Origin of the sequence: Stenotrophomonas oahuensis (genome assembly GCF_031834595.1) — a bacterium.
Taxonomy (GTDB): Bacteria; Pseudomonadota; Gammaproteobacteria; order Xanthomonadales; family Xanthomonadaceae; genus Stenotrophomonas; species Stenotrophomonas oahuensis.
Genome location: NZ_CP115541.1, coordinates 1930085 through 1986655 on the forward strand (window position 1 = coordinate 1930085; position 56571 = coordinate 1986655).

52 protein-coding genes (2 of these 52 only partly in view) are annotated in these 56571 nt (G+C 66.2%); 34 read left to right on the plus strand and 18 right to left on the minus strand.

All coding sequences use genetic code 11. The annotated features are described in order from the left end of the window. From PDM29_RS08345 to PDM29_RS08360, 4 genes are all read left to right on the plus strand, one after another. A protein-coding gene (locus tag PDM29_RS08345; protein WP_311193384.1) for a M16 family metallopeptidase crosses the window boundary here: on the plus strand, positions 1-2553 show its 3' portion. 291 nt of this gene lie to the left of the window's left edge; the window shows 2553 of its 2844 coding nt (coding positions 292-2844); its start codon lies beyond the left edge, outside the window; it ends in the stop codon at positions 2551-2553. A gap of 127 nt (positions 2554-2680) precedes the next feature. After that, entirely contained in the window at positions 2681-2998 is a 318-nt protein-coding gene (locus tag PDM29_RS08350; protein ID WP_282298501.1) for a DUF4156 domain-containing protein, read from the plus strand. Positions 2999-3111: 113 nt separating this feature from the next. Further along, positions 3112-4128 (plus strand): 3-oxoacyl-ACP synthase III, encoded by a 1017-nt coding sequence (locus PDM29_RS08355; protein WP_125360856.1) that lies wholly within the window; start codon positions 3112-3114, stop codon positions 4126-4128. Between the two features lie 61 nt (positions 4129-4189). Beyond that, positions 4190-5080 carry an alpha/beta fold hydrolase gene (locus PDM29_RS08360; protein ID WP_311193385.1) on the plus strand — a complete coding sequence of 297 codons (891 nt, stop codon included), beginning with the start codon at positions 4190-4192 and terminating at the stop codon, positions 5078-5080. Positions 5081-5176: 96 nt separating this feature from the next. On the opposite strand, the gene PDM29_RS08365 is transcribed toward PDM29_RS08360, so the two are convergent. Beyond that, entirely contained in the window at positions 5177-6046 is an 870-nt protein-coding gene (locus PDM29_RS08365) for a LysR family transcriptional regulator (RefSeq protein ID WP_311193386.1), read from the minus strand. Between the two features lie 91 nt (positions 6047-6137). Here PDM29_RS08365 and PDM29_RS08370 point away from each other — a divergent pair, with 91 nt between their 5' ends. Continuing rightward, positions 6138-7085 (plus strand): AEC family transporter, encoded by a 948-nt coding sequence (locus PDM29_RS08370; protein ID WP_311193387.1) that lies wholly within the window; start codon positions 6138-6140, stop codon positions 7083-7085. 6 nt (positions 7086-7091) lie between these two features. On the opposite strand, the gene PDM29_RS08375 is transcribed toward PDM29_RS08370, so the two are convergent. Continuing rightward, positions 7092-7445 (minus strand): YkgJ family cysteine cluster protein, encoded by a 354-nt coding sequence (locus PDM29_RS08375; RefSeq protein WP_125360860.1) that lies wholly within the window; start codon positions 7443-7445, stop codon positions 7092-7094. 103 nt (positions 7446-7548) lie between these two features. On the opposite strand from PDM29_RS08375, the gene oleC reads away from it, so the two are divergent. From oleC to PDM29_RS08405, 6 genes are all read left to right on the plus strand, one after another. Beyond that, positions 7549-9204 (plus strand): olefin beta-lactone synthetase, encoded by a 1656-nt coding sequence (gene oleC, locus PDM29_RS08380; protein WP_311193388.1) that lies wholly within the window; start codon positions 7549-7551, stop codon positions 9202-9204. Continuing rightward, positions 9201-10211 carry a 2-alkyl-3-oxoalkanoate reductase gene (gene oleD / locus PDM29_RS08385; protein WP_311193389.1) on the plus strand — a complete coding sequence of 337 codons (1011 nt, stop codon included), beginning with the start codon at positions 9201-9203 and terminating at the stop codon, positions 10209-10211. Before oleC ends, oleD begins: the two co-directional genes overlap by 4 nt. Before the next feature lie 61 nt (positions 10212-10272). After that, entirely contained in the window at positions 10273-10428 is a 156-nt protein-coding gene (locus tag PDM29_RS08390; protein WP_311193390.1) for a DUF1328 domain-containing protein, read from the plus strand. Between the two features lie 156 nt (positions 10429-10584). Continuing rightward, positions 10585-11226 (plus strand): ubiquinone biosynthesis accessory factor UbiJ, encoded by a 642-nt coding sequence (locus PDM29_RS08395; protein ID WP_311193391.1) that lies wholly within the window; start codon positions 10585-10587, stop codon positions 11224-11226. Beyond that, a complete protein-coding gene (ubiB, locus tag PDM29_RS08400; protein ID WP_311193392.1) occupies positions 11223-12881 on the plus strand; it encodes a ubiquinone biosynthesis regulatory protein kinase UbiB in 1659 nt (552 codons plus the stop codon). The genes PDM29_RS08395 and ubiB overlap by 4 nt, the downstream gene beginning before the upstream one ends. A 5-nt stretch (positions 12882-12886) precedes the next feature. After that, positions 12887-13615 (plus strand): pseudouridine synthase, encoded by a 729-nt coding sequence (locus PDM29_RS08405; RefSeq protein WP_425508730.1) that lies wholly within the window; start codon positions 12887-12889, stop codon positions 13613-13615. A gap of 138 nt (positions 13616-13753) precedes the next feature. Here PDM29_RS08405 and PDM29_RS08410 read toward each other — a convergent pair whose 3' ends face one another. After that, positions 13754-14305 carry a DUF2059 domain-containing protein gene (locus PDM29_RS08410; protein ID WP_311193393.1) on the minus strand — a complete coding sequence of 184 codons (552 nt, stop codon included), beginning with the start codon at positions 14303-14305 and terminating at the stop codon, positions 13754-13756. Between the two features lie 182 nt (positions 14306-14487). Here PDM29_RS08410 and arfB point away from each other — a divergent pair, with 182 nt between their 5' ends. The 3 genes from arfB (at position 14488) to dcp (ending at position 17812) form a co-directional block, all read left to right on the plus strand. Next, positions 14488-14919 carry an alternative ribosome rescue aminoacyl-tRNA hydrolase ArfB gene (gene arfB, locus PDM29_RS08415; RefSeq protein WP_311193394.1) on the plus strand — a complete coding sequence of 144 codons (432 nt, stop codon included), beginning with the start codon at positions 14488-14490 and terminating at the stop codon, positions 14917-14919. A gap of 4 nt (positions 14920-14923) precedes the next feature. Further along, positions 14924-15526: a lysophospholipid acyltransferase family protein gene (locus PDM29_RS08420; protein WP_425508731.1), complete on the plus strand. Its 603-nt coding sequence runs from the start codon at positions 14924-14926 to the stop codon at positions 15524-15526. A 129-nt stretch (positions 15527-15655) separates the two neighbouring features. Further along, on the plus strand, positions 15656-17812 hold the full coding sequence (gene dcp, locus PDM29_RS08425) for a peptidyl-dipeptidase Dcp (protein ID WP_311193395.1): 2157 nt from the start codon (positions 15656-15658) through the stop codon (positions 17810-17812). A 319-nt stretch (positions 17813-18131) separates the two neighbouring features. On the opposite strand, the gene PDM29_RS08430 is transcribed toward dcp, so the two are convergent. From PDM29_RS08430 to PDM29_RS08460, 7 genes are all read right to left on the minus strand, one after another. After that, positions 18132-18866 carry an XVIPCD domain-containing protein gene (locus PDM29_RS08430; protein WP_311193396.1) on the minus strand — a complete coding sequence of 245 codons (735 nt, stop codon included), beginning with the start codon at positions 18864-18866 and terminating at the stop codon, positions 18132-18134. Next, positions 18827-21037: a phospholipase effector Tle1 domain-containing protein gene (locus PDM29_RS08435; protein ID WP_311193397.1), complete on the minus strand. Its 2211-nt coding sequence runs from the start codon at positions 21035-21037 to the stop codon at positions 18827-18829. The genes PDM29_RS08430 and PDM29_RS08435 overlap by 40 nt, the downstream gene beginning before the upstream one ends. Before the next feature lie 148 nt (positions 21038-21185). Continuing rightward, the gene (locus PDM29_RS08440; protein WP_311193398.1) at positions 21186-21713 is read right to left on the minus strand and encodes a hypothetical protein; all 528 of its coding nucleotides are present in this window, start codon (positions 21711-21713) and stop codon (positions 21186-21188) included. Positions 21714-21885: 172 nt separating this feature from the next. Beyond that, entirely contained in the window at positions 21886-22194 is a 309-nt protein-coding gene (locus tag PDM29_RS08445) for a hypothetical protein (RefSeq protein ID WP_311193399.1), read from the minus strand. Beyond that, positions 22194-22535, minus strand: a complete 342-nt coding sequence (locus tag PDM29_RS08450) for a hypothetical protein (RefSeq protein WP_311193400.1) — start codon at positions 22533-22535, stop codon at positions 22194-22196. Before PDM29_RS08450 ends, PDM29_RS08445 begins: the two co-directional genes overlap by 1 nt. Positions 22536-23256: 721 nt before the next feature. Further along, positions 23257-23700, minus strand: a complete 444-nt coding sequence (locus PDM29_RS08455) for a 3-dehydroquinate dehydratase (RefSeq protein WP_311193401.1) — start codon at positions 23698-23700, stop codon at positions 23257-23259. 3 nt (positions 23701-23703) lie between these two features. Then, a complete protein-coding gene (locus PDM29_RS08460; protein ID WP_311193402.1) occupies positions 23704-24114 on the minus strand; it encodes a hypothetical protein in 411 nt (136 codons plus the stop codon). Positions 24115-24316: 202 nt separating this feature from the next. On the opposite strand from PDM29_RS08460, the gene lepB reads away from it, so the two are divergent. After that, positions 24317-24943, plus strand: a complete 627-nt coding sequence (lepB, locus tag PDM29_RS08465) for a signal peptidase I (protein WP_311193403.1) — start codon at positions 24317-24319, stop codon at positions 24941-24943. 213 nt (positions 24944-25156) lie between these two features. Next, entirely contained in the window at positions 25157-26425 is a 1269-nt protein-coding gene (locus tag PDM29_RS08470; protein ID WP_311193404.1) for an MFS transporter, read from the plus strand. On the opposite strand, the gene PDM29_RS08475 is transcribed toward PDM29_RS08470, so the two are convergent. Next, a complete protein-coding gene (locus tag PDM29_RS08475) occupies positions 26415-27320 on the minus strand; it encodes a LysR substrate-binding domain-containing protein (protein WP_311193405.1) in 906 nt (301 codons plus the stop codon). The two genes, PDM29_RS08470 and PDM29_RS08475, sit on opposite strands and share 11 nt — an antisense overlap. 8 nt (positions 27321-27328) lie before the next feature. Then, complete coding sequence (locus PDM29_RS08480) at positions 27329-28297, minus strand: LysR family transcriptional regulator (protein ID WP_311193406.1); 969 nt, start codon at positions 28295-28297, stop codon at positions 27329-27331. Between the two features lie 108 nt (positions 28298-28405). On the opposite strand from PDM29_RS08480, the gene aceB reads away from it, so the two are divergent. From aceB to PDM29_RS08500, 4 genes are all read left to right on the plus strand, one after another. After that, positions 28406-30055, plus strand: a complete 1650-nt coding sequence (aceB, locus tag PDM29_RS08485; RefSeq protein WP_311193407.1) for a malate synthase A — start codon at positions 28406-28408, stop codon at positions 30053-30055. Positions 30056-30094: 39 nt separating this feature from the next. Next, a complete protein-coding gene (aceA, locus tag PDM29_RS08490) occupies positions 30095-31387 on the plus strand; it encodes an isocitrate lyase (protein ID WP_311193408.1) in 1293 nt (430 codons plus the stop codon). Positions 31388-31610: 223 nt separating this feature from the next. Further along, positions 31611-32654 (plus strand): GGDEF domain-containing protein, encoded by a 1044-nt coding sequence (locus tag PDM29_RS08495; RefSeq protein WP_311193409.1) that lies wholly within the window; start codon positions 31611-31613, stop codon positions 32652-32654. Positions 32655-32667: 13 nt separating this feature from the next. Continuing rightward, positions 32668-35148, plus strand: coding sequence for a putative peptide modification system cyclase (locus tag PDM29_RS08500; RefSeq protein WP_311193410.1), 2481 nt, complete (start codon positions 32668-32670; stop codon positions 35146-35148). Between the two features lie 21 nt (positions 35149-35169). Here PDM29_RS08500 and PDM29_RS08505 read toward each other — a convergent pair whose 3' ends face one another. Next, positions 35170-35472 (minus strand): NHLP-related RiPP peptide, encoded by a 303-nt coding sequence (locus tag PDM29_RS08505; protein WP_311193411.1) that lies wholly within the window; start codon positions 35470-35472, stop codon positions 35170-35172. 194 nt (positions 35473-35666) lie between these two features. Between PDM29_RS08505 and PDM29_RS08510 the strand changes: the two genes are divergently transcribed. Beyond that, positions 35667-36824, plus strand: coding sequence for a putative peptide maturation dehydrogenase (locus tag PDM29_RS08510; protein ID WP_311193412.1), 1158 nt, complete (start codon positions 35667-35669; stop codon positions 36822-36824). Positions 36825-36879: 55 nt separating this feature from the next. On the opposite strand, the gene PDM29_RS08515 is transcribed toward PDM29_RS08510, so the two are convergent. From PDM29_RS08515 to PDM29_RS08525, 3 genes are read right to left on the minus strand one after another with little or no spacing between them, the layout of a single operon-like run. After that, positions 36880-38862, minus strand: a complete 1983-nt coding sequence (locus PDM29_RS08515; protein ID WP_425508732.1) for an acetyl/propionyl/methylcrotonyl-CoA carboxylase subunit alpha — start codon at positions 38860-38862, stop codon at positions 36880-36882. 14 nt (positions 38863-38876) lie between these two features. Next, positions 38877-40487 (minus strand): carboxyl transferase domain-containing protein, encoded by a 1611-nt coding sequence (locus PDM29_RS08520; protein WP_311193414.1) that lies wholly within the window; start codon positions 40485-40487, stop codon positions 38877-38879. A gap of 10 nt (positions 40488-40497) precedes the next feature. Then, positions 40498-41661 carry an isovaleryl-CoA dehydrogenase gene (locus PDM29_RS08525; protein WP_311193415.1) on the minus strand — a complete coding sequence of 388 codons (1164 nt, stop codon included), beginning with the start codon at positions 41659-41661 and terminating at the stop codon, positions 40498-40500. An 84-nt stretch (positions 41662-41745) separates the two neighbouring features. Here PDM29_RS08525 and PDM29_RS08530 point away from each other — a divergent pair, with 84 nt between their 5' ends. The 3 genes from PDM29_RS08530 to PDM29_RS08540 all read left to right on the plus strand — a co-directional run bounded on the left by PDM29_RS08530 (position 41746) and on the right by PDM29_RS08540 (position 44590). Then, positions 41746-42351: a TetR/AcrR family transcriptional regulator gene (locus PDM29_RS08530; RefSeq protein ID WP_125359596.1), complete on the plus strand. Its 606-nt coding sequence runs from the start codon at positions 41746-41748 to the stop codon at positions 42349-42351. A 115-nt stretch (positions 42352-42466) separates the two neighbouring features. Then, entirely contained in the window at positions 42467-42985 is a 519-nt protein-coding gene (locus PDM29_RS08535; protein ID WP_311193416.1) for a c-type cytochrome, read from the plus strand. A gap of 165 nt (positions 42986-43150) precedes the next feature. After that, the gene (locus PDM29_RS08540; RefSeq protein WP_311193417.1) at positions 43151-44590 is read left to right on the plus strand and encodes an ExeM/NucH family extracellular endonuclease; all 1440 of its coding nucleotides are present in this window, start codon (positions 43151-43153) and stop codon (positions 44588-44590) included. 92 nt (positions 44591-44682) lie between these two features. Here the strand turns inward: PDM29_RS08540 and PDM29_RS08545 are convergent, their stop codons facing one another. After that, on the minus strand, positions 44683-45540 hold the full coding sequence (locus PDM29_RS08545; RefSeq protein WP_311193418.1) for an EamA family transporter: 858 nt from the start codon (positions 45538-45540) through the stop codon (positions 44683-44685). A 46-nt stretch (positions 45541-45586) separates the two neighbouring features. On the opposite strand from PDM29_RS08545, the gene PDM29_RS08550 reads away from it, so the two are divergent. The 8 genes from PDM29_RS08550 to PDM29_RS08585 all read left to right on the plus strand — a co-directional run bounded on the left by PDM29_RS08550 (position 45587) and on the right by PDM29_RS08585 (position 54629). Beyond that, positions 45587-46261, plus strand: coding sequence for an alpha/beta hydrolase (locus tag PDM29_RS08550; protein ID WP_311193419.1), 675 nt, complete (start codon positions 45587-45589; stop codon positions 46259-46261). Continuing rightward, positions 46258-47358: a cell division protein ZapE gene (gene zapE / locus PDM29_RS08555; protein WP_311193420.1), complete on the plus strand. Its 1101-nt coding sequence runs from the start codon at positions 46258-46260 to the stop codon at positions 47356-47358. The genes PDM29_RS08550 and zapE overlap by 4 nt, the downstream gene beginning before the upstream one ends. A 483-nt stretch (positions 47359-47841) precedes the next feature. Continuing rightward, entirely contained in the window at positions 47842-50256 is a 2415-nt protein-coding gene (locus PDM29_RS08560) for a ribonucleoside-diphosphate reductase subunit alpha (RefSeq protein ID WP_311193421.1), read from the plus strand. A 147-nt stretch (positions 50257-50403) separates the two neighbouring features. After that, entirely contained in the window at positions 50404-51423 is a 1020-nt protein-coding gene (locus PDM29_RS08565) for a ribonucleotide-diphosphate reductase subunit beta (protein ID WP_282298594.1), read from the plus strand. Positions 51424-51436: 13 nt separating this feature from the next. Next, positions 51437-51850 carry an acyl-CoA thioesterase gene (locus tag PDM29_RS08570; RefSeq protein ID WP_311193422.1) on the plus strand — a complete coding sequence of 138 codons (414 nt, stop codon included), beginning with the start codon at positions 51437-51439 and terminating at the stop codon, positions 51848-51850. Between the two features lie 43 nt (positions 51851-51893). Further along, positions 51894-52697: an NAD-dependent protein deacetylase gene (locus tag PDM29_RS08575; RefSeq protein WP_311193423.1), complete on the plus strand. Its 804-nt coding sequence runs from the start codon at positions 51894-51896 to the stop codon at positions 52695-52697. 199 nt (positions 52698-52896) lie between these two features. After that, on the plus strand, positions 52897-54003 hold the full coding sequence (locus PDM29_RS08580) for an NADH:flavin oxidoreductase/NADH oxidase (protein ID WP_311193424.1): 1107 nt from the start codon (positions 52897-52899) through the stop codon (positions 54001-54003). Between the two features lie 197 nt (positions 54004-54200). Beyond that, positions 54201-54629, plus strand: coding sequence for a hypothetical protein (locus PDM29_RS08585; RefSeq protein WP_311193425.1), 429 nt, complete (start codon positions 54201-54203; stop codon positions 54627-54629). Here PDM29_RS08585 and PDM29_RS08590 read toward each other — a convergent pair. Next, positions 54608-55555: a LysR family transcriptional regulator gene (locus PDM29_RS08590; RefSeq protein ID WP_311193426.1), complete on the minus strand. Its 948-nt coding sequence runs from the start codon at positions 55553-55555 to the stop codon at positions 54608-54610. The genes PDM29_RS08585 and PDM29_RS08590 overlap by 22 nt on opposite strands. Before the next feature lie 139 nt (positions 55556-55694). Here PDM29_RS08590 and PDM29_RS08595 point away from each other — a divergent pair, with 139 nt between their 5' ends. Together PDM29_RS08595 and purU are read left to right on the plus strand one after the other, a co-directional pair. Next, the gene (locus tag PDM29_RS08595; protein ID WP_311193427.1) at positions 55695-55958 is read left to right on the plus strand and encodes a DUF2798 domain-containing protein; all 264 of its coding nucleotides are present in this window, start codon (positions 55695-55697) and stop codon (positions 55956-55958) included. 201 nt (positions 55959-56159) lie between these two features. Then, positions 56160-56571, plus strand: the 5' end (the start) of a protein-coding gene (gene purU, locus PDM29_RS08600) for a formyltetrahydrofolate deformylase (protein ID WP_311193428.1). It continues 440 nt past the right edge of the window; only the first 412 of its 852 coding nucleotides appear in the window; the start codon lies at positions 56160-56162; the stop codon falls past the right edge of the window.

Here is a 56571-nt window from a genome sequence, read left to right on the forward strand (position 1 = left end):
AACCATGACGGCGAGTACTTCGAACCGTTCAAGCAGGTCGGCGTGACCGGTCAGAACGGCACCACCAATACCGACCGCACCAATTACTTCGAGAACGTGCCCACCACCGCGCTGGACATGGCGCTGTGGATGGAGTCCGACCGTATGGGCCACCTGCTGGGTGCCATCGACCAGGCGGCGCTGGATGAGCAGCGCGGCGTGGTCCAGAACGAAAAGCGCCAGGGCGAGAACCAGCCCTATGGCCAGGTCTGGGAAAAGCTCAACCGCGCGCTGTACCCGGCCGGGCACCCGTATCACCACAGCGTGATCGGCTCGATGAACGACCTCAATGCCGCCTCGCTGGATGACGTGAAAACCTGGTTCCGCACCTGGTACGGCCCCAACAACGCGGTGCTGGTGCTGGCTGGCGACATTGACGTGGCCACCGCCAAGGAAAAGGTCGCACGCTACTTCGGCGACATTCCGGCCGGCCCGAGCATGGCCCAGCCGAAGGTGGACGTGGCCAAGCGCGAAAAATCCACCCGCGAGACCATGACCGACAAGGTGCCGCAGGCGCGCATCTACCGCGCCTGGAATGTTGCCGAAGTGGGCACCACCGACATCGATCAGCTGCAGCTGTTCGCGCAGGTGCTGGGTGGGGCCAAGGCCTCGCGCCTGGACCAGCGCCTGCTGCACCAGGACAAGCTGGTCGACAACGTCAGCGCCGGGGCCTACAGCTCACAGCTGGGCTCCAACTTCATGATCATGGCCACGGTGAAGCAGGGCGTGGACCCGGCCAAGGTCGAAGCCATCATCGATGAGGAAGTGCGCAAGCTGATCAAGGACGGCCCCACCGCCGCCGAACTCTCGCGCGGCAAGACCGCCTTCCGCGCCGGCTTCATCCGCGGCATCGAACGCATTGGTGGCTTCGGCGGCAAGGCCGACGCGCTGGCCGAGTGCACTGTGTATGAAGGCGACCCGGGCTGCTTCCGCCGTTCGCTGAAGGTGATCAATGACGCCACCGCGGCCGACGTGCGCGGCATCGGTGCCAAGTGGCTGGGCCCGGGCGACCACACCCTGGTGGTGGAGCCGGGTGCGCGCGTGGCTCTGGCCGAGGAACCCTCGGCCACGCCCAAGCCGTTCAACGTGCCGGCGGTGGACCCGAAGTTCAGCACCCTGCCGAGCCAGGTCGACCGCAGCAGCGGCGTGCCGCAGACCAAGCAGTTCCCGGAACTGAAGTTCCCGCAGTTGCACCGCGCCACCCTGAAGAACGGCACCCAGGTGATCCTGGCCGAACGCCACGACATTCCGGTGGTGCAGTTCAGCTATGAGTTCCCGGGCGGCTTCACCGCCGACCAGGGACGCAAGTCCGGCACCGCCAACTTCACCATGGACCTGATGGGCGAAGGTGCGGGCAAGCTGGGCGCGCTGGCCTTCGCCGACGCCGCCGACATGCTGGGAGCCAGCATGGGCGCAAGTGCCTCGCTGGACAGCGCCAGCGTGTACCTGTCCGCACTGAAGGAAAACCTGGCCCCGTCGCTGGCCCTGTATGCCGACATGCTGCGCAGCCCGCGCTTCGAGCAGGGCGAGATCGACCGGGTCAAGGCGACCTGGATTGCTGGCATCCAGCAGGAGAAGGTGAATCCCAACGCCGTCGCCATGCGCGTGCTGCCGCCGCTGCTGTACGGCAAGGGCCATCCGTACGCGATTCCGTTCACCGGCAGCGGCCGCGAGGCTGACATCCAGTCGCTGACCCGCCAGGACCTGGTCGACTTCCACCGCGACTGGCTGCGCCCGGAGCAGGGCACCCTGATCGTGGTGGGCGACACCACCTTGAAAGAAATCGTGCCGCTGCTGGAACGCCAGCTGGGTGACTGGAAGAGCACCGGCCCGGCCCCGCAGGTGAAGGCCACCGTGGACGTGGCGCGCCCCGCCAAGGGCCGCGTGTTCCTGATCGACCAGCCCGGTGCGGTCCAGGCCAACCTGTTCGCCGGCCAGGTGGTGCCTTCCACCCTGGATGCCGGGGCAACCCGCTTCGACATCGCCAACGGCGTGCTCGGCGGCGACTTCACCTCGCGCCTGAACATGAACCTGCGTGAAGAGAAGCACTGGTCGTATGGGGCCCGCAGCAGCGCCAGCAGCACCCTGGGCCAGCGCCCGTGGATGGCGATGGCCCCGGTACAGATCGACAAGACCGGCGAGGCCATGGCCGAAATGCGTCGTGAGATCGCCGATTTCGCCAGCGGTACCGAGGCGATCACCGCACCGGAAGTGACCCGCATCCGCAACATCCAGACCCTCAGCCTGCCCGGGGCCTATGAAACCGCCAGCGCGGTGATGGGCACCATCAGCGGCATCGTCCGCTACCAGCGCCCGGACGACTATGTGTTCAAGCGCAAGGCCGAGATCGAGGCGATGACCCCGGCCCAGGTGCAGCAGGCCGCCGCCACGCTGGATCCCAATGCCCTGACCTGGGTGGTGGTGGGTGACCTGAAGCAGACCGAAAAAGAGGTGCGCGCGCTGAACCTGGGCGAGGTCACCGTCATCGACGCAGACGGCAATCCGGTGAAATAAACCGCAGGGAGAGGTAGTGCCGGCCGCTGGCCGGCAACCTCATCCCCCCTCACCGTCCCGCCCCATCCACCCCCGATTCAGCCCATTCAGGCAAAATCCCCCCATGACCCACCCGAGCATCCCCGCCATGCGCCTCCTGCTCCTCTCCGCCCTCACCCTGACCGCCACCGCCTGCACCTGGGTGCCGATCGAACCCAGCGGCAAGACCGTGCGCGTGCTGCCCGCCGGCCAGGTCCCGTCGGGCTGCCAGCAGCGCGGCGAAGTCGTGGTCACGGTCAAGAGCAAGGTCGGCTTCTACAACCGCAACCCCCTGCGCGTGCAGGAAGAACTGGAAACCCTGGCCCGCAACGAGGCCCCCAGCGCCCAGGCCAATGCCATCCAGGCCGCCGCCGCGCCGGCCGACGGCAGCCAGCGCTTCCTGGCCTTCCAGTGCCCGCCGCGCTGACGCATTCAGCCCCACGCCCGGACCATACGCCCGGGCGTGAATTCGTAAAGATGCGGTGAAAGCCGCTGGGGCTTACAATAGCGCCCCCTTCGCCTGAGCCTTGGCGCTAACTGATGCTCTTCAAGAATGTCTCGATCGCCGGTCTGGCGCACATCGACGCGCCGCATACGCTGACGTCGAAGGAAATCAACGAACGCCTGCAGCCGACGCTGGATCGTCTGGGCATCCGCACCGACGTGCTCGGCGATATCGCCGGCATCCATGCCCGCCGCCTGTGGGACGCCGACATGCTGGCCTCCGACGCCGCCACCCTGGCCGGCCGCAAGGCGCTGGAAGACGCCGGCATCGGTGCCGACAAGATCGGCCTGCTGGTCAACACCTCGGTCAGCCGCGACTACCTGGAGCCGTCCACGGCCAGCATCGTCTCGGGCAACCTGGGCGTCAGCGACCAGTGCATGACCTTCGACGTCGCCAATGCCTGCCTGGCCTTCATCAACGGCATGGACATCGCCGCCCGCATGCTGGAACGCGGCGAGATCGACTACGCGCTGATCGTCGACGGCGAAACCGCCAACCTGGTGTACGAGAAGACGCTCGAGCGCATGGCCCTGCCGGGCGTGACCGCCGACGACTTCCGTAACGAGATGGCCGCGCTGACCCTGGGCTGCGGTGCCGCTGCCATGGTCATGGCGCGCAGCGAGCTGGTGCCGGATGCCCCGCGTTACCGCGGCGGTGTCACCCGCTCGGCCACCGAGTGGAACCAGCTGTGCCGCGGCAACCTGGACCGCATGGTCACCGACACCCGCATGCTGCTGATCGAAGGCATCAAGCTGGCCCAGAAGACCTTCATGGCCGCCCGCGAAGCGCTGGGTTGGGCCGTGGAAGAGCTGGACCAGTTCGTGATCCACCAGGTCAGCCAGCCGCACACCGCGGCCTTCATCAAGAACTTCGGCATCGACCCGAAGAAGGTGATGACCATCTTCGGCGAGCACGGCAACATTGGTCCGGCCTCGGTGCCGATCGTGCTGAGCAAGCTCAAGCAGCTGGGCAAGCTGAAGAAGGGCGACCGCATCGCCCTGCTCGGCATCGGCTCGGGCCTGAACTGCTCGATGGCCGAAGTGGTCTGGTAAAACGACACTTCAGTTGATTCCAAGGGCCGGTACTTCCGGCCCTTTTTACAGGTGCGATCTGATGTCCCAGCTTCCCGGTTACCCCGCCCATCCGCAGCGTTTCGAAGTCCGCCCCGGCCTGTCGATGAGCTATCTCGACGAAGGTCCGCGTGACGGCGAAGTCGTGGTGATGGTGCACGGCAACCCGTCGTGGAGCTATTACTGGCGCACGCTGGTTGCGGGTCTGTCGGACAAGTACCGCTGCATCGTGCCCGACCATATCGGCATGGGGCTGTCGGACAAGCCCGATGACAGCCGCTACGAATACACCCTGCAGTCGCGCGTGGAGGACCTGGATGCCCTGCTCAAGCACCTGGGGATCACGGGCCCGATCACCCTGGCTGTGCACGACTGGGGCGGCATGATCGGCTTCGGGTGGGCGCTGTCGCACCATGCGCAGGTCAAGCGCCTGGTGGTGCTCAACACCGCCGCCTTCCCGATGCCGGCGGCCAAGAAGATGCCGTGGCAGATCGCGCTGGGCCGGCACTGGAAGATCGGCGAGTGGATCATCCGCACCTTCAACGCGTTCTCCAGCGGTGCGTCGTGGCTGGGCGTGGAGCGCAAGATGCCGGCGGATGTACGCCGCGCGTATGTGTCGCCGTACAACAGCTACGCCAACCGGATCAGCACGATCCGCTTCATGCAGGACATTCCGCTGAGCCCGGCCGACAAGGCTTGGTCGCTGCTGGAGCGTGCCGGCCAGGCACTGCCCTCGTTCGCCGACCGTCCGGCGTTCATCGGTTGGGGTCTGCGCGACTTCGTGTTCGATCATCACTTCCTGAAGGGTTTCCAGGCCGCGCTGCCGCAGGCGCAGGTGCATGCGTTTGAAGATGCCGGGCACTATGTGCTGGAAGACAAGCACGAAGTGCTGGTGCCGGAGATCCGCGCGTTCCTGGATGGCAATCCGCTGTAACCGGTGTGACGACCAACGGTCGTCACCTACCGATAAGGTTCAACGATTGCATTGGCGGATGGTGATCCTCCGCTGGTAGGTGACGACCGTTGGTCGTCACCCGACGCACGCGATCAAATGCGGCAACGCAGGGTTCAAATTCCCTACCCGCCAGAACACCACCTGCTGCACCCGTGGCGCGTCCTTCAACGCTACGAACACCACCCCCGGCACGCCCAGCCGGCGCAATGACGCCGGTACCAGCGCCACCCCCAGCCCTTCGCCTACCAGGCTGACGATGCTCTGCTGCAGCTGGACCTCCAGCCGGATCTGCGGGCGCAGGCCTTCGCGCGCAAAACAGGCGTCAATCGCTTCCCGCAAGGTCGGCACTACATCGGCCGGTGCGGTGATCAGCGCCTCATCCGCCAGCTGCGCCACCTGCAGCTGACGCCGCCGCGCCAGCGGGTGCGCGGCCGGCAGTGCCACACACAGCGGCTCCTCGAACAGCGGCTGCAGCGCCAGGCCATGCAGTTCGGCAGGTGCAAAGCCAATCCCCGCATCCAGCTCGCCCTCGCGCACGCCCTGCAGCAAGGCCAGTGGCAATGCCTCGCGCAGGCGCAGCTGCACCTGCGGGTGCGCGGCAATGAAGCGCCGGGCCAGCGGCGGCACTGAGCTGTGCGCCGCATGCATCATGAAGCCCACGCGCAGCTCGCCCAGTTCACCGGCGGCCACCTGCTGCGCGCTGCGGCAGGCCTGTTGCAGCCCGACCAGCACGTCGCGCGCATCCTGGGCGAAGCGCGTGCCGGCGGTAGTGAGCCGCACGTGGCGAGAGTCGCGCTCCAGCAGGGTTACCCCGAGCGCCTTCTCCAGCCCGGCGATCTGCCGGCTCAGCGGCGGCTGGGTCATGTGCAGACGTTCAGCGGCCTTCCCGAAATGCAGGGTGTCAGCCACGGCCAGGAAACACTGCAGGGCGCGAATGTCGATCATGCACAAAGAGTATCGCTGAAGTCCGCCAAAAGCATTGGAAGGTATTGATGCCGGCGCGTAGCCTGCACCGCACGCTTTCAGGGAATCCCCCATGTTGTCTGTGCTGGCCATTGTGCTGCCCATCTTTGGCCTGATCTTTGCCGGCTGGCTGGCCCGCCGCAGTGGCGCGCTGGGCCCGCATTCCACGTCCGAGCTGAACCGCTTCGTGGTCTACCTGGCGCTGCCCGCGCTGTTGTTCGACGTTGTCGCCAACGCGCATTGGCAGGCGTTGTGGAATCCCGGTTTCCTGCTCAGCTTCGGCGGCGGCACCGCGCTGGTGTTCGCCGGCACCGTGCTCCTGCAGCGCCGACGCGGCCAGCCGCTGGCCGACGCCAGCATCGACGGCCTCAACGCCGCCTATGCCAACACCGGCTTCATCGGCTTTCCGCTCGCAGTGGCGGTGCTGGGTACGGCGGCGCTCACCCCTACCCTGGTCGCGACCCTGCTGACCGTGTGCGTGCTGTTCGCGCTGGCCATCGTGCTCGTTGAAACCGGCCTGCAGCGCGAAATGCGCCTGCACCACCTGCTGTGGAAGGTCACCCGCGTCCTGCTGCGCAATCCGCTGGTACTGGCTCCGCTGCTGGCGCTGCCGCTGATGGCCACCGGCACGCACCCGCCGGCTCCCGTGCAGACGTTCCTGAAACTGCTGGGGGGCGCGGCATCCCCGTGTGCGTTGATCGCACTGGGGCTGTTCCTGGGCGAACGCCGCAACGTGCCCGCAGGCACCGGACGCACCGCGCTGGGGTTGGGGACGGCCAAGCTGCTGCTGCAGCCGCTGCTGGTCTGGCTGCTGGCCGCCCAGGTGTTCCGCCTGGACCCGGTGCTGACCCATGCGGCCGTGCTGCTGGCCGCGCTGCCCACCGGCACCGGGCCGTTCATGCTGGCCGAGTTCCATGGCCGCGAGGCCGGCACTACCGCGGCCACGGTGCTGGGCACCACCCTGGTGTCCGTACTGACCCTGACCCTGTATCTGACCTGGGTCGGACCGCAGGCCGGATAGGGCGGTTCAGTCCTTGAGCGGCCAGTCGGCCGGGGTCAGCGCCGGCATGCCGAAGGCAATGCGCGCCTTGTCGCACTGCGGGCTGGCCTTGCCGTACTCCCACGAGGCATCGACCTCACGGCACACACTGGGCCGGTTGGGGTGAATGCTGCAGCGCGAATAGACCCCGATCTCGGCATCCAGCGCGACGCAACGTACCGGCTTGGAGTGGGTGCCGCGCATGCACAACCGGTGCGGGTCCAGCACTTCGGTCAGTTCGTGCGGCACACCGCCGGGGGTGACCTCGTCAGACTCCATCCAGTGGAAGGCCACGCGGTACTGGGTACAACACGCGCCGCAGGTCATGCAGGGATGGGCCATGGATGCCGGCCTTCGGGCGGCAGAGAGTGCAGGGGGAAGGGCGCGAATTTTCCACGCTGACGGCCGCCGCGCAAGATTTTTCTGCAGCGGCGACAATGAACGGATGAACAGCCCCACCAACATCGCCGCGCGCCTGCCCGAACTGGCCCGCGAACGCCCCGACCAGATTGCCATCCGCTGCCCCGGAAAGCCCGGCCCCACCGGCATGGCGCGCTATGACGTGACCCTGGACTACCGCACCCTCAACGCCCGCAGCGACGCCATGGCGGCCGGGCTGGCCGCCTACGGCATCGGCCGTGGCGTGCGCGCGGTGGTGATGGTGCGGCCCTCGCCGGAGTTCTTCCTGCTGATGTTCGCGCTGTTCAAGAACGGCGCGGTGCCGGTGCTGGTCGACCCCGGCATCGACAAGCGCGCGCTCAAGCAGTGCCTGGACGAAGCCCAGCCGCAGGCCTTCATCGGCATCGGCCTGGCCCATGTGGCGCGGCTGGTGCTGCGCTGGTGCCCGGGCGCGAAGTCCCTGGTGACCGTGGGCCGGCGCTGGGGCTGGGGCGGCACCACCCTGGCCCAGCTGGAGGCGCAGGGAGCCAGCGCGCCGCAGCCGATCGCCGCGACCGACGGCGACGACGTGGCCGCGATCCTGTTCACCAGCGGCTCCACCGGCGTACCCAAGGGCGTGGTCTACCGCCACCGTCACTTCGTGGGGCAGGTGGACCTGCTGCGCTCGGCGTTCGGCATGGAAGCGGGGGGCGTGGACCTGCCCACCTTCCCGCCGTTCGCCCTGTTCGACCCGGCGCTGGGCCTGACCTCGGTGATTCCGGACATGGACCCCACGCGCCCGGCCAAGGCCGATCCGCGCAAGCTGCACGACGCCATCGCCCGCTTCGGGGTGACCCAGCTGTTCGGTTCGCCGGCGCTGATCCGGGTGCTGGCCGACCACGGCCAGCCGCTGCCCGGCGTGCGCCGGGTGACCTCGGCCGGCGCGCCGGTGCCGCCGGACGTGGTGGCGCGGTTCCGCCGCCTGCTGCCTGACGACGCGCAGTTCTGGACCCCATACGGCGCCACCGAATGCCTGCCCGTCGCCGTGGTCGAAGGCCGTGAGCTGGAAAGCACCCGCGAGGCTACCGAGCACGGGGCTGGCACCTGCGTCGGCCGCGTGGTCGCGCCCAACCAGGTCCGTATCATCGCCATCGATGACGCACCCCTGCCGCAGTGGACGCAGGTGCGCGAAGTGGCCACCGGCGTGGTCGGCGAGATCACCGTCGCCGGCCCGACTGCCACCGACAGCTATTTCAACCGTCCGCAGGCCACCGCCGCTGCCAAGATCAGCGAAACCCTGGCCGATGGCAGCACCCGCGTGGTCCACCGCATGGGCGACGTCGGTTACTTCGACGACCAGGGCCGGCTGTGGTTCTGCGGCCGCAAGACCCAACGCCTGGAAACCGCGCAGGGCCCGCTGTACACCGAGCAGGTCGAGCCCGTGTTCAACACCCTGGAGGGCATTGCCCGCACCGCGCTGGTCGGCGTGGGTGCGCCCGGGCAACAGGTGCCGGTGCTGTGCTATGAACTCAAGCCGGGCACCAGCGATTCACCGGCGCTGCAGCAGCGCCTGCGTGATCACGCGCTGGCGCATCCCGGCACTGCGCGCATCGAGCGCTTCCTGGTGCACCCGGGCTTCCCCGTCGACATCCGTCACAACGCCAAGATCGGCCGCGAAAAGCTGACGGTCTGGGCCGCAACCCGCATGGAACAACACGCATGAAGATTCTGGTCACCGGTGGTGGTGGTTTCCTTGGTCAGGCGCTGTGCCGTGGCCTGGTCGAGCGCGGGCACGAAGTGCTCAGCTTCAATCGCAGCCATTACCCGGCATTGGCCGCGCTGGGCGTGGGCCAGATCCGCGGCGACCTCGCCGATGCCGAGGCGGTGCGCCATGCGGTGGCCGGCGTCGACGCGGTGTTCCACAACGCCGCCAAGGCCGGTGCCTGGGGCAGCTATGACAGCTACCACAAGGCCAACGTGGTGGGCACTGACAACGTGCTTGCCGCCTGCCTTGCCAACGGCGTGGGTCGGCTGGTGTACACGTCCACGCCCAGCGTGACCCACCGCGCCACCCATCCGGTGGAAGGCCTGGGCGCGGACGAGGTGCCGTACGGCGAGGACTTCCAGGCCCCGTACGCGGCGACCAAGGCCATTGCCGAACAGCGCGTGCTCGCCGCCAATGACGCGCAACTGGTCACCGTGGCACTGCGCCCGCGACTGATCTGGGGTCCGGGCGACCAGCAGCTGGTGCCGCGCCTGGCCGAGCGTGCACGCGCCGGTCGTCTCCGTTTTGTCGGCGACGGTACCAATCTGGTCGACACCACCTACATCGACAACGCCGCGCTGGCCCACTTCCAGGCGTTTGAACATCTGGCTCCGGGTGCCGCCTGCGCCGGCAAGGCGTACTTCATTTCCAACGGCGAGCCGCTGCCGATGCGCGAGCTGCTCAACAAGCTGCTGGCCGCGTCGGGCGCACCGCCGGTGGAGAAGTCGATCAGCTTCAAGACGGCCTACCGCATCGGCGCGGTCGCCGAGCGGTTGTGGCCGCTGCTGCGGTTGAAAGGCGAACCGCCGATGACCCGCTTCCTCGCCGAGCAGCTGTGCACGCCGCACTGGTACAGCATGGAGCCGGCGCGTCGCGACTTTGGCTATGTGCCGCAGGTCAGCATTGACGAAGGCCTCACGAGGCTGAAGGCTTCATTGCGCGATGAGGTTGCCGTCACTCGCTGAACACCGGCAAATCGAGACTATGGCAGCACGCCAATCCGGCACGCACCACGCGAGGATCGACATGCTGCACTACGCCGTAGTTTTCTTTGTAATCGCCATCATTGCGGCGGTGCTCGGTTTCTCCGGCATCGCCGGTGCCGCCAGCAACATCGCCTGGATCCTGTTTGTCGTGTTCCTGATCCTGGCTGTGATCTCGATGTTCCGTAAGCGTACGTAGTACTCGCAGTACCTGCCTTGACGGCAGTGCGGCGGGCACCTCTCTCCTGCCCGCCGCACTGCCGCGGCAAGCAACGACGGCCTGGCGTCCCCACGACGACCAGGCCGTTGTGCTGTATGGCACCCGCCATTCAAGGGGCACAGGTAGAATGGCCACATGCCCCGCTCCCTGCTTTCCTCCCTCAAGCCCCTGGCCGGCAATGCCCTGCAACTGGCATTGAACCGCACCCTGGCGCTGGACCCGGACACCCGCCATGCGCTTTCCGCGCTGGACGGCCGCCATATCGCCCTGACCCTGGAATCGCCGTCGCTGGCAATGCGCATCGGGGTTGACGGTGATCGCCTCACCGTCGGACCGGTCGACCAGGGACAGGAACCCGATCTGGCCGTGCGCAGCACCTTGGGTGGGGTGCTGGCGCAGCTGCCGCTGATCGCCAATGCCCGCCGTGGCGGCGACGCCCCGGCCGGGCGGGTCAAGGTGTCAGGCGATGCCGAACTGGCGCGCCGCCTGCAGCAGCTGGCCAGCCGCTTCGACCCCGACTGGCAGCTGCCGTTCGTGCGCGTGTTCGGCGAGATTCTGGGCGTGCAGGTGGCCAACACCCTGCGCTCGGCCCTGCAGCATGCGCGCCGTGGCGCGTCCGATCTGGCACATACCGCCGCTGAATTTGTCACCGAGGAGTCGCGCGACGTGGTACCCCGAGCAGAACTGGATGCCTTCCACGACGATGTGGACGTGATGCGTGACGACGTCGAACGCCTGGCCGCGCGCGTGCAGCGCCTGCAGCAGGTGCGCGCATGAAGGCGATGTTCCGCGCCACCCGCATCGGCCGCGTGATCCTGCGTTATCGCCTGGATGATCTGTTACAGGGCACACCCGTGGAGCGTTGGCTGCGTCTGGCCAAGCCCTTCGTGCCGCGCGCCTCGGCCGATATCGCCGCACAGTCGCGCGGTGCCCGTCTGCGCCTGGCGCTGCAGGACCTGGGTCCGATCTTCGTCAAGTTCGGGCAGATACTGTCCACCCGCCGCGACCTTATTCCGGCCGACGTGGCCAACGAACTCACTCTGCTGCAGGATCGCGTGAAGCCGTTCGACGGCGACACCGCCCAGCGCATCGTCGAAGCCGCGCTCGGTCGCCCGGTCAGCGAGGCCTTTGCCAGCTTCGACCTGCAGCCGCTGGCCTCGGCCTCGATCGCCCAGGTCCACGCCGCCACGCTGGCCGATGGCCGGCAGGTGGTGGTCAAGGTGCTGCGCCCGGACATCGAAAAGCAGATCGACGCCGATATCGCCCTGCTCAAGTCCGCCGCTGCCCTGGTCGAACGCACTCATCCGCGCGCTGACAAGATCCGCCCGCGCGAAGTGGTGGCCGAGGTGGAGAACACCCTCGCCGCCGAGCTGGACCTGCAGCGCGAAGGGGCCAACGCCAGCGTGCTGCGCCGGTTCTGGATGGACTCGGACGACCTGTACGTGCCCGAAGTGATCTGGAGCCACACCGCCGAGCGCGCGCTCACCCTGGAACGCGTGTGGGGCATTCCGTCGGACGACATCGCTGCACTCGACAAGGCCGGCATCGACCGCAAGGCACTCGCCGCCAAGGGCGTGCGCGTGTTCTACACGCAGGTGTTCCGCGACAACTTCTTCCACGCCGACGCGCACGCCGGCAACATCTGGGTCGACACCGATCCGGCCCGCCGCGACAACCCGCGCTTCATCGCGCTGGACTTCGGCATCATGGGCCAGCTGTCCGAGGAAGATCAGTACTACCTGGCCGAGAACTTCATGGCCATCTTCAACAAGGACTACCGGCGCATGGCCGAGTTGCACGTTGAGGCCGGCTGGATGCCCAACAACGTGCGCATCGACGAACTGGAAGCAGCGGCGCGTTCGGTGTGCGAACCGTACTTCACCCGCCCGCTGTCGCAGATTTCGCTGGCCGAAGTATTGATGAAGCTGTTCCGCGTGGCCCAGCGCTACCAGCTGACCCTGCAGCCGCAGCTGATCCTGTTGCAGAAGACCCTGCTTAACATCGAAGGCGTGGGCCGCCAGCTTGACCCGCAGCTGGACATCTGGGCGGTGGCGCGGCCGGTGCTGGAACGCATCCTGCGCGAGCGTTACAGCCCGCGCCGGGTGCTGAAGGAACTGCGCAAGCGGCTGCCGGAAATCATGACCCACACCCCGGACATGCCGCGCCTGGTGCACGCCTGGCTGAAGCAGCAGGTCGAGGGCGACCATGAACTGTCGATGCGTTCGGTCGATCTGGTCGCATTGAACAACAATCTGCAGAAGCTGCAGAAGCGCGCGGTGGCCGCGATTGCCGGCGTCGGCCTGCTGATCGTTGCCGCGGTGCTGTACGGCATGCAGCCGGGCGGCTGGTACTTCGGTGATGCGCCCCTGCTGAGCATTGCCAGCGGCGCGGCAGGGTTGTTCTCACTCGGTGCGGCGTGGTGGCGGCGGTGATCGCAGTGGAAGACGCATCACCCGCCATTGAAGTGTCCGCGGCGCTCCCGCCCCTGCAACTGCTGCATCTGGACGAGCGTCTGGCCGTGGTCAACAAGCCCGCCGGGCTGATGGTCCATGACAGCAAGCTGGCCCGTGGCGAAGACGATTTCCTTGCCGACCGCCTGCGCGAGCAGCTGGGCAAGCCGATCTTCCTGGTCCACCGGCTTGACCGCGCCACCAGCGGCTGCCTGCTGCTGGCGTTCGACCGCGAGAGCGCTGGCATTCTCGGCAAGGCGTTGATGGGCGGCGATGTCACCAAGGATTACCTGGCGATCTGCCGCGGCTGGCCGGCCGAGGAGGCATTCACGGTCGACCACGACCTGGACGGTGGCCCCGGTAAGCCGGTGAAGAAGCAGGCCATCACCCATTTCCAGCGGGTGGCGGTGGGTGAGATCGCGGTGCCGGTCGGCGAGTTCCCGACCTCACGCTATGCGCTGCTGCGCTGCCAGCCGCAGACCGGGCGCTTCCGTCAGATCCGCCGGCACCTGAAGCATCTGTCGCATCACCTGATTGGCGATACCAGCCACGGCGATGGCCGGCACAACCGCAGCTTCCGCATGCAGGGCATCCACCGCATGCTGCTGCACGCCGAGCGCCTGCGTTTCCCGCATCCAGACGGCGGCCTGATGGATGTCAGCGCGCCGGTGGATGGGGAGTTTGGCAAGGCGATGGATCTGTTCGGCTGGCGTTAGATCCGCGCGTGGACACGCATTGCGGCGTACGTGCGCAGGATCATGGCTTTGACACCCATGGGGTGTCACTACGACCCTTGGTCGGGCGACCTGTAGGGACACGCCATGCGTGTCCACGCGGTGCCGTCGCGGCCGATATCATTTCTTGGCTGGTGCCGCCGCCGGTGCCGGCTGTTCATTCACGATCGCCTCCAGATCCTTCTGCAGGTCCACGAACAGCGGCTGCATCCGCTCCTGGATCGCCACCATCACGTTCTGCATCAGCGCCGGAGTCTTGTCGAGCAGGCTCTGGCCCGCCGAGCTCTCATAGAACTCGGCCATCGCCAGCACGTCTTCCTTGCTGAAGGTCTTCTTGTACAGGTCCACGTACATCGGCCGCAGCTGCTGCCACGACAGCGCCTGCCGGATGGTCTGGTTGGTGCGCTGCTCGATGCGCTGCAATTGCGCGCGCTGGGTCTCATCAAGCTGACGCTGCTGCGCCACCTGCTCGAACTGCTGGCGCTGCATCGCCTCGATCTGCGGCAGCATGGTGTCGAGCATGCTCTGCGCGCGCGAGGCGGCCAGCAGGCGGTTGATGTCGGCGTCGGTCGGCGGTGCGGCCAGGGCCGGCGCGATGGCGGCCAGGCCCAGGGCCAGGCCAAGCACGAGGCGGGTCAGGCCACGACGGGCCGGTCGGCGGATCAGGGTCATCTCGATGCATCCTGCAGTATGGAAAGCCCGAGCATACCCGGGTGGGGTGGACGGCGCGGTGGTGACCACGTCGAAGATCGTGACGATAGTCACCCCGTTATGACCCGTTACCCGCCCAATCGATACCAATGGCGTACGTTCCAGTCACCAAAGGCGGCGATCCAGCCTTTACAATGCCGCCCATGGGAAATGGGCCTGTCACCATCAACGCGCACCTGACGATTCCGGACTCGGAACTCGTCGAACGCTTCGTGCGCGCCAGTGGGGCCGGCGGCCAGAACGTGAACAAGGTCTCCACCGCGGTGGAACTGCGTTTTGACGTGGCCGGCTCGCCGTCGCTGCCCGAAGCGCTGCGCACGCGCCTCCTGGCGCGGCGCGACCGGCGCATGACCGGCGAGGGCGTGCTGGTGATCGACGCCCAGCGTTTCCGCACCCAGGACCGCAACCGCGAAGACGCCCGCGAACGCCTGGCTGCCTTCATCCAGGCCAGCCTCAGCGTGCCCAAGGCACGGGTGGCGACCAAGCCCTCGTTCGGAGCCAAGATGCGCCGCCTGGACGCCAAGAAAGAGCGCTCGCAGATCAAACGCGCGCGCACCACACGCAATTGGGAGTGATTGCTTGAACAACCCACATCCGCTGGTTCCGGCCATTCCGCCGAACATGCCGCAGGTCAAACCCAGCCGCTTCTGGCGCTGGGCCGCGCGTTGCGCGCTGCGCCTGGGCGGCTGGAAGATCCAGGGCACCCTGCCGAACGTGCCCAAGCTGGTGATGATCGTCGCCCCGCACTCGTCCAACTGGGACGGCTACTGGGGCATGGCGGCCAAGATCGCCATGGGCCTGCAGGTGCGGGTGCTCGGCAAGGCTTCGCTGTTCTGGTGGCCGCTGGGGCCGCTGCTGCGCAAGCTCGGCGTGATTCCGCTCGACCGCAGCTCGCCGCAGGGCACTGTGGAGCAGGCCGTGCGCCTGATCCGTGAGTCCGACAAGATGTGGTACGTGATCACCCCGGAAGGCACCCGCAAGAAGGTCGAGCACTGGAAGGCCGGCTTCCTGAAGATCGCGCGCATGGCCGACGTGCCGGTGCTGGCCGCGTACTTCCATTACCCGGAGAAGATCATCGGCCTTGGCCCGGTGTTCCATTCCACCGGTGACGACGTGGCCGACATGGCCACCATCCGCGAGTGGTACCGCCCCTGGCAGGGCAAGAACCGCGGCACCGTCTGAGTCTTCACGCCGGCTCCCGGGGCCGGCACAGCCAGATGCCACGTCCGGCACATGCCGGCAACGGCCAATGGGAGTAGGGTGATCGGCTGCAACTTTCTGCAGCCGCACCTCTTCCCAGGAGCCCGTTTCATGTCGCGTACCGTCATTCTGGCCGCCGCCATCAGCCTGGCGCTGGCCGCTTGTTCCGGCAAGGAGTCCACCCCCGTGACCGATGCCCAGACCCCCGCTGCGCAGCAGCCGGCCGATGCCTCCACCAACCCCCTGTTGAGCGCCAGCACGCTGCCGTTCCAGGCCCCGCCGTTCGACCGCATCAAGGACAGTGATTACCTGCCGGCCTTCAATGAAGGCATGAAGCAGCACCTGGCCGAAGTGCGCAAGATCGCCGACAACGCCGAGCCGGCCACTTTCGACAACACCATCGAAGCACTGGAGCGCAGCGGCGAAACCCTGACCCGCGTCTCGCGCGTGTTCTTCGGCATCGTCCAGGCCGACACCAACGACGCCCGCCAGAAGATCCAGGAAGAAGTGGCCCCGAAGCTGGCCGAGCACCAGGACGAGATCAACCTCGACCCGAAGCTGTTCGCGCGCATCAAGAGCATCTACGACCAGCGCGAATCGCTGGGCCTGGACCCGGTGCAGAAGCGCCTGGTCGAGCGTGACTACCAGGAGTTCGTGCGCGCCGGTGCGCAGCTGAACGACGCCGACAAGGCGACCCTGCGCAAGCTCAACGTGGAAGAAACCACGCTGGCCACCAAGTTCCACACCCGCCTCGTCGCCGCGACCGCCGCGGCTGCCGTGGTGGTGGACGACAAGGCCAAGCTGGCCGGCCTGAGCGAAGAAGAGATCAACACCGCCGCCGCCGACGCCAAGGCCCGCAACCTGGAAGGCAAGTTCCTGCTGCCGCTGCAGAACACCACCCAGCAGCCGGTGCTCGCCTCGCTGAGCGACCGCGACCAGCGCGCCGCCGTGCTGAAGGCTTCGGAAACGCGCGCCGAACGCGGCGATGCCAACGACACCCGCGAAACTGTGCAGCGCCTTGCCCAGCTGCGTGCGCAGAAGGCCAAGTTGCTTGGCTTTGAAAACTACGCTGCGTACGGCCTGGCCGACCAGATGGCCAAGACCCCGGCCGCCGCCACCAAGCTGCTGACCGACACCGTGCCGGCCGCCACCGCCAAGGCACGCGGCGAGATTGCCGAGATGCAGAAGGTGATCGACGCCCAGAACGGTGGCTTCAAGCTGGCCGCCTCCGACTGGGACTTCTACGCCGAACAGGTGCGCAAGGCCCAGTACGACCTCGACGAGTCGCAGATCAAGCCGTACTTCGAGCTCGACAACGTGCTGCAGAACGGCGTCTTCTTTGCTGCCACCCAGCTGTACGGCATCACCTTCAAGCCGCGCACCGACATTCCGACCTATCACCCGGACATGAAGGTGTATGAAGTGTTCGACAAGGACGGCACCTCGCTGGCGCTGTTCTACACCGACTACTTCAAGCGCGACAGCAAGTCCGGTGGCGCGTGGATGGACGTGTTCGTCGAGCAGAACGGCCTCACCGGCGACAAGCCGGTGGTGTACAACGTGTGCAACTTCACCAAGCCCGCCGCCGGCCAGCCCGCGCTGCTCAGCTTCGATGACGTGACCACCATGTTCCATGAGTTCGGCCACGCACTGCACGGCATGTTCTCGAACGTGAAGTACCCGTCCATCGCCGGCACCAGCACCTCGCGCGACTTCGTCGAGTTCCCGTCGCAGTTCAACGAGCACTGGGCGCTGGACCCGAAGGTGTTTGCCAACTACGCCAAGAACTACAAGACCGGCGAGCCGATGCCGCAGGCGCTGGTGGACAAGATCATGAAGGCCCGCACCTTCAACCAGGGCTACGCCACCACCGAATACCTGTCGGCCGCGCTGCTCGACCTCGCCTGGCACACCCAGCCGGCGGATGCGAAGCTGCAGGACGTGGGTCCGTTTGAAGCGGCCGCACTGAAGAAGTTCAAGGTCGACCTGCCGCAGGTACCGCCGCGCTACCGCACCACCTACTTCGACCACATCTGGGGCGGCGGCTATTCGGCCGGTTACTACGCCTACTTCTGGGCTGAAGTGCTGGACCACGATTCGTTCGAGTGGTTCAAGGAACACGGTGGCCTGACTGCCGAGAACGGCCAGATCTTCCGCGACAAGATCCTCTCGCGCGGCAACAGCGTGGAACTGGCGGATCTGTACCGCGAATTCCGCGGCAAGGATCCGTCGGTGGAACCGCTACTCGTGAATCGCGGTTTGAAATAACCGTGTGATGGTTTGACACACGAACGGCGGGGGAAACCCCGCCGTTCGTGTATGTAGTGCTCTGGCCCTGGCTCTCGCTATTGCAATTGCGATACATCTGTTGCCATGGCTATGGCCACAACTATGCTGTGGCTGTGGCCATTGTTCCGGCTCTGGCTGTGGCTGTGGCCTTTGCTTTGGCTTTGGCTTTGGCTTTGGCCTTGGCTCTTGCTCTTGCTTTGGTGGGATCGGTCGACAGACGATCGCCGTGAAACTCGCAACAACCGGTAACGCATGATCTGAATCGAAATGATTCAACCCTGCCGCCCCACGAACATCCTCATCCCATCCGCGGACCACGCTCTTGCTGCTGTTGCTGCTCCAGGGCAACCTGCTGCTCACGCTGCTGGTTGCCCTCCTGCACCCGCGCCACCGTTTCCTGCAATGGTGGCGCTTCCTGCGCCACATCGGTCACCGAACGGAACCCCGGCACCGTGCCGGCAATGAAGATACGGTCGCCGGACATCATTACCTTATCGACCTTGTCGGTATCGGTGATCCGCGCCTGCTTTGCATCCAAGAGCGCCCGCATCACTTGATCGTCGCCGATATGCCCCGGCACATCCTGGCGGATACGCGCGAACATTCCCTGGTCAGCGACTGACAACGCGCTGATTCCGGGTTGCTGTTCCGCCGTGCGCTCCGCAACCGGACTCGATTGCGCCAGATGTGACGACCGGGCGTCCGTCCATTCCCTGGAATGGGCTTCCAGCGTCATCTTCAGCGCTGCAGTGGAATCCACCCGCACAGCAGCGGCCTCTGAATACGGATTGGACGCCGCCATCCCCTCAATCTGCCCCCGATCCCCAATCCGCACACGAGTGATCTCCACGCCGTGGCGCTCGCCTTCGGCGAGCAGCGCCGCTGCAATCTTCTCGCTATGCGGACCGGGCTTGATCCCTTGACCCGCTTCAGCGTGATGGACCTGCTGCAGCACCCCCTGGAACTCGACGTTACCGGGATGCCGGGTGTCGCTCAGGCGTTCTGGGGATGGCGCTTCCCTTTGCTCAACCACCGGACTATCCGCCTTGACTGTGGCCGCCCGCTCCGCCAGTTGCTCCGGCGAAGGCACCACCCGCACCGTCTCCAGCGTGGTTGGCTCGCGCAGCGGATTCCATTGCTCGTCCAGCACCTTTTGTACATAGTCGCGCTGCGCATCAAAGGCAAGGTCGAGCTCGGCGCGCAGATCGCCCTTGGCATCCTTGTTCCTGAACCAGCTCTCGGATATCCACTCACCGCTGTCCTGCCGAGCGTATCTGCGGCCATCCGAGCCCACCACGCGTTCCGGGTGCCTGAGAGCATCGGCGACAGCTTCAGGCAGTTTGCCCTTGCTGTGCCGCTGCCAGTCGTTCTGCTCGTACAGCACTTTGAAGTTGGCTGCCAATACAGCAGGGCTACGGGCGGCGTTGTCGGCGGTGATCGCGCGCGACTGGGCGTCCAGCTCGGCGGCACGTTCCGGTGAAGCGTGCTGCGTACGACCAAGGCCGGGCTTGTCAGTGTTGACCTCGCGCTGCCACCCCGTGCCGGCGGCATTGCGCACCCAGTCACCCCCATAGGAACTGTGGGGTCGTCCTGTCGCGCTGCCAACTTCAGGGGGTTACGCGCGGTTACAGCGCCCATGCCCAGTTCGGTAGCCTTGGTGACCGCCTTGTAGTTCAGCTCGTCGGCGAGCGCAGGATCGGCAGTGAACTTCTGGCCTTCCGGATTCCCCGGCAAAGGCGGCAGGCTGCGGGTCCAGCCCTTCTCCGGCTGCTTCGGGTCGGCCGTCCACACATTTCCGTCGCTGCCCTTATGAGTGTAAATGCGTCGGCGTTCGTATTCATCGGCAATCTTGTCGCCGGCCACGCCGCCGATTGCCGCCCCCAACGTGCCCCCGCCCAATGCGCCCCACGGACCGAGGGTGCCGCCAATGCGCGCACCCACCTGGAAGCCCATCCAAGCCATACCAGCGGTGGTGGTGGTGCGGGTAATAGACGCCTGGGCAGCGGCCAGATTGCTTTCATTGCGCAGCTGAGTGTAATCGCGGGCGGCGTCCGCCACTTCCAGGGTGGTGGCCACGGCGGCAGTGGTGTTGCCCAACACGCGGACACGGCTGGTCTGCTCGATGGTGGCGGCGCGGGCTTTCTCGGCCTCCTCGATGAACTGCAGCCTTGCAGCGGTCTGCTCAACGTCGAGGTTCGGAGGCGCAATCACCACGTCGCTGGTCTTCAGGCCCGCCACGGCTGACCCCAGCGGTTTGACCGTATGAGGAAACCCGTCGGCCTGGACGATGTGATCGGGTGCCAGCCGGGTGTTCACCCCGCCCGGCGTAGAGCGATCCACCTTGCGATCCATCTGATAGATCAGCATGTGCTCTTCGGAGCGGTGGATGGGGTTCAATCGTGGATCAGTAGGCTCGTGAGACTTCTGCATTTCCAGCACGCCAGGTGCCAGCGCATTGCAGTAATCCACCATCAGGTTGCAACTGCGCCGAGCCAGTCCATCGCGGATGTAACCCCCGCCGATGTCGGCATGTGCGCCGGCCACTTGAACGTTGAGGAAGCGACCGTCGTCGGACAAGCCAGGGGCAATGATCTGATCATTGCGAAACTTGGCGCGTACTTCGTCCAGCGCGGTGATCTGGAAGCCGGAGACGACCGAGGGTGCCAAACGGCGGTCGAACTTTTCAGGAAATCCAGTAGCAACAGGATCGAACAGCGCAACCGCCTGTGGGGTGACGCCCGGTGGTGCGAGGTGCCGGGTGTAGCTCAACTTGCCGTCCAACTCCAGTACCTGACTACTGGGATCCACGATTCCACGCTCGTGAAGCAGGTTGGTGAACCCGGCGGCTTGGCTAGCGCCTCGACTGAAACCGATGCCCATGACGCGGATGTTCGCATCCGGATTCTCTTGCTTCCACTGGTCAGCTTTGCTTACCAAGTCGGAGTACATTTGCTCCAGTCGCTCTTGGTAGGTGTACCCAAGCGCACCGTCCGCTATTCGGGTTATCGGATTCTCTTGTGTTCCAGGGCCGGCGAGGTAGCTTGCATGAAAAGCTGAAGATCCTGCGACGCGAAGCGACTCAAGCTGATTGAACATCCGTGCAACATTCGTTGCATGATCGGGGTCGGCTCTAAAGTCGTTTCCTGTTCCGTCGAACATGGCGATGAACAGTCGCTCGTTCGGATTCCCTTTTTCCAACAGCATGGGAACGCCAAAGCGCGACAAGGACTCCTGAGCCACCTTTTAACTATGCAGCTGGGCCGCGTCCGCCGCGTGCATCAAGACATCGTCATCCAGCGGCTTTACGCCAGCTATGTACTTATCATCCATATCCGCACTCCTTGCGTCATTCTCAGTACGAACGTGTCCAAGCAAGGATCAGGTCTCTTCGGCCCGTGCTGTGTGGATTATCTGGATTCGCTGGCAACTTGGTGAATACGACTGCCTTCATGAAGACATTGATCGTACGATCGTTAATCTCCACCAGGATGTGAGCGGTAACCGGATCCAGTGCCTTTGCGGATAGCCAGCTATCAGAGACGTCCTGTCTGGAAACATGATGCCGAACGAGGCGGTCCTCGAATATGTCGGAGATGTCCACCAACGCATGGTGATCACTTCCGTCCAAGGACGTCCAATCCACTTTGACTGGTCCTGCAAAGCTGTCGCCTACGATGTAGCCAGCGTCCCATGCATCCCTCCAGTCTGGCGTGACTGGATCGCCGGATGGCGCTGACAAAAGATTCTCAGGCACGAACTGAAATCGGTCATAGATCACGCTGCAGCGCAGCGTTCGGTAGCAGCGTGCTCCAAAGTTGTGTCGCTTGAATCGCAGCGGCCATGGGTCAGACGGGAGCGCAGGAGATTTCAGGCCGAACATGGTCGATGGTCCTCGTTCCTTGATGCAAGCACCCTTCATGCTACTGCCAGAGGGGTACGCCCGCTATCAGATTTCTCCTAACGGAGGATGGATAGGTAGAATCACCGCCGTCGGATTGAGACGGGCATGGCCCGTCTCTACGCAGTTTGGCAGACTCAACAAGGGCCTGGCTCTAGCGGCGGCCAAACTTCGGGCTGGCCCAGCCCTCGCGTCGCGCTCGATCCACTTCATCTTCCTCGCCATAGGCAGGTGGATCGGTCGAAGGCTTGGTTGCTTTGTTGGTCGCAATGGCTGCCTTGTTGACCGTATTGCTCCACACAGTCAGATCCACCACATGCGGATCGCGCTCGTAGGCGATCAGCCGATCCACCAGCAGCCGAACCAGATCCGGCGCATGACACTTCCGCCGCTTGGCGATGCTTTTCAACCGGCACCGCATCTCGTCTTCCATCTTGAACTTGAACCACTTTGGATGCTTCATCAGCGCCTCCGCATGCGTGGCGGGATGTGGCTGTACGGCAGCACTTCTGTGTAGCGCACGGTGCGGTCCAGCACCTTGGGAACGTGCAGGGCCACCGGGCCATGCGGGCCGATCACGCGGTAAAGCAGAAAGCCCTCGCCGTACTCAGTGCGGATGCGGGTCCCGGAGCCCATGCCGACTTCGTGCAGCCAGTGGCCGCGGGACATCAGGAAAGGCGTGGTGGGATCGTCGTAGATGTCCCACGGGATGCCGTGGCCGGCAGCGGGTGCGACGTTGTCGTTCTGGTCTTCGGGCTGTACGGATGAATCAACTGCCGGGGTGATAACCCTTCGCTTATGCATCGGATGCCCTCAACTAGGTGTGTCCCTCGCCGGGGTGGCGAGGGAGAGGTCGGGAGGTCAAAAGCCGCACACAGAGAGGCGGAGGGCGTATTCCCCAAAAGGAGGGTGTTGTATTAGCCACCCTCCCGACCATGGGCAAACGAACTGTATCTCTGTGTAGGAGCTTTTGTTCTCCGTCCGCGCACCATGCCGATCTGGAAATCGCAATGAAACAGGCAAAAACGACGTCTTTCGACAAATCTCGAAGTCAATACAACGCGATGACGTATGCGCCCTGATTTGGTGAGAACTGCGTTCCAGAATAGACGGAATCAATCGGCATCAGGCACGGATTGGTGCGCGCATCGTCATGGCATGCATCGTTGTTCGTGATGGCGAAGGTGTCGTGTGCGTCAATCTGCGCGAAACGCAGCCCGCGACCACGCATCCGAGGCCCCGCCGGGCGTGAGCCCGGCGAACAGCGCAATTGTCCTGTGCACGTAGCAATTCGTAGTGACACGCCATGCGTGTCAACCGCGCAGCGCGCGGCACAAGCATCCGAAGTCAAGATCAACGGCGTCGCGATCCACCGACCAACGTTTAGAGGCGGCCGAAGACGCGCATCAGGCGCTCATGACCACCGACGAAGAGCGGACGGGCATGGCCCGTCCCCACATGGGCGCGTCGAATGGCCCGTCCCCACACGGGCCGGTCGAATGGCCGTCCCCACACCGTGCCCCCATCACGTCCCCACTCGACACCCCACCTCACTACATCCCAGGTGATCCAGCGCGATCTCCAGCGCATGCATGTAACTCTGCGCGCAATACCCATGCGCCACCCCGATCCGCGACCCCACCCCCTCCGGCAGACACGCTTCAGGCGTACGACAATCATCGTCATGCACCTCCACATACGCGTTATGCAGATGCGGCAACAACCGCTGCAATCGCACGCTACCCACACACGCACCCGGATCCAGCAGCGTCACCTCACCCCGACTGTGATCGGCCACGCGCAACGCATCCAGCAACTCCTGCTCCGACCCACAAGCACGAATCGCCACGGTCGTACCGGCGTCAATCGCCCGATGCACCAGCGCCTTCAACACCGGCCCCGGCAGCGGCTGCGCCGTACGGATCAACTGCCCAGCCGCTTCCGGCCCACGAATGATGAAAATCGACATGACTCAAACCCCCACGGCAGCGGAAAGCAGACGACGTTCGGCAATGGCCAGTGACAAACGGCAGGCGTCATCGCGCCCGCTGCTGCAGACCACCCGCGCCACCGGCGCATGCTGGGGATGCAGGTGTGCATCCAGACCGTCGTCGTCATTGGCGGCCATTTCGATGTAGGGCACCGGTAGCGCATCCAGCGCGGCGCACAGCGCCGGGCCATGCACCGCCCATTGCGAGGGTTCAACGTGAACCGCCTCGATCAACAAGCAGTCCGGTCGGCTGTCCCGCGCCTGGTCCAGGCACGCCAGCAGCGCCGGCAGCGTGGAACAGTCCTGGCAGAACACCGCATGCCCGGCCAACTGGGCGGGTACCAGGTTCGGCGCGCCCTGCGGCGAAGCCTGCCGGATCAACAGGATGGTCATGGAACACCTCGACAATGCGCCGGTTGGCGCGGTGTCGCCACGATGCGCGCGGCCCCCATAAAGCTGCCATGCCCCGGTGGCGGGCAGGGCGTAAACAACGCGTAGATTCGGCCCGCCGGTGATCTCCGCTTCAGCTGTGGTTGAATGGAACTTGTGCTGCCCTGACCGGGTCACAGCCCTACCTACCTGCAAGGAGTGCTCCATGACTGCCGCAACCGCCGAAACCGAACCCAAGGGCCTGGTCCACTGGCTGAAGAAGGAAGCCATGCCCATGGCGGTGATGCTCGGCCTGTTGCTGGCCGCGCGCGACACCCTGGCCAACCATTACCAGGTGCCCAGTGGCTCGATGGAACCGACCCTGATGCCGGGTGACCGGGTGGTGGTGGACATGCGCGCTTACGGCGTGCGCTTGCCGTTCACCAACAAGGAACTTCTGCACACCGGTGAGCCGCAGCGTGGCGATGTGGTGGTGTTCAACTCGCCGCAGGATGGCACGCGCCTGATCAAGCGCGTGGCCGCCGTCGGTGGGGATCGGGTTCGCCTGCATGACGGGCAGCTGAGCATCAATGGGCAGCCGCTGCGGGGCGATGGCAAGGCTGAGGTGGAGGACTTCGGCAGCCGTACTGTTTCGCTGAACCTGGATCAGGGCGGCGGTCCGGATATTGATGGCATCACCATTCCCGCCGGGAAGCTGCTGATGCTGGGGGATCACCGGGGCAACAGTGCCGATGGGCGGTACTTCGGGCTGGTGAATGCCAGTGAGGTGTATGGGAAGGGGACGTGGGTGTATTACCGGCGCGGTGATGGGTTTACGTGGAAGTCGTTGTAAGGCGAACGGCAGCCGGGCAAGCCCGGCTCTACGGGATCCCGCGCGTTCCCGGTAGCGCCGGCCGTTGGCCGGCCCGCGCACGACCCGCATCAATCCATATCCATACACGAAACGTCTCAATCAAGACCAATGAGGTTATGGATCGACCCATAACCCGCGCCTATCCTGAGCGCTGACCCCACCTAACGGCCCACCCCCACGGGCCCCGACGCCATGAACGGTGATACCGCCGCGCTGCCGGCCGACCGCAGCGCTCCTGCTGCTTCCCCCGCCGCGGACCACATCCAGCAGGGCACGCCCGCCTTCCGCCGTACCGCCGTTGCCCTGTTCCTGGCGGGCTTCTCGACGTTCGGCCTGCTTTACACCGTGCAGCCGCTGCTGCCCGAGTTCACCCGCCACTTCGGGGTCTCCGCTGCCAACAGCGCACTGGCACTGTCGCTGAGCACCGGGTTGCTGGCGGTGTCGATGCTGATCGCCGGGCTGATCTCCGACCGGGTCGGCCGCCGCAACGTGATGATCACCGCATTGCTCGCCTCCACCGTGCTCTCGGCCGCGAGCGCGCTGGTCAACGACTGGACCACGCTGTTGATCCTGCGCGCCCTGCTCGGCATCGCCCTCAGTGGCGTTCCTGCCGTGGCGATGACCTATCTGGTCGAAGAAATGGACAGCCGCGCGCTCGGCCTGGCGATGGGCCTGTACATCGGCGGCAACGCAGTGGGCGGCATGAGCGGTCGCCTGATCGCCGGTGTGGTTGCCGACCACTGGGGCTGGCGCTGGGGCATCGGCGGGGTCTCGATCATCGCCGTCTTCAGCACCGCGCTGCTGTGGATGCAGCTGCCGCCGTCCCGCCATTTCCAGAGCCGCCGCAGCGGCCTGCGCGAACTGCCGGCGCGCTGGCGCACGCTGTTCGCCGACCCGGGCCTGCCGTGGCTGTTCGCCACCGCGTTCCTGCTGATGGGTGTGTTCGTCACCCTGTACAACTATCTCGGCTACCACCTGCTGGCTCCGCCGTACCAATTGAGCCAGACCGTGGTCGGGCTGATCTTCAGCGTGTACCTGGTCGGTACCTTCAGCTCGGCCTGGATGGGCCAGCAGGCCACCCGGCATGGTCGCGGCAAGGTGCTGGCGATCTGCTACGCGTTGATCGCCACCGGCATTGTGCTGCTGGCGCTGCCGTGGCTGGGTTGCATGGCCGCCGGCATCGCACTGGTCACCTTCGGCTTCTTCGGCGGCCATTCGGTGGCCAGCAGCTGGGTCGGCAGCCGCGCCGGCATCCTGCGCGCGGAAGCCTCGGCGTTGTATCTGTTCGCCTACTACCTCGGTTCCAGCGTGGCCGGCGCACTCGGCGGCGTGTTCTACACCCACTGGGACTGGTGGGGCGTGTGTGCGTTCACCGCCGTCATGACCCTGGGCGGGGCCAGCATCGCCTGGCAGCTGCGCCGTCGCACCCGCCCGCAGCCGGAGCTTGCCCTCAGCCGTTGATGCCCACCTGCAGCAGGCGGGTGAAGTGGGTGATCAGCGGGGAAGGGCTGCCACGCCGGCAGGCCACGTGCACTTCCGAACTGGCCGCGCGATCACTCAGCGGCACAAAGCGTGCGCCCTCCACATGGATATGGCTGCACGACGCCGGCAACACGGTCACGCCCAGCCCCGAAGCCGCCAGACTGATCAGCGTGGACGCCTCACCCGCTTCCTGGATGATGCGCGGAGTAAAGCCCGCACTACGGCACAGCGCGATGAAGTGATCGTGGATGCCGGCACCCACTTCGCGCAGAAAGCCCACGAACGGTTCATGCGCGAACTGGCGCAATGCAATCGGCGTTCCTTCCGGAACACCGCGCAGCAGCGGGTGCTGGTCATTCACCACCAGTGCCAGCGGATCGCTGAACAACTTGCGTGACATCAGTGTGGTTGGCAGCGCCCGCTTACGGATCAGCCCTACGTCCAGCTCATTAGCGACCAGCGCATCAATCTGCTGCAGGGTGTTCATCTCGCGCAGCTTCAACAGCACCTGCGGAAACTGCTGGCGATACGCAAAGATCGCGCGCGGAATCTGCGTGGACAGTGGCGTCGCACGGGTGAGCCCGATCCGCAATTCACCAGTCTCGCCTCGCTGCGCGCGCTGGGTGAGTTCAATCGCCTGGTCCACCCGCGCCAACGCCTCGGTGGCCTGTGCCTGCAGCACGCGTCCAGCCTCGGTGAGTTCCACCCGCCGGTTGCTGCGCACGAACAGGCGCGCGCCGAGCAGTGTTTCCAGCTGCCGGATCTGCTGGCTCAGCGGTGGCTGGGACATGCCCAGCCGTTCGGCGGCGCGGCCGAAGTGCAGGGTATCGGCCACGGCCAGAAAGTAGCGCAGGTGGCGCAGTTCAATCGACATGAGCGCCTTCAGCGTTCCGAGTGTCCGCTTTCATCATAGCTGCGCGGACTGAACAGGTCCGGCTGGATCAGCTCGATGAAGGCGCGTGCCTGCGGTGACAGGAAGCGGCCGCGGCGCACGATCACCCCGTAGCTGCGCTCGGGGAACCAGGTGCTCATCGAGCGCGTCACCAGCCGGTCGCGGTCGGCCTCGTTCAAACACAGCGCCGGCACGATCGAAATGCCCATGCCCATCGCCACGTACTGTTTGATCACTTCCCAGCCGCCCACCTCCAGCGCCACCGTGTACGGCATGCGCTGGCGCTGGAACACCTGGTCGACCAGCCGGTAGGTGATCTGGCGCTTGGGCGGCAGCACCAGCGGGTAGGCCGAGATCGCCTCCAGAGTCAGCTCGGGCAGTTTGGCCAGGGGGTGATCGGGCGGGGCAATCAGCACCTGCTCGAAGCGGTAAGCCGGGGCGTAGGTCAGGTCGGCCGGCACTTCGGTCATCGAGCCCACCGCCAGGTCGGCCGCATCACTGCGCAGCAGGTCGGTGCCGTCGGCGCTGATCGCGTTGTGCAGGGTCAGGCGCACGTCCGGATGGCGCTGGCGGAAGCGCTCCACGATGCGCGGCAGCAGGTACAGGATGGTCGAGCTGTTGGCGGCGATGTTGAGTTCGCCGGCATCGAGCCCCTTCACCTTGTCGCGGAAGCTGGCCTCCAGCCCGTCCAGGCTCTCGACCAGCGGCTGGGCCATCTCGAACAGCAACTGGCCCTCGCGGCTGGGCACCAGGCGGCGGCCACTGCGCTCGAACAACACCACCCCCAGCTCCCGTTCCAGCGCCTGCAACTGCTGGCTCACCGCCGGCTGGCTGACGAACAGCGCCTCAGCCGCCCGTGAGACTGAGCCCAGCCGCACCACCTGGCAGAACGCCCGCAGCGGTTTCAGTCGATCGGATTTGTAGGAAAAACGGGGACTTGCAGACCGCGATGTAGGCATGGCGTCACGACTATAAGTTGAACTTATCAAACGCATTGCAATAACTGTTTTGTCAAATACCACACTCCGGCGCACGGTGGAGTCCACCCCGCATCGCAGGAGTTGGACATGTCCGCTGTCGCCGCCTTCGCCACGCCCCAGCCCACCCCGGCCGATGCACCGGCCACGCCGGGCATTGCCCTGACCACCCAGCTGGCCGGTCAGTCGGCCCTGCTGCCGGCGGGGGTACTGGCGCTGCTGGTGTCGCTGCATCGTGCGGTGGAGCCGGAACGCCAGCGCCGCCTGCAGGCGCGCCGCGAGCGCCAGGCCCGCTTCGACGCCGGCGAGCTGCCGGACTTCCGTGCCGACACCGCCGCCCTCCGCGCCGACGACTGGAAGGTCGCGCCGATCCCGGACGCGCTGCAGGACCGCCGCGTGGAGATCACCGGGCCGACCGACCCGAAGATGGTGATCAACGCGCTGAACTCGGGGGCCAAGGTGTTCATGGCCGATTTCGAGGACTCCACCGCCCCGGCCTGGCGCAACGTGCTGGCCGGCCAGCAGGCGCTGATCGGCGCGGTGCGCGGCGACCTGACCTTCACCGGCCCCAGCGTGGACGGCAAGCCGGGCAAGCACTACGCGCTGCGCCCGCTGCAGGAGCAGGCGGTGCTGATCGTGCGCCCGCGTGGCTGGCACCTGGACGAGAAGCACGTGCGCATCGACGGCCAGCCGCTGGCCGGCGGCCTGTTCGACGCGGCGGTGTTCGCCTTCCACAACGCGCGCACCCTGATGTGCCGCCAGCGCGGTCCGTACTTCTACCTGCCCAAGCTGCAGTCGATGGAGGAGGCCGCACTGTGGGAGACCGCGCTGTCGCACATCGAGGGCATGCTCGGTCTGCCGCATGGGCAGATCAAGGTGACGGTGCTGATCGAAACGCTGCCGGCGGTGTTCGAGATGGACGAGATCCTGCATGCGCTGCGCGACCGCATCGTCGGTCTGAACTGCGGGCGTTGGGATTACATCTTCTCGTACATCAAGACCTTCCGCGCACACCCGGACAAGGTGTTGCCCGAGCGGGGCCAGGTGACCATGACCCAGCCGTTCCTGAAGGCATATTCGGAGCTGCTGATCCAGACCTGCCATCGCCGTGGCGCGCACGCGATGGGCGGCATGGCCGCGCAGATTCCGATCAACCACGACGCCGCCGCCAACGAACAGGCGATGGCGCGGGTGCGTGCGGACAAGCTGCGCGAAGTGACCGCCGGCCATGACGGCACCTGGGTGGCGCACCCGGCGCTGATTCCGGTGGCGCAGGCGATCTTCGACGAGCACATGCCCGGACCGAACCAGCACGCGGTCCTGCGCCGTGATGTGAAGGTGGATCGCGATGCGTTGATTGCCACACCCGCAGGCACGATCACCCGCGCCGGTTTCGAGGGCAACGTGGAGGTCTGCGTGCGCTACCTCGCCGCGTGGCTGGACGGTAACGGCTGTGTGCCGATCCATCACCTGATGGAAGACGCGGCCACCGCCGAGATCAGCCGCAGCCAGCTGTGGCAGTGGCTGCACGTGCCGGGCCAGCACCTGGACGACGGCACCGCGATCGATCTGGCGCTGCTGGACGCGACGTTGGCGGGCCTGCCGGCGCGGCTGGGTGATCGCAGTGCGCTGCCCGGTGGCGCGCGGATTGAAGAGGCGATTGCGCTGCTGGGTGAGCTGAGCCGCCGTGACGCGCTGACCGATTTTCTGACCTTGCCGGCGTACGACCGGTTGGATTGATTCGTTACCCCATCCCCATCGTTCATCTGGAGAACCGACATGAGCAAGCTGCCGACCGCCGAACAGATCCAGCACGAATGGAACACCGACCCGCGCTGGGCCGGCATCACCCGCAACTACACCGCCGCCGACGTGGTGCGCCTGCGGGGCACGGTGCACGTGGAGCACTCGCTCGCCCGTCTGGGCGCGGAAAAGCTGTGGAAGTACCTGCATGAAAAGGACTTCGTCAACGCGCTGGGCGCGCTGACCGGCAACCAGGCGATGCAGCAGGTGAAGGCCGGCCTCAATGCGATCTACCTGTCGGGCTGGCAGGTCGCGGCCGATGCCAACCTGGCCGGCCAGATGTATCCGGACCAGTCGCTGTACCCGGCCGATTCAGTGCCGGCGGTGGTCAAGCGCATCAACAACACGCTGCTGCGCGCCGACCAGCTGCACCACGCCGAAGGCAAGGACGAGATCGACTTCCTGCAGCCGATCGTGGCCGACGCCGAAGCGGGCTTTGGTGGCGTGCTCAATGCCTTCGAGCTGATGAAGGCGATGATTGAAGCCGGCGCAGCGGGCGTGCATTTCGAAGACCAGTTGGCCTCGGTGAAGAAGTGCGGCCACATGGGCGGCAAGGTGCTGGTGCCGACCCGCGAGGCCATTGAGAAATTGAACGCGGCGCGATTGGCGGCGGACGTGCTGGGCGTGCCGACGCTGCTGGTGGCCCGTACCGATGCCGAGGCGGCCGACCTCCTGACCAGCGACATCGACAGCAACGACCAGCCGTTCGCTACTGGTGAGCGCACGCCGGAAGGCTTCTATCGCACCCGCAACGGCCTGGACCAGGCGATCAGCCGCGGCCTGGCGTATGCCCCGTATGCCGACCTGATCTGGTGTGAAACCGGCAAGCCGGACCTGGAATTCGCGCGCAAGTTCGCCGAGGCGATCCATGCGAAGTTCCCGGGCAAGCTGCTGGCCTACAACTGCTCGCCCAGCTTCAATTGGAAGAAGAACCTGGACGACGCGACGATTGCGAAGTTCCAGAAGGAGATCGCCAGCTACGGCTACAAGTTCCAGTTCATCACCCTGGCCGGTTTCCACGCCCTGAACTACTCGATGTTCAACCTGGCCCACGGCTACGCCCGCCGCCAGATGAGCGCCTTCGTGGAACTGCAGGAAGCCGAATTCGCCGCCGCCGACCGCGGCTTCACCGCGGTGAAGCACCAGCGCGAGGTCGGCACCGGCTACTTCGACGCGGTCACCCAGGCCATCCAGCAGGGCCAGTCCTCCACCACCGCCCTGACCGGCTCCACCGAAGAAGAACAGTTCAGCGCCGGCCAGGCAGCCTGATCTTCACGCAATGCCTCAGGGGTGCCGGGCATGGCCCGGCACCTTCCGTCTTCACATGATCCGCTGGCCGCTCCGCTCCCAAACCCGCGTTCCACCAACCACGGGCCAACGGCCAACACCTGAAATTTTGGCCGTTTTTAATGGAACTGGGATGAGGCGCACACTTTTAAGGAGTGCTATCCTCATCTGCTCACCGGGGGACGCTGGGAAGCGGGTGCACGGGATGACCGGCAAGTTTGCTACGCAAGTGTGCGCGCAGGAACCAGGCATCGCGGAAACCGCGATGGCTGACATCGTGCACGCCGTGCTGAGCGCCGGTGAATTCGCCCTGTTCGCTGAATTCGGCCAGCAGCTGCAGCTGCGCAGTGGTGACTACCTGTTCCACAGTGGCCAGGCAGGCGGCACCATGTACGTCATCGTCAGTGGCAGCATCGAGCTCGACTTCGGCGAAGACCTCGTTGTGAAGACGCTGGGGCCCCAGGAATTCTTCGGCGAACTCGGCCTGCTCATCGGTGACCACCCGCGCAGCGCCGATGCCCGCGCCACCGTCGACAGCGTGGTGCTTGAACTCGGTCACGACCAGTTCCAGCGCCTCGTCGACCACGACCCCGGTCTGGTCGCCTATTTCCTGCGCCGGACCATCATGCGCGTGGTCAGCAACGAACAGGTGCTCATCCGCCAGCTGCGCCGCCGCAACCATGACCTCGAAGCCGCTCTGGACAACCTGTACGTCACCACCCACCAGCTCACCCATACCCGTGAACTGGTCCGTACCGACGAACTCACCGGCCTGCACAACCGTCGCGGGCTGGCCCTGTATCTGCAGGAATGCCGCAGTACCGACCATGGGGCTCCGCAGGGGCTGCTGCTGATCGACTGCGACCAGTTCAAGCAGGTCAACGACGAGCACGGCCACCAGGCCGGCGACCGGGTCCTGCAGAGCGTGGCCAACATCCTGCGCTCGGTGGCCACCGAGGACGACCGCGCCTGCCGCCTCGGTGGCGACGAGTTCTGCCTGCTGCTGCGCCACGCCGACCGCGACAGCCTGCACCACGCGGCTGAATTCGTGCTCAGTGCGGTGCAGGGCCTGCTCGGCCGCGCCACCGCGCACCCCAACATCTGCCCGGTCAGCATCGGGGCCTGCCTGCTCGAGCCCCACACCGACTGGAGCGAGTGGTACGCTCGCGCCGACAACGCGCTTTACCAGGCCAAGCGCCTGGGCGGTAACCGCCTGCACTGGTCGCGTGCCGCGACCGCCACGCCCTGACGGGGATCCCCTCATGAACGGCGACATCGGACCGTCGACCCAGGCCCCGCAGCTCCGCGCCCTGCTGTTCACAGACCTGTGCGACTCGCTGCTGCTGGTTGAACGCATTGGCGATGCCGCCGCCGCCGAGCTGTTCCAGCACCACGACCGGCTGGTGCTGGCGCTTCAGCAGCAGTGGAACGGCCAGCAGATCGACCGCTCCGATGGCCTGTTCCTGCTGTTCGAGCGCGCCATTGATGGCCTGGGCTTCGCCTTGGATTACCAGCGCGAAGTGCAGAAGCTGGGCCAGCAGCGCCAGCTGCCGCTTCGCGCCCGCGCCGGCCTGCACGTTGGCGAGGTGCTGATCTGGGACAACAGCCCCGAAGCCATCAACGCCGGTGCCAAGGCGGTCGAGGTGGAAGGCCTGGCCAAGCCGATGGCCGCGCGCCTGATGGCACTGGCCCGACCCGGGCAGATCCTGCTTTCCTCCGTGGCCGAATCACTGACCCGTCGCGCCAGCAGCGAGCTCGGCGAGCGCGGCGAAAAACTGCAGTGGCGTTCGCACGGACCGTGGCTGTTCAAGGGTGCCAGTACCGTACAGGAAGTGTTTGAGGTCGGTGAATCGGGCTTCGCTCCGCTGCGCATGCCGCGCGCCACGGCCAAGGCTCGCCGCAAGCTGCCGCTGTGGCGGCGTCCAGCCGCGTTGGCCGCTGAAGTTGCGTTGATTGCGGTGCTGGGCATCGGCGGTTGGATCCTGCTGCGTCCCGAACCCGCCATCGCCTTTGCCGAACGCGACTGGGTGGTGGTGGCCGATGTGGACAACCGCAGCGGCGAGCCGCTGTTCGACATCAGCCTGCAGCGCGCGTTGCTGATGAGCCTGGAGCAGTCGCGCTACGTCAACGTGTTGTCCGATGGCAAGGTTCGCGAATCGCGCGAACTGATGCAGGTGCCGGCCGACAGGCAGTTGAACCGGCAGCTGGCCAGCGACGTCGCCTCCCGTGAAGGCGCGCGCATGGTGCTGGCCCCCAGCATCGGCCTGGCCGGTGGGCGTTATGTGGTGTCGGTGGACCTGCTGGATCCCACCAGTCGCGCCGTGGTCCGCAGCTATCGCGCCGAGGCCCGCGACCCGGAACAAGTGGTCGATGCCGTGGACGATGTGATCGGACGCCTGCGCGAAGGCCTGGGCGAGACCGTGGCCTCGGTGCAGCAGTCGGTGCCGCTGCCGCAGGCGTCCACCCGCAACCTGCAGGCGCTGAAGTCGTTCGCGCTGGCCGAAGCGGCGCTTGGACGCCGCCGTTTCAGCGAGTCGGCCAAGCTGTATGAGGCTGCGCTCGACGCTGATCCGGATTTCGCCATGGCCCATATCGGCCTGGCCAAGCTGCTGGTGCGGGTCGACAAGCGCGCCGAGGCACTGCCCTATCTCAACCGCGCGCTGGCCCTGGGTGAGCGCCTGCCACACCGCGAGCGCCTGTACCTGAAAGCGTGGAGCAGCGAGCTGCGGCCCGAGAACTGGGCGCTGGAAGACTGGCGGGTGCTGGCTGACGTCTACCCGGATTTCTTCGCTGGCCTGTCCAACACGTCCTGGTACCTGCTGGTCGACAATCGCTTTGCCGAGGCCGAACGCTACGGCCACGCCGCGTCGGTGCCACAGGACGTGCTGCGCGCCTATCCCATCGGCTACGTCGGCTGGATCCAGCTGGGCACCAACCGCTACGACGAAGCGCTGCGCAGCTTCCAGGTGGCCGAACAGCTGACCGGCCGTAACGGCAGCGACATGCGCTCGGACGTGCTGGTTGCACAACGCCGCTATAAGGAAGCGCAAGCGCTGCTGGCGCAGCTGCCCAAGCCGCGCGACGAACTGCAGACCATCATGCACCAGCGTGCGCGGGTGCTGCTGGCGGCCGACCAGGACGACTGCACCGGCATGAACGAGGCCATGGCCAGCGAACCGGCACCGACCGAATCCGCCGACTTCGCCATCCATGTCAGGCTCATGCAGGCGGTGGTGGACACCGCCTGCGAGAAGCCCGACCCGGCGCGGCTGGCCGAGATCGCGGCACAGCTGAAACCGCTGATGGCGCTCACCCACGAGCCGAATCTGTCCGACCGGGTGTCGCGCCTGCTGATGCTGGTCTACCTGGCACAGCGCCAGGGCAATACGGCCCTGGCCGACGCACTGCTGCGCGACCATGATGCGCTGGCAGCACAGCTGAAGAATCCGGTGGTGAGCAAGTGGCGCACCATCGTGCTGGCCATGCAGCAGATCGGCAGGAACCAGCCGGCACGCGCCGAGGCGCTGCTGCTGCCGCTGATGGATGGCACCGAACCGTTGCAGGCGCGCGTGGTGCTGCGTGAGGCGCAGCGTCGGCTCGGCAACGCAGAAGAGTTCCAGAAGCAGAACGAATGGCTGTTCGCACATCGCGGCCGCGCCTTCGCCGAAGTGGCGGTGATGCAGCTGATGCAGCCCCTGAGCGTGCACGACACGCTGGGCGATGCCTCCCTGCGTCCGCGCTGAGGCGAACGCAGGGAAAGCAGGTCAGCGTAATGCGCTGGCAACCTTGCCGGCTTCAAAGCAGAAGATCACCTGCATGGTCGACTGCGAGGTGCTCAGGTATTTTTCCAGCTGGGTCTGCACGGCACGCAGCTCGTCCACGCTGGCCAACTGGGTGACGTCGCAGCAGTCCGGCACCGCGTCGGTGCCGTAGCCGATCTCGGTCAGCGCCTTGGCCGCGTCGGCCTGGAACAGCGCGCGGAAATCCGCATCATCGATAAGACGGCTGACCAGCTGCGCGGCCGCCTCAGGGGAAATCTTGCTCTTGCCGTTGTTCTCGTCGCTCATGACAGTCGATCCAAGGTGGAAGTACGGTTATCGGCGCGACGCGCCAGGAATGTAGGGACACGCCATGCGTGTCCGCGTGGCAGTTCAGCGCCACGTGCCCCCAACGTAATCCGTATCCATGACCGGACAACGCGCTGCAGGCGGACAACCCGCCCCCTAGAATGGCCGTACCTTCCCCCATCCGCCTCCCACCCATGCGCCTGCGCCGCTGCACCATCGTCATGTTCGAACCGCGCGAGGAGGTCCAGTTCGACCTGCAGTCACTGCTGCAGGGGCGCACCGAACTGGCCACCCGCACCACCTGGCTGGCGCTGGCCGGGCACCTGGACCAGCCGGTACCGGTCAGCACGGCCCAGCGCGAACTGCTGGGAAGCCTCAGCGCCCACCAGTGGGTGGACGCCACGGACCTGCAGGCAGACCCCGCCGCCTGGCAGCCTTTGCTGGCTGCGGGCCTGCTGATCGGCGAAGCACACGCTTCCGCATACCGGCAGCACGATGAAGCCGTGCGCGATGCCCACTGGTGGCCGCTGTCGGCACTTGCGCACCGGCATGGGCGCTGGCACGGCGTCGATGGAGCCGCCAACACCCGTAACAGCGACCTGGTCACGGCCAGCGGCCTGCGCCGTCAGCTCGGCGCTCCGCCGCCGTCCGTTGAAGCGCGCGCCGGCGCATACGAGCCGTTGCCGTCGGTGCCGTGCGATGCCTACGATCAGTTGCTGGAACGCCGTACCACCTGCCGCAACTTCGATGCCGGCCGCAGCATCAGCCGCGAGCTGCTGGCCCAGCTGCTGCAGCGTACGGTCAAAGCGCAGGCCGTCTCGCAGGTCGAGGAAGACACCGCATTCCTGAAGAAGCACGTGCCGTCCGGCGGCGGTCTGCACGCCACCGAAACCTATCTGCTGGTGCAGCGGGTGGACGGACTGGCCCCGGGTCTCTACCACTATCATCCGGTGCAGCACGCGGTGGTGCCGATACCACGGCATGACGACCCGCCACTGCCGCAGCTGGCGCAGACCCTGCTGTCCGGCCAGGACTGGTTCTCAGACGCGGCGGTCCACCTGGTGCTGGTGCCGCGTTACGCGCGCACCTTCTGGAAGTACCGCAACCACGCCAAGGCCTACCGCGCGCTGCTGCTCGACGTCGGCCACATCTCGCAGGCGCTGTACATGGCGGCGACCGAACGCGGCATGGCCGCGTTCGTCACTGCCGCCATCAACGAAGTGGACATCGAGCAGGCCTTCGGCCTGGACGGCATCACTCAAAGCCCGCTGGCCATCGTCGGCGTCGGTTGGCGCAGCGACACGCTTACCACCACCGAATTCGACCCCAACCATACCGTCTGGCCCGCGTGATACCCGGCACCTGGGGCTGCTCCGCGTAGCGACGCGCCACGCGCGTCGACGGGGTCTACGCCACCTCGAAATCCACCAACACCGCGCCATCCCCGACCTGATCCCCGGCCTTCACCCGGAACCCCTGCACCGTGCCATCGGCCGGAGCCTGCAGCGTGTGCTCCATCTTCATCGCCTCCAGCACCAGCAGCGGCGTGCCCTTGCGCACCTCGGTACCCGACGCCACCAGTGTGGCGACGATGCGGCCCGGCATTGGCGCAACCAGGCTGCCGGCATCCACCACGCCCTGGTCGGCCTCGCTGACCGGGTCATGCAGGGTGAAGCGGCGGACGCCCTGCGCGCCGAACAGATACAGCTCGCCGCCGTCGCGCACGACGCGCGCGCGGTGCAGCTGCCCGTCCACCTGCAGGGTCAGCTGCTCGCCGTTGAGGCCACCGTGGGCGGTGACGGTGTGGCCATCGCGCAGAAGGGTCCACGCGTCGCCCTGCGCCGTGGCATCGACAACGGCCAGCACGCCCGCCTGCTCCAGGGTCAGCCGGCGCGCAGCCGCCACCCCCAGCCGCCAGCCATCGCGCGCCTGCCAGGGTGAGTAGGGGTCGCGCGCATCCGCAATCGCTGCGCTTTCGGTTGCAATGGCCGCGACTGCCGCAAGGGCCCACGCCGTTGCATCCCCGGTGGCATCCGGCGGGGCCAGCGCGGCCTGCTCGCGTTCGATCAATGCGGTATCCAGCTTCGCGCCCGCAAACGAGTCGGTCATCACCAGCCGGCGCAGAAACGCCGCGTTGGTGGTCACGCCGACCACTTCGCACTCGGCCAGTGCCTGCTGCATGCGCCGCAGCGCGGCGTCGCGGTCCACGTCCCAGACGATCAGCTTGGCGATCATCGGGTCGTAATACGGGGTAATCGCATCACCTTGTTCGACGCCGGCATCTACCCGCACATGTGCGTTGGCAGCCGGCAGGCGCAGATGCCGCAGCGTGCCGGTGGACGGCAGGAAGCCGCGGTCGGCATCCTCGGCATACAGCCGCGCTTCCAGCGCATGGCCTTGGATGTGCAGCTGCTCCTGCTGCAGCGGCAGCGGCTCACCGCTGGCCACACGCAGCTGCCACTCCACCAGGTCGGTGCCGGTGATGCATTCGGTCACCGGGTGCTCCACCTGCAGACGGGTGTTCATTTCCATGAAGTAGAAATCGCCGTCCGGGCCGGCAATGAACTCCACCGTGCCCGCACCGACGTAGTTGACCGCCCGCGCGGCATTCACCGCCGCGGTGCCCATCGCCGCGCGGCGCTCCGGGGTCATGCCGGGAGCCGGTGCTTCCTCCAGCACCTTCTGGTGACGGCGCTGCACCGAGCAGTCGCGCTCGAACAGGTACACCACGTTGCCGTGGCTGTCGCCGAACACCTGGATCTCGATGTGGCGCGGGCGCTCCACATACTTTTCCACCAGCACGTGTGCATTGCCGAACGCCGACTGCGCTTCGCGCTGGCAGCTGGCCAGTGCATCCACGAAGGCGGCGCTGTCGTCGACCCGGCGCATGCCCTTGCCACCACCGCCGGCGCTGGCCTTGATCAGCACCGGGTAGCCGATGCCATCGGCCTGCGCGCGCAGGAAATCCGGTGCCTGTGCGTCGCCGTGGTAACCCGGGGTCAGCGGCACGCCGGCCTGCTGCATCAGCGCCTTGGCTGCGCTCTTGTCGCCCATCGCGCGGATCGCCGCTGCCGAGGGGCCGATGAACGCGATCCCGGCATCGGCACACGCCTGGGCAAAGTCTGCGTTCTCCGAAAGGAAGCCGTAGCCCGGGTGGATCGCCTGCGCGCCGGTCTGGCGCGCGGCGGCCAGGATCGCGTCCGCGCGCAGATAGCTATCGCGCGCCGGGGCCGGACCGATCGCCACCGCTTCGTCGGCCAGGCGCACGTGCCGTGCGTTGCGGTCGGCGTCGGAATACACCGCTACCGTGGCAATGCCCAGGCGCTGGCAGGTGGCAATGACGCGGCAGGCAATTTCGCCGCGGTTGGCGATCAGGATCTTGGTGAACATGGTCATCTTCCGGGTTACATGCGGAACACGCCGAACGCAGTGTTACGCGCCGGTGCATTGAGGCTGGCCGACAGCGCAAGCGCCAGCACGCGGCGGGTATCGGCCGGGTCGATCACGCCGTCATCCCACAAACGCGCGCTGGCGTAATAGGGATGGCCCTGCTGCTCGAACTGGTCGCGGATCGGGGTCTTGAACTGGTCTTCCTCTTCGCTCGACCACTGCCCGCCCTTGGCTTCAATGCCGTCGCGCTTCACCGTGGCCAGCACGCTGGCGGCCTGCTCGCCGCCCATCACGCCGATGCGCGCATTCGGCCACATCCAAAGGAAGTTGGGCGAATAAGCGCGGCCACACATGCCGTAATTGCCGGCACCGAACGAGCCGCCGATCACCACAGTGAACTTGGGCACCTTGGCGCAGGCCACCGCCATCACCAGCTTCGCTCCATCCTTGGCGATGCCGCCGTGCTCGTACTTGCGGCCGACCATGAAGCCGGTGATGTTCTGCAGGAACACCAGTGGAATGCCGCGCTGGGTGCACAGTTCAATGAAGTGCGCGCCCTTCAGTGCGGACTCGGAGAACAGGATGCCGTTGTTGGCGATGATGCCCACCGGGTAGCCGTGCAGATGCGCGAAGCCGGTCACCAGGGTGTTGCCATAGCGCGGCTTGAATTCGTCAAAGCGCGAATCATCGACCAGGCGCATGATGACTTCGCGGACGTCGTACGGCTTGCGGGTGTCGGCGGGAATCACGCCGTACAGTTCCTGCGCTGGGTAGCGCGGCTCCAGCGGTGCCTGCATCGCCAGCGCCGGTTCCGGCTTGCGCCAGTTGAGCTGGGCAATGATCGCGCGCACCCGCGCCAGCGCCTGCAGGTCGTTGTCGGCCATGTGGTCGGCGACGCCGGAAATGCGCGTGTGCACGTCGGCACCGCCCAGTTCCTCGGCACTGACCACTTCGCCGGTGGCCGCCTTCACCAGTGGCGGGCCGCCCAGGAAGATCGTGCCCTGCTCGCGCACGATCACCGTCTCATCGCTCATCGCCGGCACATAGGCACCGCCGGCGGTGCATGAGCCCATCACGCAGGCAATCTGCGGAATGCCCTGCGCGGACAGGTTGGCCTGGTTGTAGAAGATGCGGCCGAAATGGTCGCGGTCCGGGAACACCTCGTCCTGCAACGGCAGGAACGCGCCGCCGGAGTCGACCAGATAGATGCAGGGCAGGCGGTTCTGTTCGGCCACCTCCTGCGCACGCAGGTGCTTCTTCACCGTGACCGGGTAATAAGTGCCGCCCTTCACCGTGGCGTCGTTGGCCACGATCACGCATTCCACCCCGGACACGCGGCCGATGCCGGCCACCACGCCGGCGCTGGGAATCGGGTCGTCGTACATGCCGTGCGCGGCCAGCGGCGCAATTTCCAGGAACGCGCTGCCCGGGTCCAGCAACGCATCAATGCGCTCACGCACCAGCAGCTTGCCGCGCGCGGTGTGCTTCTGTCGGGCGGCTTCGCTGCCGCCGCGCGCGGTCTGCGCCAGCGTGGCGCGCAGGTCATCCACCACCGCCTGCAGTGCCGCGCGGTTGGCCTCGAAAGTCTCGCTGCCCGGTTGCAGCTGGGTGCTCAATACGCTCATCGCAGGGCCCTTACTTGGTGCGCTGGAACAGTTCGCGGCCGATCAGCATGCGGCGGATCTCCGAGGTGCCCGCGCCGATCTCGTACAGCTTGGCATCGCGCCACAGCCGGCCGGTGGGGTACTCGTTGATGTAGCCGTTGCCGCCGAGGATCTGGATCGCCTGGCCGGTCAGCCAGGTGGCCTTCTCGGCCGAGTACAGAATGGCACCGGCCGCGTCCTGGCGGGTGGTGCGACCCTGGTCGCAGGCGCGCGCCACTGCATACACATAGGCGCGGCAGGCATTCAGGCCGACGTACATGTCGGCCAGCTTGGCCTGGATCAGCTGGAAGGTGCCGATCGCCTCGCCGAACTGCTTGCGCTCGTGTACGTAGGGCATAACCACGTCCAGCGCGGCCGCCATCAGCCCCAGCGGGCCGCCGGACAGCACCACGCGCTCGTAGTCCAGCCCGGACATCAGCACCTTGGTGCCGCCGCCGACCGTGCCCAGCACGTTGGCTTCCGGCACTTCGCAGTCCTCGAACACCAGTTCGCAGGTGTTGGAGCCGCGCATGCCCAGCTTGTCCAGCTTCTGTGCGGTGGAAAAGCCCTTCATGCCCTTTTCGACCAGGAACGCGGTGATGCCCTTGGCTCCGGCGTCCGGGTCGGTCTTGGCGTAGACCACCAGCACGTCGGCATCCGGCCCGTTGGTGATCCACATCTTGTTGCCGTTGAGCACGTAGTGGTCACCGCGCTTGTCGGCGCGCAGCTTCATCGACACCACGTCCGAGCCCGCGCCCGGTTCGCTCATCGCCAGCGCGCCAACCTTGGTGCCGCTGCACAGGTCGGGCAGGAAGCGCTGCTTCTGTTCTTCGGTGCCGTTCTTGCGCAGCTGGTTCACGCACAGGTTCGAATGCGCGCCATAGCTGAGGCCGATGCCACCGGAGGCGCGTGAGATCTCTTCCATCGCCACCACGTGGGCCAGGTAGCCCATGCCACTGCCGCCGTATTCCTCTTCCACGGTCAGGCCGAGCAGTCCCTGTTCGCCGAGCTTGCGCCACAGCGGATGCGGGAACAGATTCTCCTCGTCGGCCTTCGCCGCCAGCGGGGCGACCTCGGCCGAGGCAAAATGGGCCACGCTCTGGCGCAGCAGATCGATCTCTTCGCCGAGGTCGAAGTTCAGGGTTGGGACGTGCATGGCGGGCTCCACGATTTTCGCCAGCCTAGCCCGCCCCGGGGTAAAAGTGAATACAAATTCAAAAATTGAACATAGAATCAGAAAATGGCCTATAAACGCTCCGCACTGATGGAAGAACGCCTGGCCGGGGCCCGCGAGCGGATCCTGCTGGCAACCCGCGCGCTGGTGGCTGCCGGCGGCTACCGCAACGCCCCGGTTACCGCCGTAGCGGCCGAGGCCGGGGTCTCCACCGGGCTGATCTACCGGCACTTCCCGTCCAAGGCCGAGCTGTTCGTGGAGGTGCTGACCGCAGCGGTCGAGCACGAACTGCGCATCTTCGAGGGCATCGCCGCCGAGGCCCTGCCCGCGCCGGAACGGCTGCGCCGGGCGATCACCGCCTTCGTGCGCCGCGCTTTGGCCGGCCCCGGGCTGGCTTACGCCTTCATCGCCGAACCGGTCGACCCGGAAGTGGAAGCCGAGCGCATCCGCTGCCGACGGCTGTTCGGCGATGTGTTCCACCGCATCGTCGCCGACGGTGTCGCAACTGGCAGCTTTCCCGCCCAGGACACCCGGGTCACGGCGGCCTGCATCGTGGGGGCGTTCACCGAAGCGCTGGTCGGGCCAACCGCGCCCAGTCGTGACGCAGTGGGCGACGAAGACGCGCTGGTAGCGTCGATCTGCCAGGTCTGCCTGCGCGCTGCCGGCGGCTGAGGCCTTGCCATTGCTGCATTGCGGCACTTGAATGCGGCTTGCACAGGCTTGCCGCCGCTGGTCATACTCGCCCGACAAGCCGTGGTCCAACGACTATCAGCCAGGGGTATAGAGAGTGCGGAATTACGACCTCGAGTTCCTGAAACGCTTTTCCATGGTCATCGCGCTGTTGATGGCCATCACGCTCGGATTGATCCTGTTCGCCGCGTACCTGCACACCCGCATTCCGCCGGAAGTCTCGCCGCAGGCGGCCAAGCGCACCGAACTGCGCATTGCCCCGGCCGGCGCGGTCTACGCCGGCGCCACCGGTGCCGCCGAACAGGCCGCGGCCAAGGCCGCCGCATTGGCCAAGGCCGCCGCGCAGGTCGCCTATGGCGGCACCACCGACGGCAAGGTGATCTTCGACAACCTGTGCACCGCCTGCCACACCACCGGCGTCGGCCAGGCTCCCACCCTGGACCATGCGCATTGGGATCAGCGCCTCGGGCAGGGCAAGGACACCCTTTATAAGCACGCCATCGAGGGCTACACCGGCCCGGACGGCGGGATCATGCCGCCCAAGGGCGGCAACCCGGCGCTGACCGAGGAGCAGATCCACGCCACCGTGGATTGGATGCTGGCGAATCTGAAATAACCGTCCCCCCGGCCTCACTCGGGGAACGCGTAGGGACGCGCCATGCGCGTCCTCGCGGTGTCGAACGGGCCCGGCTTTGCCCAACCCGGGCAACCATCATCACACGCGCCATCCCGCCACAATCTGGCGATACCCTGTGCGTCTCTTACCTGCCCGTGCCCGCCGATGCGCCGCTGTTCTCTTGCCCTTGCCCTGTCGCTGCTGCTGCCCGTCACCGCCTTCGCCCAGGCCCAGCCGCGGGCACAACCGGCTCCCGCCGCAACCTCTGCACGCGCCACGGTCACCCTGACCACGGCCCCGGCGGACTGGCGCGTGCTGGACGGTCAGAAGGTCCGCATCGCCGCGCCGCTGACGCTGGCCGGCACCGACGGCCTGAGCCGCTTCGGCGAACTCACCGTCGCCTTCGACGGTCGCCTGTGGCAGCCCAGCGAAGTCGCGCTGCCGGGTACCGAGGCGCATGCCAAGGTGATCGCCGACAACCAGCGCCGACGCCTGCTGCTCGATGACGGCAGCAGCGCTCGTGACCCGGGCCCGGTGGCCTATCTGCCGGCCGGTGCGGACCTGCGCACCGGCACCGTGCTGCGCAACGTGGAAGGCATCGTGCGGGTGGACGACAAGGGCGTGGCCCGGCTGCAGGTGACCACCCCGCTGAAACTGCCCGCGCCGGCCCGTCCAGCGGTACCGAAGGTTGCCGGCAGCTTGCAGGTGGCCGCGTTCAACCTGGAAAACTTCTTCAACGGCGACGGCCAGGGCGGCGGCTTCCCGACCCTGCGCGGCGCACGCACCCCAGCCGAACACCAAGCGCAGAAGACCAAGCTGGTCACCACCATCAATGCACTGGGCGCTGACGTGGCCGCACTGATGGAACTGGAGAACGACGGCTACGGCCCGCAGTCGGCCATCGCCCAGCTGGTCGATGCGCTCAATGCCGACCGTGGTGCCAAGGGCGACTGGCGCTTCGTGGATGCCAGCAAAGGCCCGGGCGAGAACCCGATCCGCGTTGGTATCATCTACCGCGCCTCGAAGGTGACCCCGGTGGGTGCACCGGCGGTCCTCGAAACCGCGCCGTTCGGCCCGCACAGCCGGGTGCCGCTGGCGCAGGCGTTCCGCGCCGGCAAAGGCGCGCCGTTCGTGGTGGTGGCCAATCACTTCAAGTCCAAGGGCTGCTCGGAAGCCACCGGGGCCGATGCCGACCAGAAGGACGGTCAGGCCTGCTGGAATGCGACCCGGGTAACCTCCGCCAAGCTGCTCGACCAGTGGCTGGCGACCGACCCGACCGGGGCCGGCACGTCGGACGCGGTGCTGCTGGGCGACTTCAACGCCTATGCGATGGAAGCGCCGATCCGCACCCTGCATGACGCCGGCTGGCAGGATGCCTTCGCTGTGGCGAAGATCCAGCAGCCGTATAGCTACGTGTACAACGGCATGACCGGCCGGTTGGATCACGCCCTGTTGAGCCCGGGCATGGCCAAGCGCCTGCGTGGCGCGGCCGAATGGCATATCAATGCGGACGAGGCGGATGACGTCGGCTATCGCGACCGCAACGAGGCTGGCCCGTGGCGCAGTTCGGACCATGATCCGCTGCTGCTCGGCTTCGACCGCTGAAGCGCCGCACGACCGATTTGCCGCACGACCAACGGTCGTGCGCTACCGCCGTCGCCGCCGGTAGGTACCGACCGTTGGTCGGTACGGTGCCATCACCCCCACGCAATCAACGAAATCGCCACCACCGCTAACCCCAACCCCACCCGGTTCCAGCGCGACGTCGGCTCCCCGAACGCCAGCACCCCCACCAGCGCGCCCAGCACCACCACGCCGATGTTCATCCCGGCAAACACGGTCGCCGGGCTGTCCGGCAGCGCCTGGTGGGCGTGCACGTAAAACAGGATGTTGCCGCCGTTGAGCAGGCCCAGCAGCGCGCCGGCACCCAGATTGCGCAGGTTCAACCGGCTGCGTCCGCTGAAGTGCCGCCACAGCTGCAGCGCCAGCATCAGCACGAAGGCGATGCTGAAGCAGGCCAGCAGAGCGGCCATTGATGGCGTCCCCGACAGCGCCACCTGCTTGAGCAGGATGTCCACCACCGCAAACCCGACCCACACGCCCAGCAGCCAGCGCCAGCTGCCCGATGTGGCGGTCACCGAAGGGCCGCGCGGGCGCAGGCTGATCATCAGCATTGCCACCAGGCCCAGCCCCAGCCCAACCAGCTTCCACGCCGTGGCGGTCTGGCCGAAGAACAGGAAGGCCGCCAGCAGACTGAGCAGCAGCGACAACCGCTGGGCCACATCGCTGCGCACGATCCCGGCTTCGGCCACGGCCCGGCCCAGCACCAGGAAAATGGTCGGCAGCACCACCGCCAACCCCAGCAACGCCAGCCACGGCGCGTGCCCGGACTGCAGCGACGCCAGCGGCGGCCGCAGGACCACCGCGGTCAGGGTGGCGGCGACCAGATAGTTCCAGGTCACCATCTGCGCCACGTCCAGCTGCCGGCGCGCGGCCAGCTTCAGCAATACCGAGACCAGCACCGAGCAGATCACGGCCAACAGCAGATATGTCATGAGCGGGGCAGGGCAGGTCGGGGGCAGGGGACGCTATCATGGTGCCATGCAAAATCCCCCGTTCCCCGCCGAATCCGGCACGCTCACCCTGGCCGGCCCGGTCGGCCCGCTCGAGGTCGCTGTCGACCTGCCCAAGGCCGATGTGCCCACCGTGCCGGTCATCGCCGTGATCTGCCATCCGCTGTCCACCGAGGGCGGCAGCCTGCACAACAAGGTGGTGACCATGCTGGCCACCACCCTGCGCGAGATGGGCATCACCACGGTGCGCTTCAATTTCCGCAGCGTGGGCGGCTCGGCGGGTGACTTCGACCATGGCGTGGGCGAACAGGACGACCTGAAGGCCGTGGTGGCCTGGGCGCGCGCGGGCAACCCGCAGGCCACGCTGTGGCTGGCCGGTTTCAGCTTCGGCGCGTTCGTCTCGCTGCGCGCGTCGGCCGAGCTGCAGCCGCAGGTGCTGGTGTCCATTGCCCCGCCCGCCGGGCGCTGGGACTTCGACGGCGTGCAGCCGCCGGCGCAGTGGCTGGTGATCCAGGGCGAGCAGGACGAGATCGTCGACCCGCAGGCCGTGTATGACTGGCTGGAGCAGCTGAAGCTGCCGCACGAACTGGTGCGCATGCCGGAAACCAGCCACTTCTTCCACCGCAAGCTGATCGACCTGCGCGGCGCGCTGACCCACGGCCTGAAGCAGTGGTTGCCCACTACCGGCAGCCCGGCCGCATGAGTTCCGCAGTGTTGACCCCCTCCCAGCGTTACGCCGAAGGCGCAGCGCGGGGCGAATGGCAGAACGACCCCGCCCAGCACGCCGCCCTGGCCGAGCTGGACCGCATCCACACCGCCCTGCTCGACAGCGACCAGGACGGCTGGCTGGATCGCCTGTCCGCGTTCTGGAAGAAGCCCGAGCCGGTCAAGGGCCTGTACTTCTGGGGCGGGGTGGGGCGTGGCAAGACCTTCCTGGTCGACCTGTTCTATGACGGGCTGCCGATCCAGCAGAAGTACCGCACCCACTTCCACCGCTTCATGCGTGGCATCCACGAGCGCCTGCGCGAGCACCAGGGCCAGAGCGACCCGCTGGCCCGCATCGCCCAGGAATGGCGCAACAAGCTGCGCGTGCTGGTGCTGGACGAGTTCTTCGTCACCGACATCGGCGACGCCATGCTGCTGGCGCGCCTGCTTGAGCGCCTGTTTGCCGAAGGGGTCACCCTGGTCACCACCTCCAATACGGCGGTGGAGAACCTGTACCTGAACGGCCTGCAGCGCGACAGCTTCCTGCCCGCCATCGGCCTGCTGCAGACCTACTGCGTGGAGCTGTACGCCGAAGGCACCGAGGACTACCGCATGCGCGCGCTGACCCGCTCGCCGGTGTACCAGTCCCCGCGCGACGCCGGCAGCGACGCCTGGCTGGGCACCCGCTGGTCCGAGCTCAGCGGCGGCGAACAGGCCAAAGCGGGCAATATCGAGATCGAGGGACGCAAGATCCCGGTGCGCGGACGGGGCAAGAGCATCGCCTGGTTCGACTTCGCCGCCCTCTGCGAGGGGCCGCGCGGTCCTTCGGACTACATCGAGATCGCGCACGAGTTCAACACCGTGCTGCTGGGCGACATTCCGCACTTCGACCGCACCAACGAAGACGCCGCCCGGCGCTTCGTCAATCTGATCGACGAACTGTACGACCGCCACGTCAACCTGGTCTGCACCGCCACCGACACCCCGGTGGCGCTGTACACCGGCACCCGCCTGCAGGGCGCGTTCGAGCGCACCGCCTCGCGCCTGATCGAGATGCAGAGCGCCGAGTACCTGGGCACGCCCCACCGGGCGTGATCCCGCGTTTGTTACGCCCACGTGATGCGTGCCGTTCCGTTTTTCACACACTGTTTTCGTCACCCGAAGACGTGTTTCCCCATTGACAGCGCAGTCCATTTCGACAGGTTCCAACCGTTCGTCGGACACCCTTATCGGCCAATCCTTGCGCCACAAGGGATTGGTGAAATCTCCTACATTTAGCGTTGACGATCCCTGACACCCCCACTATCTTGTGGCTGGCGGTTCCACCAACCCCAAGACGGGGCGGGCGGAACCACAGGGAAGCCGGATCGTGCTTCCTGCCGACGAGCCGCCTGCCCACCGCAGACGGTGCCGGTTGCGACAGTCTCCGGGGGGAGAGGGCTGGTGTCACAAGGGGATCGCGTCTGTCGCGTCCCGTGAGACGCCGTTCTGCCACCCTGAGGCCCGTGCGCACCGGCCGGTTGCCAACCCTGTCGGCAATCGTAGTGCCCGCCCATATCACGCCTAGAGGACACCGCCGTGAGCACCGAATCCAGCGCCACCATCGAGAAGAAGGAAAGCGAGTTCCTGCTGACCTCGCCGCCGACCTCCAACACGATGAGCGTGACCAAGCGCAACGGGTCGACCGAACTGGTGGACCTGAACAAGATCGTGCGCGCGGTGCAGCGTTCGGCCGAAGGCCTGCACGCGGTCGATCCGATGCGCGTGGCCACCCGTACCATTTCCGGCCTGTACAACGGGGCCACCACGCAGGAACTGGACGAGCTGTCGATCCGCACCGCCGCCCTGCTGATCGGTGAAGAACCCGAGTACGGCCGCCTGGCCGCGCGCCTGCTGGCCAACTACATCGCCAAGGAAGTGTCGGGCCAGGAAATCCACGCCTTCTCGCAGTCGGTGGGCCGTGGCCATGAAGTCGGCCTGATCAACGACCGCCTGCTGAACTTCGTGCAGACCAACGCGCGCAAGCTCAACGACGCCATCGACATCTCGCTGGACCTGAACTTCGACTACTTCGGTCTGCGCACCCTGTACGACCGTTACCTGCTGCGCCATCCGCACACCCGCAAGGTGATCGAGACCCCGCAGCAGTTCTTCCTGCGCATCGCCAGCGCGCTGAGCGAGGACGTGCCGGAAACCCTGGCGCTGTACAAGCGCATGGGCAACCTGGACTACCTGCCGTCCAGCCCGACCCTGTTCAACTCGGGCACCACCCACGAGCAGCTGTCCTCGTGCTTCCTGCTGGACTCGCCGCAGGACTCGCTGGAATCCATCTACTCCAAGTACGGCGACATCGCCCAGCTGTCGAAGTTCTCCGGCGGCATCGGCGTCAGCTACACCCGCGTGCGTTCGCGTGGCTCGCTGATCAAGTCGACCAATGGTCACTCCAACGGCATCGTGCCGTGGCTGAAGACCATGGATTCGTCCGTGGCTGCGGTGAACCAGGGCGGCAAGCGCAAGGGCGCGGCCTGCGTGTACCTGGAAACCTGGCACGCCGACATTGAAGATTTCCTGGAGCTGCGCGACAACACCGGCGACGAATCGCGTCGTGCGCACAACCTGAACCTGGCCAACTGGGTGCCGGACCTGTTCATGAAGCGCGTCGAAGCCGACCAGGAATGGTCGCTGTTCGATCCGCGCGTGGTGCCGGAATTCACCGACCTGTTCGGTGAAGCCTTCGAGCAGGCCTACCTGCAGGCCGAAGCCCAGGGCAAGGCCAACCGCACCATCTCCGCGCGCAAGCTGTACTCGCGGATGATGCGCACCCTGGCCGAGACCGGCAACGGCTGGATGACCTTCAAGGACAAGTGCAACCGCGCCAGCAACCAGACCCTGCGTCCGGGCAACGTGATCCACCTGTCCAACCTGTGCACCGAAATCCTGGAGGTCACCTCCAACGATGAAACCGCGGTGTGCAACCTGGGTTCGATCAACCTGGGCAACCACTTCGACGAGCACAACGAGTTCGACTACGAGAAGCTGGCCGAAACCGTGCGCCTGGCCGTGCGTCAGCTCGACCGCGTCATCGACCTGAACTTCTACCCGATCGAAACCGCCCGCCGCGCCAACATGCGCTGGCGCCCGGTCGGCCTGGGCTGCATGGGCCTGCAGGACGTGTTCTTCCGCAAGCGCCTGCCGTTCGACAGCGCCGAAGCGCGCGCGCTGTCGAAGAAGATCGCCGAAACCATCTACTTCCACGCCCTGGAGACCTCGGTCGAACTGGCGCAGGAACGCGGCAAGCACCCGTCGTTCAACGACACCCGCGCTGCCAGCGGCGAACTGCAGTTCGACGCCTGGAACGTGGTGCCGGAAGACGGCGCGCGCTGGGATGCCCTGCGTGCCCGCATCAAGGAACACGGCCTGCGCAACTCGCTGATCATCGCGATCGCCCCGACCGCCACCATCGCCTCCATCGCCGGCTGCTACGAGTGCGTGGAGCCGCAGGTGTCCAACCTGTTCAAGCGTGAAACGCTGTCGGGCGACTTCCTGCAGGTGAACCGCTACTTGGTGAACGAGCTGAAGAAGCTTGGCCACTGGACCCCGGAAATGCGCGACACCATCAAGATGGCGGAAGGTTCGATCCAGGGCATCGCGCAGATTCCGGAAAGCCTGCGCCAGGTCTACCGCACCGCCTGGGAACTGCCGATGCGTTCGCTGATCGACATGGCCGCCGAGCGTGGCGCGTTCATCGACCAGTCCGCCTCGCTCAACCTGTTCATGGAAAGCCCGAGCATCGGTGCGATGTCGTCCATGTACATGTACGCCTGGAAGCAGGGCATCAAGACCACGTACTACCTGCGTTCGCGTCCGGCCACCAAGATTGCCAAGACCACGGTCAGCCACACCGCCACCGCGGCTCCGGAAAAGGTGTTCACCCCGGAAGAGGCCATCGCCTGCTCGCTGGAAAACCCGGAAGCCTGCGAGGCTTGCCAATAAGAAGGCGTACCGGATGCACCGACCAACGGTCGGTGCCTACCCGGTTGATCAGACATCCGGTAGGTGCCGACCGTTGGTCGGCACGGAACCCAACACCCGGTTCGTGCCGACCCCTGGTCGGCACAACCATTTGAAGGACGAAACACCATGGCCGACACCCGCAAGCAGATGCTGCTCGATCCCGGTTTTGAACTGACCCTGCGCCCGATGCGCTACCCGCAGTTCTATGACATGTATCGCAACGCGATCAAGAACACCTGGACCGTGGAAGAAATCAACTTCCAGATCGACATCAGCGACCTGCACACCAAGATGTCGCCGGGTGAGCGCCACCTGATCCATCGTCTGGTCGCGTTCTTCGCCACCGGCGACTCGATCGTTTCCAACAACCTGGTGCTGAACCTGTATCAGCATCTGAATGCGCCGGAAGCGCGCATGTACCTGTCGCGCCAGCTGTACGAAGAAGCGCTGCACGTGCAGTTCTACCTGACCCTGCTCGACAACTACCTGCCGGACCCGGAAGAGCGCGCCAAGGCGTTCTCGGCGGTGGAGAACATCGACTCGATCAAGAAGAAGGCCGACTTCTGTTTCAAGTGGATCGACTCGATCCAGGACCTGCATCGCATCGAAACCCGCGAGCAGCGCCGCCAGTTCCTGCTCAACCAGATCTGCTTCGCCGCGTGCATCGAAGGCCTGTTCTTCTTCGCTGCGTTCGCCTACGTGTACTACTTCCGCTCGCGTGGCCTGCTCAACGGCCTGGCCTCGGGTACCAACTGGGTGTTCCGCGACGAAAGCGCGCACATGGACTTCGCCTTCGAATGCGTGGACGTGATCCGCGAGGAAGAGCCGGACCTGTTCGACGACGAAATGAAGCAGCAGGTCTATGACATGCTGGCCGACGCCATCGAATGCGAAGTGCAGTTTGCCGAAGACGTGCTGTCCGGCGGCGTGGCCGGCATTTCCACCCGCGACATGCGCCAGTACCTGCAGCACTGCGCCGACAACCACTTCCACCGCCTCGGCATGGAAAAGAAGTACAACGTGCGCAACCCGCTCCCGTTCATGGAACTGCAGGACGTGCAGGAGCTGACCAACTTCTTCGAACGCCGCCCGTCGGCCTACCAGGTGGGCGTGCAGGGCGAAGTCGCCTTCGACATGAACTTCTGAGGTCACCGCCGCCATGACCACTGCCGCCGACGTCGTCCCGCCCACCGAAGTGCGCATGGCCGAAATCGTCTTTCCCAACCACACCAACCATATGGGCACCCTGTTCGGTGGCCAGGCGCTGGCGTGGATGGACAAGGCGGCGTTCCTGGCGGCGGCCCGTTATTCGCGCCGCACCGTGGTCACCGCGCGCTCGGACCAGGTCGACTTCAAGCTGCCGATCACCATCGGCCAGATGGTCGAAACCGTGGGTCGCATCGTTGAAGTCGGGCGCAGCTCGATGAAGGTGGAAGTGGAGCTGATCGCCGAAGATCTGCACACGGGCGAGCGCAAGCTATGCACCCGAGGGCACTTTGTGATGATCGCGCTGGACGAGAAGCACCAGCCCACCGCCGTGCCCGCCTTGCCGGCGGACATCGCCGGACCCTGAACCGGCAATTGCGATGGGGGCCTTGTGCCCCCATCTGCTTTTCATGTCTACCCATCTGGCCGACTTCATCCACCGCGCCCGTCGCTTGTTCGTGCTGACCGGCGCGGGCTGCAGCACCGACTCGGGCATTCCCGACTACCGCGACGCCGACGGCCACTGGAAGCGCACCCCGCCGGTGAACTTCCAGGACTTCATGGCCCTGCCGGCCACCCGCCAGCGCTACTGGGCGCGCAGCCTGCTGGGCTGGCCACGCTTCGGCCAGGCGCTGCCCAATGGCACCCACGCCGCCCTGGCCGCGCTGGAAGACCGCGGCCAGATGGAAGTGCTGCTGACCCAGAACGTGGACTGTCTGCACCAGCGCGCCGGCAGCCGCGCGGTCATCGACCTGCACGGCCGCCTCGACCAGGTGCGCTGCATGGGTTGTGAGGCGCGCAGCCCGCGCGAGGAGTTCCAGGACAGCCTGCTCGCGCTCAACCCGGAATGGGCGCATCTGGACGCCGCGCAGGCTCCGGACGGTGACGCCGACCTGGAGGGCGTGGATTTCGCTGCCTTCAGCGTTCCGGCTTGCCCGCATTGCGGCGGCATTCTCAAGCCGGACGTGGTGTTCTTCGGCGAAAACGTCCCGCGCGAGCGTGTGGCTGCGGTGCACGACCACCTGGGCCGGGCCGACGCCGTGCTGGTGGTCGGCTCCTCGCTGATGGTCTATTCCGGCTTCCGCTTCGTCCAGGCCGCCGCCAAGGCCGGCCTGCCGGTGGCGGCGCTCAACCTCGGCCGTACCCGTGCTGATGATCTGCTGACCCTGAAGGTGGAACAGCCCTGCGCCCCGGCGTTGTCGTTCCTGTTGTAAAGCCGGGCTTGCCCGGCTGCGCGGTCGTTGGCACGTCATTCTGCGGGCGCGTGGCGACGCGTTTGGCGGAATGGTACGCAAATGTGGTCGCGGCGCGGCTTGCCCGGCTGGGCCTTTCACCGTTCCACACAAACGGTTGCCTGCAACCCCGCTTCAGAGTGCAATACCCACCGGTTTAACCCCCACGTCCGAGTCCCCCGTGAGCCAGCTTTTCTCCCCCGTCTCCTTTGGGCCGCTGCAGCTGCCCAACCGCATCGTCATCGCCCCGATGTGCCAGTACTCCGCCACTGACGGCCAGGCCAACGACTGGCACCGCCAGCACCTGGGCCAGTTATCCCAGTCCGGTGCCGGCCTGCTGATCCTGGAAGCCACCGCCGTGCTGCCCGAAGGCCGCATCAGCTGGGCCGACCTCGGCCTGTGGGACGACGCCACCGAAGCTGCCCTCGCCGGCGTGATCGCCTCGGTTAAAGCCTGGTCGCCGATGCCGCTGGGCGTGCAGCTGGCCCACGCGGGCCGCAAGGCCTCCTCGGCGCGGCCGTGGGACGGCGGTGGCGGGTTGCCGGCCACCGACCCGAATGGCTGGACAACCGCTGCACCGTCCGCACTGGCCTTCAATGACCATCCGAAACCGGAAGCCCTGGATCTCGCCGGCATCGACGCCATCGTCGACGCCTTCGTTGCCGCCGCCCAGCGCGCCGAACGCATCGGCCTGGATCTGATCGAACTGCATGCCGCGCACGGCTACCTGCTGCACCAGTTCCTGTCGCCGCTCAGCAACCAGCGCGAAGATGAGTACGGCGGCTCGCTGCAGAACCGCATGCGCCTGCTGATCCGCGTGTTCGACGCCGTGCGTGAAGCGGTGTCCGACCGCATCTCGGTCGGCGTGCGTATTTCCGCCAGCGACTGGGTCGCCGGCGGCTGGGATATCGAACAGACCACCACGCTGGCGCAGATTCTGGACCTGCGTGGCTGCAACTTCCTGCACGTCTCCAGTGGTGGCCTCGACCCGCGCCAGAAGATTCCGCTGGAACCGGGCTACCAGGTGCCGTTCGCGCAGGCGATCAAGGCCGCCAAGGTGCGCATGCCGGTCATCGCGGTCGGCCTGATCACCGACCCGTCGCAGGCCGAATCAATCCTGCGCCACGGTCACGCCGATGCAGTCGCGCTGGCGCGCGGCATTCTCTACGACCCGCGCTGGCCGTGGCACGCGGCCGCCGCACTCGGTGACAGCATCACCCCCGCACCGCAGTACCTGCGATGCGAGCCGCGCGAAGCGCGCGGTGTGTTCATTGCGTCAAAGTCGTAACGACGTCTGATCATTGTGTGGCGATTACGCCACGGAGGCACTCACCTCAAACGTGAGTGTTTCCGCGGAATTGCCGCGCTCGGCACCGCCACTTCGATAGATATGGCCTTAACTGGAACAAGCTGCACACTTTTCGATTCGACATCGGTAGCAGCCTCCACCTGCGGCGCATGGCCGCATATGTAAGGAGTAACACCATGAAGTCGAAGGTATTCGCAGCTGTGTTGATGTCGCTGATCGCCAGCCACGCATCGGCAGAGTGTCAGGGCGTCGCACCAACTCAGCAGGGTGCTTCTGGGGCTGAAGAACCGGGAGCACCGATCCAAAGCAAGGCGGATCTCCTGAAGTACCTCGGAGATCTGCCGGATCAATCCCCGCTCAGGGCACTCAGCGAGGATGCCCGCTCAAGCTTCATCGCATCGCTGCGCTTCCACGAGGATGGACTGGCCAGCTTCTCCACGAAGGAAATGGAGCGTGGACTGACCCTTCGTCAGGCGCACGATGTCCTGGCCCTGTTCGGAATGCAGGAAGCAATACTGAAGCTGCCGATCGAGGCGACCAGCAAGCAGGAGGCTGAACTGCTGGAACAGATGAAGCGCCGGTGTCAGGCCCGGCGGTCGGCCTGAGCCGCTGCATCCACCCGCCACGCCTCCGGCAGCCCCTCCACCACGTGCTCCATCAGCGCCCGTACCTTCGGCGTCAGATCACGGCGGTCGGTCACACACAGGTACAGCCGCATCGGTTCCGGTGAGGTATGCGCACCATCATCCGAAGCGAACAGCACCTGCAGGTTGCCGCGCACCAGCCACGGCGCGGCCACGAAGGCGGCCAGTCGGGCGATGCCGCCGCCGGCCGCCGCCATCGCGGCCAGCGCATCGATATCGTCGCTGACCAGGGCCGGATTCAGATCTGCATCAAACGCCTGGCCATCGCGCACAAACCCCCAACGCAGGTGGCGGCCATCCACCGGGTAGCGGAACACCAGGCAACGGTGATCACCCAGGTCTTCCGGGGCTTCCGGCACGCCGGCCTGGGCCAGGTACACCGGCGAAGCACACACCACGAATGGCACCTGCGCCAGGGGGCGCGCGACCAGACCTTCTTCCAGCTGCGGGTCGATGCGGATGCTGACGTCCACTTCCTCATGCGCGTGATCCACGCTGCGGTCTGACAGCAGCAGTTCGATGTCCAACCCTGGGAAGCGCGCCTGCAGTGACGGCAGCAGCGGGGCCAGCACATGGCGACCGAAGGCGGCCGTGCTGGCAATGCGCAGTCGGCCTTCCGGCTCCGCTTCCGGGTCAGTCACCGCGTCCTGCGCGCGTTGCAGGTCGTCTTCGACGTGACGCACCTTGGCCAAGTACAGCGAACCCCGCTCGGTCAGCACCAGCCGGCGCGTGGTGCGGTTGAACAGGCGCACGCCCAGGTGGGTTTCCAGCCGGGCGATGTTCTGGCCAACAGCGGCGGAGCTGATGCCCAGCGTGCGCGCGGCCGCGGCCAGGCTGCCGGCGTCGGCGGTACGGATGAAGCTGCGGATGCAGTGAAGAATGTTCATGGTGACGCTATTGTCGCTGCTTGAAGCAAAGTTTTGCTTTGGTCTGTGCAAAGGTGAGGCGATCTACCGTGTATGCGGTGGGCCGAATATCGTGCCGGTCCCGCAACCGCTGGGTTGCCCGTGTACTGGACTGAGCAGGATGAACTCCACTTCTGTTGTTGCCCGCCGCTGGAAGCTGGCAGCGCGTACCACGCCGTTCGTGTTCGCGTTCTTCATGGCCGCGATCATGGCGATGCTGATGTGCCTGGTGATCACGGCCGCCAATGCGGGTATCAACGCCGACTACCCTATGCGGGTGCTGTCGGCCTATCAGCTGGCGATGCCGACTGCGTTCTGTTGTGTTCTGGTGGTGCGCCCACTGGTGATGCGGCTGGTGGCGCTGACAGTGCATCCGCACGGCTGATGTAGAGCCGGGCTTGCCCGGCTGTTGTTCGCGCGCAAAGTGCAGCCGGGCAAGCCCGGCTCTACGAAAGCCAGCGCGCATCCAGGCATTGTCGGTCCCACGGTCAGCGCACATCCACACGCCAGCAGCACCAACCACCCCGAAAAGTTGCATCTGACAACATCCCCGCCAGCCCCAGGCCGCGCCGGTTAAACTCAAACCATGCGCCCCGATTCCATCCTCACCCTGTCATGCCCGGACCGTACCGGGATCGTCTACCGCGTCTCCGGCCTGCTGTTCGAGCAGGGCTGCAACATCCTCGATGCCCAGCAGTTCGGCGACGATGAAAGCGGACGTTTCTTCCTGCGCGTGCACTTCGACCGCGATGCGGCCCAGCCGATCGAGACCATCCAGGCCCGCATGGATGGGCTGGCCGCGGACTTCCAGATGGACTGGCAGTTGCACGACGCGCGTCGCAAGGCGCGCCTGCTGGTGCTGGTGAGCAAACAGGGCCACTGCCTGAACGACCTGCTGTTCCGGGCGCACAGCCGCCAGCTGCAGGTGGATATCGCCGCCGTCGCTTCAAACCATGAGGACTTCGGTCCGCTGGCGACCTCCTACGGCATCCCGTTCC

Coding starts and splice junctions, on each gene's coding strand:
- PDM29_RS08350 (WP_282298501.1), top strand. CDS start 2,681: ATGCGCCTCCTGCTCCTCTCCGCCCTCACCCTGACCGCCACCGCCTGC.
- PDM29_RS08355 (WP_125360856.1), top strand. CDS start 3,112: ATGCTCTTCAAGAATGTCTCGATCGCCGGTCTGGCGCACATCGACGCG.
- PDM29_RS08360 (WP_311193385.1), top strand. CDS start 4,190: ATGTCCCAGCTTCCCGGTTACCCCGCCCATCCGCAGCGTTTCGAAGTC.
- PDM29_RS08365 (WP_311193386.1), bottom strand. CDS start 6,046: ATGATCGACATTCGCGCCCTGCAGTGTTTCCTGGCCGTGGCTGACACC.
- PDM29_RS08370 (WP_311193387.1), top strand. CDS start 6,138: ATGTTGTCTGTGCTGGCCATTGTGCTGCCCATCTTTGGCCTGATCTTT.
- PDM29_RS08375 (WP_125360860.1), bottom strand. CDS start 7,445: ATGGCCCATCCCTGCATGACCTGCGGCGCGTGTTGTACCCAGTACCGC.
- oleC (WP_311193388.1), top strand. CDS start 7,549: ATGAACAGCCCCACCAACATCGCCGCGCGCCTGCCCGAACTGGCCCGC.
- oleD (WP_311193389.1), top strand. CDS start 9,201: ATGAAGATTCTGGTCACCGGTGGTGGTGGTTTCCTTGGTCAGGCGCTG.
- PDM29_RS08390 (WP_311193390.1), top strand. CDS start 10,273: ATGCTGCACTACGCCGTAGTTTTCTTTGTAATCGCCATCATTGCGGCG.
- PDM29_RS08395 (WP_311193391.1), top strand. CDS start 10,585: ATGCCCCGCTCCCTGCTTTCCTCCCTCAAGCCCCTGGCCGGCAATGCC.
- ubiB (WP_311193392.1), top strand. CDS start 11,223: ATGAAGGCGATGTTCCGCGCCACCCGCATCGGCCGCGTGATCCTGCGT.
- PDM29_RS08410 (WP_311193393.1), bottom strand. CDS start 14,305: ATGACCCTGATCCGCCGACCGGCCCGTCGTGGCCTGACCCGCCTCGTG.
- arfB (WP_311193394.1), top strand. CDS start 14,488: ATGGGAAATGGGCCTGTCACCATCAACGCGCACCTGACGATTCCGGAC.
- dcp (WP_311193395.1), top strand. CDS start 15,656: ATGTCGCGTACCGTCATTCTGGCCGCCGCCATCAGCCTGGCGCTGGCC.
- PDM29_RS08435 (WP_311193397.1), bottom strand. CDS start 21,037: ATGCTGTTGGAAAAAGGGAATCCGAACGAGCGACTGTTCATCGCCATG.
- PDM29_RS08440 (WP_311193398.1), bottom strand. CDS start 21,713: ATGTTCGGCCTGAAATCTCCTGCGCTCCCGTCTGACCCATGGCCGCTG.
- PDM29_RS08445 (WP_311193399.1), bottom strand. CDS start 22,194: ATGAAGCATCCAAAGTGGTTCAAGTTCAAGATGGAAGACGAGATGCGG.
- PDM29_RS08450 (WP_311193400.1), bottom strand. CDS start 22,535: ATGCATAAGCGAAGGGTTATCACCCCGGCAGTTGATTCATCCGTACAG.
- PDM29_RS08455 (WP_311193401.1), bottom strand. CDS start 23,700: ATGTCGATTTTCATCATTCGTGGGCCGGAAGCGGCTGGGCAGTTGATC.
- PDM29_RS08460 (WP_311193402.1), bottom strand. CDS start 24,114: ATGACCATCCTGTTGATCCGGCAGGCTTCGCCGCAGGGCGCGCCGAAC.
- lepB (WP_311193403.1), top strand. CDS start 24,317: ATGACTGCCGCAACCGCCGAAACCGAACCCAAGGGCCTGGTCCACTGG.
- PDM29_RS08470 (WP_311193404.1), top strand. CDS start 25,157: ATGAACGGTGATACCGCCGCGCTGCCGGCCGACCGCAGCGCTCCTGCT.
- PDM29_RS08475 (WP_311193405.1), bottom strand. CDS start 27,320: ATGTCGATTGAACTGCGCCACCTGCGCTACTTTCTGGCCGTGGCCGAT.
- PDM29_RS08480 (WP_311193406.1), bottom strand. CDS start 28,297: ATGCCTACATCGCGGTCTGCAAGTCCCCGTTTTTCCTACAAATCCGAT.
- aceB (WP_311193407.1), top strand. CDS start 28,406: ATGTCCGCTGTCGCCGCCTTCGCCACGCCCCAGCCCACCCCGGCCGAT.
- aceA (WP_311193408.1), top strand. CDS start 30,095: ATGAGCAAGCTGCCGACCGCCGAACAGATCCAGCACGAATGGAACACC.
- PDM29_RS08495 (WP_311193409.1), top strand. CDS start 31,611: ATGACCGGCAAGTTTGCTACGCAAGTGTGCGCGCAGGAACCAGGCATC.
- PDM29_RS08500 (WP_311193410.1), top strand. CDS start 32,668: ATGAACGGCGACATCGGACCGTCGACCCAGGCCCCGCAGCTCCGCGCC.
- PDM29_RS08505 (WP_311193411.1), bottom strand. CDS start 35,472: ATGAGCGACGAGAACAACGGCAAGAGCAAGATTTCCCCTGAGGCGGCC.
- PDM29_RS08510 (WP_311193412.1), top strand. CDS start 35,667: ATGCGCCTGCGCCGCTGCACCATCGTCATGTTCGAACCGCGCGAGGAG.
- PDM29_RS08515 (WP_425508732.1), bottom strand. CDS start 38,862: ATGTTCACCAAGATCCTGATCGCCAACCGCGGCGAAATTGCCTGCCGC.
- PDM29_RS08520 (WP_311193414.1), bottom strand. CDS start 40,487: ATGAGCGTATTGAGCACCCAGCTGCAACCGGGCAGCGAGACTTTCGAG.
- PDM29_RS08525 (WP_311193415.1), bottom strand. CDS start 41,661: ATGCACGTCCCAACCCTGAACTTCGACCTCGGCGAAGAGATCGATCTG.
- PDM29_RS08530 (WP_125359596.1), top strand. CDS start 41,746: ATGGCCTATAAACGCTCCGCACTGATGGAAGAACGCCTGGCCGGGGCC.
- PDM29_RS08540 (WP_311193417.1), top strand. CDS start 43,151: ATGCGCCGCTGTTCTCTTGCCCTTGCCCTGTCGCTGCTGCTGCCCGTC.
- PDM29_RS08545 (WP_311193418.1), bottom strand. CDS start 45,540: ATGACATATCTGCTGTTGGCCGTGATCTGCTCGGTGCTGGTCTCGGTA.
- PDM29_RS08550 (WP_311193419.1), top strand. CDS start 45,587: ATGCAAAATCCCCCGTTCCCCGCCGAATCCGGCACGCTCACCCTGGCC.
- zapE (WP_311193420.1), top strand. CDS start 46,258: ATGAGTTCCGCAGTGTTGACCCCCTCCCAGCGTTACGCCGAAGGCGCA.
- PDM29_RS08565 (WP_282298594.1), top strand. CDS start 50,404: ATGGCCGACACCCGCAAGCAGATGCTGCTCGATCCCGGTTTTGAACTG.
- PDM29_RS08570 (WP_311193422.1), top strand. CDS start 51,437: ATGACCACTGCCGCCGACGTCGTCCCGCCCACCGAAGTGCGCATGGCC.
- PDM29_RS08575 (WP_311193423.1), top strand. CDS start 51,894: ATGTCTACCCATCTGGCCGACTTCATCCACCGCGCCCGTCGCTTGTTC.
- PDM29_RS08585 (WP_311193425.1), top strand. CDS start 54,201: ATGAAGTCGAAGGTATTCGCAGCTGTGTTGATGTCGCTGATCGCCAGC.
- PDM29_RS08590 (WP_311193426.1), bottom strand. CDS start 55,555: ATGAACATTCTTCACTGCATCCGCAGCTTCATCCGTACCGCCGACGCC.
- PDM29_RS08595 (WP_311193427.1), top strand. CDS start 55,695: ATGAACTCCACTTCTGTTGTTGCCCGCCGCTGGAAGCTGGCAGCGCGT.